32 protein-coding genes (2 of these 32 cut by a window edge) are annotated in these 57671 nt (G+C 57.9%); 13 read left to right on the top strand and 19 right to left on the bottom strand.

All coding sequences use genetic code 11. The annotated features are described in order from the left end of the window. From ABU178_RS13080 to ABU178_RS13090, 3 genes are all read left to right on the top strand, one after another. On the top strand, window positions 1-320 hold the final stretch of the coding sequence (locus ABU178_RS13080) for an FdhF/YdeP family oxidoreductase (RefSeq protein ID WP_397215469.1). 2005 nt of this gene lie to the left of the window's left edge; 320 of the gene's 2325 nt are visible here — the last part of the coding sequence; its start codon lies beyond the left edge, outside the window; the stop codon is at window positions 318-320. Between the two features lie 372 nt (window positions 321-692). Continuing rightward, window positions 693-896, top strand: coding sequence for a hypothetical protein (locus ABU178_RS13085; protein ID WP_397215470.1), 204 nt, complete (start codon window positions 693-695; stop codon window positions 894-896). 86 nt (window positions 897-982) lie between these two features. Beyond that, window positions 983-1732 (top strand): 4'-phosphopantetheinyl transferase, encoded by a 750-nt coding sequence (locus ABU178_RS13090; protein WP_397215472.1) that lies wholly within the window; start codon window positions 983-985, stop codon window positions 1730-1732. A 128-nt stretch (window positions 1733-1860) separates the two neighbouring features. Here ABU178_RS13090 and ABU178_RS13095 read toward each other — a convergent pair whose 3' ends face one another. The 3 genes from ABU178_RS13095 to apbE form a co-directional block, all read right to left on the bottom strand. Beyond that, window positions 1861-3513: a multidrug ABC transporter permease/ATP-binding protein gene (locus tag ABU178_RS13095; RefSeq protein ID WP_397215474.1), complete on the bottom strand. Its 1653-nt coding sequence runs from the start codon at window positions 3511-3513 to the stop codon at window positions 1861-1863. A 95-nt stretch (window positions 3514-3608) separates the two neighbouring features. Continuing rightward, on the bottom strand, window positions 3609-4250 hold the full coding sequence (alkB, locus tag ABU178_RS13100) for a DNA oxidative demethylase AlkB (protein WP_397215476.1): 642 nt from the start codon (window positions 4248-4250) through the stop codon (window positions 3609-3611). 14 nt (window positions 4251-4264) lie between these two features. Then, window positions 4265-5278 (bottom strand): FAD:protein FMN transferase ApbE, encoded by a 1014-nt coding sequence (gene apbE / locus ABU178_RS13105; RefSeq protein WP_397215478.1) that lies wholly within the window; start codon window positions 5276-5278, stop codon window positions 4265-4267. Window positions 5279-5498: 220 nt separating this feature from the next. Here apbE and ABU178_RS13110 point away from each other — a divergent pair, with 220 nt between their 5' ends. Beyond that, complete coding sequence (locus ABU178_RS13110) at window positions 5499-5648, top strand: hypothetical protein (protein WP_397215480.1); 150 nt, start codon at window positions 5499-5501, stop codon at window positions 5646-5648. An 85-nt stretch (window positions 5649-5733) separates the two neighbouring features. Here ABU178_RS13110 and ompC read toward each other — a convergent pair whose 3' ends face one another. The 6 genes from ompC to ABU178_RS13140 all read right to left on the bottom strand — a co-directional run bounded on the left by ompC (window position 5734) and on the right by ABU178_RS13140 (window position 30131). Then, window positions 5734-6846: a porin OmpC gene (gene ompC / locus ABU178_RS13115; RefSeq protein WP_397215482.1), complete on the bottom strand. Its 1113-nt coding sequence runs from the start codon at window positions 6844-6846 to the stop codon at window positions 5734-5736. 596 nt (window positions 6847-7442) lie between these two features. Next, the gene (locus tag ABU178_RS13120; protein ID WP_397215484.1) at window positions 7443-8612 is read right to left on the bottom strand and encodes an HlyD family efflux transporter periplasmic adaptor subunit; all 1170 of its coding nucleotides are present in this window, start codon (window positions 8610-8612) and stop codon (window positions 7443-7445) included. Next, complete coding sequence (locus ABU178_RS13125; RefSeq protein ID WP_397215486.1) at window positions 8609-10750, bottom strand: type I secretion system permease/ATPase; 2142 nt, start codon at window positions 10748-10750, stop codon at window positions 8609-8611. The genes ABU178_RS13120 and ABU178_RS13125 overlap by 4 nt, the downstream gene beginning before the upstream one ends. 29 nt (window positions 10751-10779) lie before the next feature. Beyond that, window positions 10780-12135 carry a TolC family outer membrane protein gene (locus ABU178_RS13130; protein WP_397215488.1) on the bottom strand — a complete coding sequence of 452 codons (1356 nt, stop codon included), beginning with the start codon at window positions 12133-12135 and terminating at the stop codon, window positions 10780-10782. Between the two features lie 309 nt (window positions 12136-12444). Continuing rightward, window positions 12445-14481 (bottom strand): Ig-like domain-containing protein, encoded by a 2037-nt coding sequence (locus ABU178_RS13135; RefSeq protein ID WP_397215490.1) that lies wholly within the window; start codon window positions 14479-14481, stop codon window positions 12445-12447. Between the two features lie 425 nt (window positions 14482-14906). Beyond that, entirely contained in the window at window positions 14907-30131 is a 15225-nt protein-coding gene (locus ABU178_RS13140; protein WP_397215492.1) for an Ig-like domain-containing protein, read from the bottom strand. A 740-nt stretch (window positions 30132-30871) separates the two neighbouring features. Here ABU178_RS13140 and ABU178_RS13145 point away from each other — a divergent pair. From ABU178_RS13145 to rcsB, 3 genes are read left to right on the top strand one after another with little or no spacing between them, the layout of a single operon-like run. After that, on the top strand, window positions 30872-32026 hold the full coding sequence (locus tag ABU178_RS13145) for an MFS transporter (RefSeq protein ID WP_397215494.1): 1155 nt from the start codon (window positions 30872-30874) through the stop codon (window positions 32024-32026). 22 nt (window positions 32027-32048) lie between these two features. Further along, entirely contained in the window at window positions 32049-34700 is a 2652-nt protein-coding gene (rcsD, locus tag ABU178_RS13150; RefSeq protein WP_397215804.1) for a phosphotransferase RcsD, read from the top strand. Between the two features lies 1 nt (window position 34701). Further along, window positions 34702-35355: a response regulator transcription factor RcsB gene (rcsB, locus tag ABU178_RS13155; RefSeq protein WP_397215496.1), complete on the top strand. Its 654-nt coding sequence runs from the start codon at window positions 34702-34704 to the stop codon at window positions 35353-35355. A 54-nt stretch (window positions 35356-35409) separates the two neighbouring features. On the opposite strand, the gene rcsC is transcribed toward rcsB, so the two are convergent. Together rcsC and gyrA are read right to left on the bottom strand one after the other, a co-directional pair. Next, window positions 35410-38259: a two-component system sensor histidine kinase RcsC gene (rcsC, locus tag ABU178_RS13160; RefSeq protein WP_397215498.1), complete on the bottom strand. Its 2850-nt coding sequence runs from the start codon at window positions 38257-38259 to the stop codon at window positions 35410-35412. 201 nt (window positions 38260-38460) lie between these two features. After that, on the bottom strand, window positions 38461-41100 hold the full coding sequence (gene gyrA / locus ABU178_RS13165; RefSeq protein WP_397215500.1) for a DNA topoisomerase (ATP-hydrolyzing) subunit A: 2640 nt from the start codon (window positions 41098-41100) through the stop codon (window positions 38461-38463). A 166-nt stretch (window positions 41101-41266) separates the two neighbouring features. On the opposite strand from gyrA, the gene ubiG reads away from it, so the two are divergent. The 5 genes from ubiG (at window position 41267) to yfaE (ending at window position 46284) form a co-directional block, all read left to right on the top strand. Further along, a complete protein-coding gene (ubiG, locus tag ABU178_RS13170; RefSeq protein WP_397215502.1) occupies window positions 41267-41995 on the top strand; it encodes a bifunctional 2-polyprenyl-6-hydroxyphenol methylase/3-demethylubiquinol 3-O-methyltransferase UbiG in 729 nt (242 codons plus the stop codon). Window positions 41996-42101: 106 nt separating this feature from the next. Then, window positions 42102-42290 (top strand): hypothetical protein, encoded by a 189-nt coding sequence (locus ABU178_RS13175; protein WP_397215504.1) that lies wholly within the window; start codon window positions 42102-42104, stop codon window positions 42288-42290. A 224-nt stretch (window positions 42291-42514) separates the two neighbouring features. Continuing rightward, the gene (nrdA, locus tag ABU178_RS13180; protein WP_397215506.1) at window positions 42515-44800 is read left to right on the top strand and encodes a class 1a ribonucleoside-diphosphate reductase subunit alpha; all 2286 of its coding nucleotides are present in this window, start codon (window positions 42515-42517) and stop codon (window positions 44798-44800) included. A 90-nt stretch (window positions 44801-44890) separates the two neighbouring features. Next, window positions 44891-46021, top strand: a complete 1131-nt coding sequence (nrdB, locus tag ABU178_RS13185) for a class Ia ribonucleoside-diphosphate reductase subunit beta (RefSeq protein ID WP_397215508.1) — start codon at window positions 44891-44893, stop codon at window positions 46019-46021. 2 nt (window positions 46022-46023) lie between these two features. Next, window positions 46024-46284: a class I ribonucleotide reductase maintenance protein YfaE gene (gene yfaE, locus ABU178_RS13190; RefSeq protein ID WP_397215510.1), complete on the top strand. Its 261-nt coding sequence runs from the start codon at window positions 46024-46026 to the stop codon at window positions 46282-46284. 502 nt (window positions 46285-46786) lie between these two features. Here yfaE and ABU178_RS13195 read toward each other — a convergent pair. Together ABU178_RS13195 and elaB are read right to left on the bottom strand one after the other, a co-directional pair. Further along, window positions 46787-47983 carry a nicotinamide mononucleotide deamidase-related protein YfaY gene (locus ABU178_RS13195; RefSeq protein ID WP_397215512.1) on the bottom strand — a complete coding sequence of 399 codons (1197 nt, stop codon included), beginning with the start codon at window positions 47981-47983 and terminating at the stop codon, window positions 46787-46789. Window positions 47984-48122: 139 nt separating this feature from the next. Beyond that, a complete protein-coding gene (gene elaB, locus ABU178_RS13200) occupies window positions 48123-48434 on the bottom strand; it encodes a stress response protein ElaB (protein ID WP_397215514.1) in 312 nt (103 codons plus the stop codon). 376 nt (window positions 48435-48810) lie between these two features. Between elaB and ABU178_RS13205 the strand changes: the two genes are divergently transcribed. Continuing rightward, window positions 48811-50469 carry a glucan biosynthesis protein D gene (locus ABU178_RS13205; protein ID WP_397215515.1) on the top strand — a complete coding sequence of 553 codons (1659 nt, stop codon included), beginning with the start codon at window positions 48811-48813 and terminating at the stop codon, window positions 50467-50469. A 49-nt stretch (window positions 50470-50518) separates the two neighbouring features. On the opposite strand, the gene ABU178_RS13210 is transcribed toward ABU178_RS13205, so the two are convergent. The 6 genes from ABU178_RS13210 to nuoL form a co-directional block, all read right to left on the bottom strand. Further along, on the bottom strand, window positions 50519-51640 hold the full coding sequence (locus tag ABU178_RS13210; protein WP_397215517.1) for an MFS transporter: 1122 nt from the start codon (window positions 51638-51640) through the stop codon (window positions 50519-50521). Further along, the gene (locus ABU178_RS13215) at window positions 51637-52995 is read right to left on the bottom strand and encodes an HdeD family acid-resistance protein (RefSeq protein ID WP_397215519.1); all 1359 of its coding nucleotides are present in this window, start codon (window positions 52993-52995) and stop codon (window positions 51637-51639) included. Before ABU178_RS13215 ends, ABU178_RS13210 begins: the two co-directional genes overlap by 4 nt. Before the next feature lie 128 nt (window positions 52996-53123). After that, the gene (locus tag ABU178_RS13220) at window positions 53124-53594 is read right to left on the bottom strand and encodes a GNAT family N-acetyltransferase (protein ID WP_397215521.1); all 471 of its coding nucleotides are present in this window, start codon (window positions 53592-53594) and stop codon (window positions 53124-53126) included. 133 nt (window positions 53595-53727) lie between these two features. Beyond that, window positions 53728-55185, bottom strand: coding sequence for an NADH-quinone oxidoreductase subunit NuoN (gene nuoN / locus ABU178_RS13225; protein ID WP_397215523.1), 1458 nt, complete (start codon window positions 55183-55185; stop codon window positions 53728-53730). A 6-nt stretch (window positions 55186-55191) separates the two neighbouring features. After that, on the bottom strand, window positions 55192-56712 hold the full coding sequence (nuoM, locus tag ABU178_RS13230) for an NADH-quinone oxidoreductase subunit M (protein WP_397215525.1): 1521 nt from the start codon (window positions 56710-56712) through the stop codon (window positions 55192-55194). A gap of 208 nt (window positions 56713-56920) precedes the next feature. Further along, window positions 56921-57671, bottom strand: partial view of an NADH-quinone oxidoreductase subunit L gene (nuoL, locus tag ABU178_RS13235; protein ID WP_397215527.1) — the 3' end only. Its footprint extends 1085 nt past the window's final position; the window shows 751 of its 1836 coding nt (coding positions 1086-1836); its start codon lies off the right edge, out of view — the gene reads right to left on this strand; its stop codon occupies window positions 56921-56923.

The following is a 57671-nucleotide window of genomic DNA, read 5'->3' on the forward strand; positions in this document are numbered from 1 at the left end:
ATCGCGGCGTGACCGGACGGCGCGATGTGCTGTTTATCAATGCTGATGAGGCGGAGAAGCGTCAGCTGCGCTCAGGCGATAAGGTCAACATGGTTGCGCTTGATCCCCAAGGGCAGGCCACTTCGCGCCGGTTAGATAATCTCACTTTGGTGATTTATGACATGGCACCGGGATCGGTCGCCGCCTACTATCCGGAAGCCAATGTGATGGTGCCGCTTGACAGTCATGACACGCAAAGCGGGATCCCTGCTTATAAAAGCATTCCTATTTTGCTTGAGCCTTGCGAAATGCCGGTTGAAACCTCAGGCGCGCTGCGCTAATGACAACCACTGGCCGCAAAATCAGCAGCATGGTCTATACTTTTTACTGTTAACGGGCAACAAGAGGAGACATCAGTGTATCAAGTGGAAAAAGACGATCCGAATGAAGCACCGGAATCAGGCGATAAAAAGCCTGGACCAGACAAGAAATAGTGAAAAAAGAGAGGTCGCTACGGCGACCTTTCTGTTACCTGTATACCGCCTCCGACATCACTCTGATAATATTTGCTATAACAACAGCTTACTTTGTGCAGCCACAGCGACTTTCCATCACACTTTTTGCATCGCAACGCTAACCTTCATTAAACTGCAACAAATTTGTCACAGAATTAACTTAATCTGATGCTTCCCGTTTCATGATGGAAAACCTTTATGGTTACCAAAGCGAAAAATCTGAAGGATGCCGAGGATCTGCTTCATTCAGGTATCAGCAAAGTTGAACTGGCCTACAACATCGGCAGCGATGATTTCTTTCATCTCGCCACGCACTGGTGCGATCGCGGTGCAAAAATCAGCAAGGGCCACCGGCACTTTATTGTGTCGCAAAAAGGCTTTGCGATTCCGCCTAACGACTGAGCGATTGGGCAGGGATAGCCCACTAAACTTGCCCTTGCGCATGCCGACTGGTTAAATGCTTTTTTCCCCTGACCAAAGCCGTGCATGTGTTTGAATTTGATTCCGTTCCCACTCCAGCCACAGACGGGTTTATCACCGCTCTGGAAATGGGCGTCAGCGACCCGCTGATTGGCTGCTGTCGTTTCGATCTTCGACGTTTTGATGATGCGCTCAGCGAAACGCTGGCGCTGCCCTTTCCTGCGCGCCTGGGCCAGGCGGTGAAGAAGCGTCGCGCTGAGTATCTCGCCAGTCGGCTTCTTGCCCGTGAGGTGATGCAGCGTCTCGGCCATCATCAGTTTATTCTCAACAACGCTCCGGATCGTTCCCCTTGCTGGCCTGACGGCATCGCCGCCTCGCTTTCCCACAGCGACGGCATTGCGGTGCTGGCGGCAACGCCGCAGCCGCTCTGCCTCGGTATTGATGTCGAGCGGATCATGAAGGCGGAAACCGCAGGGGAGACGGCAGATATTTTAATGACGCGTGCTGAAAAGCAGCGTCTGCTGGCGCTGCCGCTCTGCTTTGCCGACGCCGCCACCCTGCTCTTTTCGCTCAAAGAGAGTCTTTATAAAGCGCTCTGGCCGGTGCTGCACCAGCCAATGGATTTTCAGCAGGCGGCGCTGGTTGAGGTGGATCTTCTCAGCCAGCGGGCGTGGCTATCCTTAACGCATCGCTTCAGCGACGCGTTTCCCGTGGGAACGCTGCTGGAGGCCCGCTTTCACTACAAGCAGGATCAGGTGCTGACGCTGGTCACTCATCAAGTTAACGGCAATAAAAAACCGGCTCAAAAAGTAACCTGAGCCGGTAATAACACAAGACGAAAGAATCATTCCAGGGAGGCAGAAACTGCGTTTCTGCCGTGACTAAAGGTAGCGCGTCCGCCGAAACCTGACCAATAACGCTTTTCGCTAAGCTTTGCCAACTGGCGTCAATAAGCGCTTTCGGTACGTTTGACCGCGTCCAGCGTCGCCATTTCGCGTTCGGTGCCGGTCAGCTCGCTGAGCTGTCCGTCGCGCATCTCCAGCAGCCGATCAGCATGGATAAAGTAGTGATCGTCATGGCTGATGGCGAACACGGTTTTACCCGTTTCCTGCAGCCAGGGCAGGATTTCGCGATAAAACACGCGGCGGAAATGGGGATCCTGATCGGCAGCCCACTCATCCAGCAGCAGGATGTCGCGCTCTTCCGCCGCCGCCAGCAGCAGCGCCAGGCGCTTGCTCTGCCCTTTCGACAATTGCAGATTGAGCACGCGATTCCCTTCCAGCTTCAGCTTATCCTGCATTTTCAGCCGATCCAGCCACTGCTGAACCAGCGCAGGGTTAGCGGGCTGGCCTTGACGCCCGATCAGACGATCGAACAGGTGCACGTCGGTGAACACGGCGGAGAAATGTTTGCGGTAAGCATCGAGATGCTGCCAGTCGAGCGGTTCGCCATCGAGCAGCAGCGTGCCGGACTGCGGCTGGTAAAGACCGGTCAGCAGCATCGCCAGCGTCGACTTCCCGCTGCCGTTGCCGCCAATCAGGAACACCAGTTCGCCCCGGCGCAGCGTAAGGTTGATCGGTCCCACGGTAAAGCCGTGCTCGCCATAATGAAACGTGACATCGCGCAGCTCCAGGGTTTGCCAGGGCTTCACCGGCGGCAGCGAGCTGAACTCTGGCTGGTATTCCGCCAGATGAAAAGCGTTCAGCTTGCGAAAGGCGACCTGCGCGCTCAGCAGAGTGGGCAGCGCGCCGACCGCCGCCAGCAGCGGCGTACGCAGAAACAGCAGCGTCAGGGAGTAAGTGGCCGCCACGGCGGTATTGGCCCAGCCGAGGTTATTAGCCATAAAAAACACCATGCCGATCGCCCCGAGCATCATGATATTGGACCAGTTCACCGCGCTCAGGTGAAAGGTATCGGCGCGCACGATGTGATGACGATAGCTGCTGGCATCTTCCTGATAAACGGTGTCGTAAATCAGCTGGGCGCGCTCACGATTGAGCTGCAGCTCTTTGCGCCCTTCGATAATTGTCTGGTAATCGCGATAAAGGTTATCTTCCACTTCGCGCAGTTTCGCCATGTGCTGATAAACACGCGACACCAGCAGCCAGCCGCCGATCAGCGTCACTGCGATCCAGAGCGCGGTGATCAGCAGCATTTTCGGCGACAGCCAGGCGAGATAAGCGGCCGAGCCGAGGGTGATAATAATCCCCTGGATCAGTTCCGGCAGACGCACAAAGGCGATGGTAATGGCGCGAATGTCGCTGGTGAGTCCGGCCAACAGCTGAGCGCTGCCAACCTGCTCAATGCGCTCGATATGGGTATCCATGATGCGCTTGATAAACTCACCGCGCAGCCGCCAGACAAAATGATGACCCAGCAGCGTCAGCGCCAGCTGCGAACCCAGCGTCACCGCCATCAGCAAAAACAGCTGCAGCAAAAATTCCGGCAGCACGGCGAATGAAGTATTCACCGCAACGATCAGTTCACGGTTGATGAAGGCAATGATGCCAATGCCCAGCGCCGCGCTGAGCAGCGTTAAAAAAATTACGCTAAGAAACGGCCAGCGGTACTGGCGGAAAACAACGTTAAGCAACGTCATGGAAAATTCCGGGTGTTAACAAAACAGCCTGCAGTTTAATGCGATACGTAATGATAGCAATAATAATTCTCATATTGCTGGCGATAGCCAGCCGCTTAAAAGGCGCGGCGAAAGGTCAAATTATAACGATAAGCGCCGACCAGCGGATGTACTCCCGCCTTCAGCGGCAGAATGCCATGATAGCGCAGACGCGACGGGCCGCCCCACACCACGATATCCCCATGTTCCAGCAGTATGCGCTGCGTCGCGTCGCCGCGCTCAAAGCCGCCAAACTGGAATACCGCCGGTAAGCCGAGCGACACCGAGACAATGGGCTGACGTAGATCCTTCTCATCTTTGTCCTGATGCAGCGACAGTTTGGCGCCCGGCTCGTAACGGTTAATCAAACAGGCGTCCGGGTTGAACTGCGTGAATCCCGCTTCCCGCGCCGCCTCCAGCGCCAGCTGGCGAAAAACAGTCGGCATTGCGGGCCATTTGTGGCCGCTACTCTCATCCTCTTCGCTGTAGCGATAGCCGCGCGCATTGCTCGACCAGCCAAAATCGCCGCAGTTGGTCATCGCCACCGACATGCGATGGCCGCCCGGCGTAATGCGGTGGTAAAAAGGATTCTGCGCGGCCACAGCCAAAATTTCGGTAAGCAGCGCCGCGCCCTGCTCACGTGCGCGGCGGCGCAAAATCACCGCCCCTTCCGCCAGCGGCTCCTGCCAGGGCGCTTCATCGTTGAACAGATCGAGCATTCTCTCTCCTCCGCTTATTCTTTAATCAGAAAGGCGGCAAACTGCGGCGACATCCAGCTGACAAACTCATCGCCCTGTTTGCTGACCAGATAGACCGCCAGCTTCTCTTTCAAGGCCAGCGCTCTGGCTTTTTCCGTGCCCAACACCATCAGGCCCGTATCCCAGCCGTCCGCCTCCAGCGCCGTGGTGGCGATCACCGTCGCCGATACCAGTTTGTGCGCAATCGGCCGCCCGCTGACCGGATCGATAACGTGGGAAATCCGTTTGCCGTCCAGTTCATAATAGTTGCGGTAGCTGCCGGAGGTGCTGATTCCGTGCCCCTGTAGATCGACCCGCGCCTGCACGGCGTTTTCACGATCGGTCGGCTTCTGGATCGCCACGCGCCACGGCTGGTTCTCCCCATTGTGTCCGCGACTCAGCACCGCGCCGCCCACCGAAACCAGATAGTTATTGATCCCCTCCTGCTCCATCAGACGCGCCAGATGATCGGTGGCGTAGCCTTCGCCCATCGTCGAGAGATCGACATAGAGCCCCGGCAGATCCTTTTGCAGCCACTGGCCGTCAACGCCCTGGATCACGCGCAGATGCTGCAACCCGGTTTGCGCTTTGGCGGCGGCAATTTGCGCTGCATCCGGCGTATGGGCTGGCGGCTTCGCCGGGCCGAATCCCCACAGGTTTACCAGCGGCCCAACGGTAATATCCATTGCGCCTGCGGTTTTCTCGCCTATACGCAGGGATTCAGTGACGATGTCGGCCATATCGGCGCTGATCGGCTGCGGTGCCGTGCCCTGATAGCGATTAAAACGCGACAGCACCGAGTCCGGTTTCCAGGTGGAAAGCGTCTTGTCATCATTGTCGAGCTGCTGCTGAATACGCTGCTGAAGCTGGCTTTTGCGACTGCTGTCGACGTTTGCCAGGCTGACGCGCCAGACAGTGCCCATGGTTTTTCCTTCCAGCACCAGCGCTGATGCGGGCGGTTTGTCGCAGCCGCCAAGCGTCGCCACCACCGCCAGAACGGCAAACCTCATCCACTTTACACCCATCTTTTTCCTCATCGATCGCTAGTCTGTTGCCGGGCGTAAGCCGGGTAACGCCTCATTATTCGGTGCACCAAAAGCGTTCAGCTGCACCAGGCTGAGGCGAGCGCAGTGTAGCAAACTCAGCGGAAAATCCGTGGCTGTCAGAGCGATCGGGATGGCATGAATTCTGCACAATTGAGGTGTGGTTTAAATTTTAATGAGGTGTGAAATGGAAAAGTCAAAATCGCAACTGTCGCGTTGGCAGCACTGGCTAAGCTTTTCTGCCTTTACGTTGGCTGGCGTGGCGATGGAAGGTAGCGTGCCGCCGAAAACCGGTAATTCGCTTCCCAAAGCGAAAAAATGGCGATCGCAAAAGTAGCCGTACAGCCAGGCTGGCGGCTAACGCCACAAACGGCGGCGTTAATAAAAACGGGAGCGTAGCCGACGGCCACGCTCCCCTGCACTCAGAACTGGTAAACCAGGCCCAGCGCCACTACGTCGTCGGTGTTGATGCCAGCCGCGTCGGTGAACTCGTTGTCATCCAGCATGTTGATCTGGTAGTCAACATAGGTGGACATGTTTTTGTTGAAGTAGTAGGTCGCGCCTACATCAACATATTTTTTCAGATTCTGTTTGCCATAATTCTGAACATCGGTCGCACGCGAGGTCACGAATGCCAAAGACGGACGCAGGCCGAAGTCAAACTGATATTGAGCGACCAGTTCCCAGTTATCCGATTTGTCAGCGTAGCCATAGGCGGCTGAGCTGCTGGAACCAAAACGGTTGGCGTTGTAGCCACGGCTGTACATCGCCGCCAGATAGATGTTGTTAGCATCATATTTCAGAGCGCCTGTGTAGACTGCCGCTTTATCGCCACGGCCCAGAATGCCGGGCGCATCGCCGTTCTGATCGTTGGTACGATCGGACTGGAACATCGCCGCGCCTACGCTTACGCCTGAATCGTTGATATCATAAGTAGTGCTCAGACCCCAGCCGTCGCCATTCTGACCCAGTACGTCGCGGCCATTAGGTGACTCTTCGCTATTGCCGTTTTTGCCCTGATACTGCACGGCGAAATCCCAACCGTCCACCAGGCCAAAGAAGCCGGTGTTACGGTAGGTCGCCAGGCCGTTAGCGCGCTGGAACATGAAGTTATCCGCACCGTAGGTATCGCCGCCGAACTCCGGCAATACGTCAGTCCAGGCGCCAACGTCATAGGCCACGCCGTAGTTACGTCCGTAATCGAAGGAGCTGCCGTCGCTGAGCTTGATACCGGCGAAGCCCACACGGGTAAAGCTGTTAGCCGTGCCTTCTGACTCTGCGTTGTTCAGCGCAGCCTGATACTCCCACTGGCCATAGCCGGTGAGTTGATCGGTAACCTGAGTTTCACCTTTGAAGCCGAAGCGAACATAAGACTGATCGCCATCAGCACCATCATTATCGGAAAAATAGTGCAGAGCATCTACTTTGCCGTAGAGATCTAATTTGTTGCCGTCTTTATTATAGATTTCGGCTGCGCTTGCGGAGCCTGCGACGAGCAATGCAGGTACAACCAGGGAGAGAACGCGAAGTTTCATTTTATTACCCTCTGTTATGTGCCTTATATTTGCCACTGCGTGCTGAATAGTTAAGATTCAGCCGGCACCTCATTGTTAATTTAAGAAAGGCAATAAGCTATCACGAATATGCTACGAAATTTCCAAAAGTGTTTCATTGCATTAAAAACTTATTTCTAAATGTAAAAAAGGCAGAACTTTCAGACAGCACATATAGCCAAAAAATATCGCACACATTGTTAAAGCGAAACGGCTTGATGAAATATCAAGGACTTACATTAGGAGGATTGTGAGCACTGAATGATAAAACTTATCAGCCATCAGAGAATACAATAGATCCCGCTATCATCATTTATTTCATTATTACCTTCATTCACCCCGAATGAGTTGTTTACCCTTATTCCTGCCGGACATGATTGTCCGGCTTTTTTTTATTCTCGTTCCGCTTATTTCCTGTCAGCTTGCGTAAGCTTAGTACTAATCTGAAAAATAAGTCCGTTAAGCGAAGCGCATTATTTGTTAATTTACGCACGCTTTGTTTAATAATTCGCAGATTGATTACTGACTTAATTTCTGCCGGTAACGAAGTGAGTTTCTTTTAATCATGGTCTTATATATTATCTTTCCCGCATCGCTTCTTTCACTTTATTTAGCGGCTTGAGTAAGTAATCCATCACCGATTTCTGACCCGTTTTAATCTCCACATTCGCCACCATGCCGGGAACAATCGGGAATTTACGACCTGCGCGGTTGGTCAGCTCCGCTTTTTGCGTGCGCACCCAGACGCGGTAGTAGAACTGGTCACGCTTCACCTCATCCTGAATGGTGTCCGGCGACACGGTTTCCACCTCACCGGCCAGATCGCCATAGATAGAAGAGTCGTAGGCGGTCACCTTCACCACCGCCGGTAAGCCGGGACGGATGTAGGCGATATCGCGCGGGTTGATGCGCGTTTCGATTAGCAGCTGATCTTCCAGCGGCACGATCTCCATCAGCTTGCCGCCCGGCTCCAGCACGCCGCCCACGGTGGTGACCTGAATATCCTTCACGATGCCGCGCACCGGCGAATAGAGAGTGGCGCGCGTCAGCTGATCCTCTTTGCCCGCCAGCACCTGCAGCTGCGCATCAAGATCCGCGTTGTTTTTCACCTGCTCTTCATGGGCACGCACCAGATAGTCGTTACGCGCCTCGTCAATCTTGCCGCGCAGATCGCTGACCTGGCGACGCAGACGGATCACTTCCACCTGCCCTGCCGCGCCTTTGGCGACCAGCGGTTCGGTCATGCGCAGCTCATCCTGTACCAGCCGCAGCGACTGCTGCAGATTGCTGATGGTTTCGGTAAGGTTGCGACGACGTGACTGATAAAGCTGGGTTTCACGTGTAACCAGCTCCGGCTCCTTCAGCGTTTCCTCGCTGAATTTCAGCGGCTCGCCTGAAAGCTCGGCATGCAGACGCTCCGCCGAGGCGCGCAGCGTACGGGTCTTTGCCAGCGCCTCGCCAAAGGTTGACTGAAAGCGCGTGGGGTCGAGCTTCGCCAGCACCTGCGATTTCTCAACGATATCGCCCTCATGCACGTTCAGCTGCTCCACAATGCCGCCATCCAGGCTGTCGATCACCTGAGCGCGGCTGGAAGGCGTCACCTTTCCGGTGCCGACCGTGACTTCATCAAGAATGGCGAAATGCGCCCAGACCAGAAACAGCAGCAGCGCCGCGCTGCAGATCCAGATAATCGCCGACGTGCGCCGCTCGTGGCGTGCAAGATCTTTATCGATCATGACCAGGCTCATGCGACATCTCCTTGTTTTGGCGTAGTGACGGTAGCGCGACGCAGGATTTCATCGCGCGAGCCGTCGGCAACGATGCGTCCGTTATCCATTACCAGGATACGGTCCACCATTTTTAACAATGCCGGGCGATGCGTGACCAGCACCAGCGTACGGCCGCTCATCCACCCCTGCATCTGGCGGATGACGTGCTCTTCCAGCTGTTCATCCATCGCGGCGGTGGGTTCATCCAGCAACACCACCTGCGGCTGACGCAGGATCAGGCGGCTGAGCATCACCATCTGGCGCTGGCCGCCTGACAAACCGCGTCCGCCCTCGTTGATGATGCGATCGAGACTGGCAGCGTCCTGTTGTACCAGCGACAGCGCGCCGCTGATGCGCAGCGCCTGCAGCATCTCCTGCTCGCTGGCGTGCGGATTGCCCAGCATCAGGTTTTGCCGCAGGGTGCCGAAGAAAAGGCGCGAATCGTGAGAAAGCCAGCCGAGCTGACGACGTAAATCCACCGGATCGATGCGGCTGATATCCACCCCATCCACAATCACTTTGCCCTGCGTCGCCAGCGCCTGCCCGGCAAGAATTTTCAGCAGCGTCGATTTCCCCGCCCCCACCTTGCCCAGAATCGCCACCCGCTCGCCCGGCTTGATCTGGAGCTGCTGTACGTTAAGCACGTTTTTTTCGTTTTCTTCGTCATAGGTGTAGTGAACGTTGCGCAAATCATAGTGGCCGGTCAGCGTGGGACAGTGGGCGAGCGTGGCGGCATCGGGCTGATCGAGCGGCTTTTTCAACAGCTCGTCCAGCCCTTTCATCGCGCTTTTGGCGTGCTGCCAGCGGGAAAACACCATGGTGAGCTGCATCAGCGGCGCAATGGTGCGCGACGAGAGCAGGCTGCTCGCCACCAGCGTACCTGTGGTGATCTGACTGTCGAGCACCAGATAGACGCCGAATACCAGCATACCGGCGTAGGTGAGCTGCTGAACCGTAGAGGCCCAGCCGGTGAGACGCGCGCCCCACAGCCGCTGCTGATTGCTGATGGCGGCGCTTACCTCATGGGTCTGCTCCCATTGACGCTGGAAATAGGGTTCCGCCTGCAATGCCTTGATGTCCTCAATGCCTTCAATGGTTTCCACCAGCACCGCATTGCGCAATGCCCCTTCGCGCAGCCCCTCTTTCGCCAGCCGCGCCATCGGGATCTGCACCAGCAGGCCGGGGATAACGATCAGTGGGATCGCCAACAGCGGGATCAATACCAGCCAGCCGCCGATAAAGGCCATAATAAACAGAAACAGAATAACGAAAGGCATATCCGCCGCCGCGCCCACGGTGGTGGAGGTGAGCAGCTCGCGCACCTGGTCGATTTCACGCAGTTGCGAAATAAAGGAACCGGTGGATTTGGGTCGCGCTTCGTTACGGATATTCATCGCGCGGGCAAACAGCATTGAGGAGACTTTAAGATCGATACGTTTTCCCATCAGGTCAGAAACCTGAGTACGCATCAGGCGGATCAAATATTCAATGGCCGCCGCCAGCAGCACGCCGGCAAACAGCACCCAGAGCGTGGGTTGCGACTGCGCCGGGATCACCCGATCGTAAACCTGCATCGAGAACAGAATCCCCGCCAGCGCCAGCACGTTGCCAACCACCGACGCCATAGAGATTTCCGCGATGCGTCGCCCCATACCGCGAAAGTTTTTCCAGAACCAGTGCTCTTCGTAAGGCTGAACAAACTCATCAATGCGCGCATCGCGTCCGCGCGCCGCGACGCCAATCACGCCGACGTCGGGTTGGCTGCGCGCCAGCAGCGGCGCCAGCTCGCTTTCGCGCACCACATCGCCTCCCTCGCTCAGCCAGTAGTGCACATTGTTGTCGCCGTCGATGGCTTCCACCACCGCCACGCTACCGTTTTCCAGCACCAGCACCACCGGCGTGATTTCCTGACGCCAGCGCAGTTTATTTTGCGGCGTCATGGTGAGATGCAGGCCGAGCAGACCCGCCAGGCGCTCCAGTTGTTGTCCCGCTGGCAGATGCTCAAACCAGCGCATCTGCTGACGCAGGGTTTTGCCGTCGGCGGGCTTACCGAAACGGGCGGCCACGCGCAGCATGGCGGCGATCCAGTTGTCGGTATTAAGCGTTTGTGAACTCATAATCGGAACCTTGTCGTGCTTGCGCCACGCTATTGCAGGGAAGGAAGAAGATCGCCGCTGCTCTTTTCGCGGTCGATGCCCATGATATCGAGCAGGTTATCGACGGCGGCGGCATAGCGCACCGTGGCGTCCCAGCCGTCATAAAGCGCCGTCAGACGCATGCTGTCAGCCTGAAACACATCCTGTTCCACGCTAAGCAGATCGTTCAGGCTGCGTTTGCTTAAACGATATTCGTCGGCATAAACGTCGCGGGTGTGGTCGGCGCTGGCGAGCTGCGCTTCACCGGCCAGCTGGCGCTGCTGCGCGCCAATCATGTCTGCATAGGCGGTGGAGGCATTCTGATTGATATCGAGCTTCGCCTGCTGGACCGCCGCCTGCGCCGCTTCCCGCTCCCCTTCCGCCGAGCGGGTGCGGGCGCTGACCAGGCCGCCCTGGTAGAGCGGCGCTTCCACCTGCAGCTGCAGCTCATCATCCCAGTAAGAACGACTGTCGTTCTGGTAGCGCGTGCGCCCCGCCTCGACTTTGATGGTGGGCCAGTGGTTGGCCTGCGCCTGTCGCACCCGCTCGCGCGCCGCTTCCTGCTTCGCCTGCGCGCTGCGCACTGCCGCGCTGCGTTGGTAGGCGATTTTATCGAGGGTAACCTGCTGGCTGAGCAGCGACTGCGGCAGTTCCGGCAGATTATTCGCCACCACCCCGGTGAGCACCGTGAGCTGCGCTCTGGCGGAGCGCTGCTGGGCAAGATACTGCTCAAGGGTGGCGCGCATCCCGGCAATGCGGGTTTCTGCCTGTAAAACGTCTGACTGGGAGTTAAGCCCGGCATCGGCACGCATTTTGGCGATTTCGCGCACATGCTGTAACGAAGCGATATTGGTGCGTGCCGCATCGGCCAGCGCCTGATAGCGCTTGACCTGCAGATAGGCCTGCAGCGTATCCTGGGCGACGGTGGTCATGGTGTCGAAAAGGCTGAAGCGATAAGCGTCCGAAAGGGCATGTTGCTCGTCGATAGCGCCGCCGGTACGACCAAAGTCATACAGCAGCTGGCTCAGGGTAATGCCGCCCGACCCGGCATTATCCAGGCTGCCGGCGGAGTCGGTCTGGTGCGAACGTCCGCCGGAGGCTTGCAGGGAGATTTGCGGATACCATGCGCTTTTCGCCGCATCCAGATCCCCCTGCCCGACATGGATTTGTGCAGCGGCTTCGGAAATTTTAGGGTTACGGGCGAAAGCACGCAGGATAGCATCGCGCAACGTCAGAGTGGCTATTTGCTCTTCGGACGGCGCTGCCTGCCAGTTAAATTCAGCTTTAGGCTCTGCGGCAGCCAGCGACAGGGGGAGAGAAGCTCCCCAACAACCCAATACACACAGGGAAAACAATAATTTGTTCATTATTAACACCAACAAGAGTTCTTTTTGTCATTGTGTTTTCCCGGTGAATACAGCGTAAGCGCGCCAGTAGCGCGGCCTGAAACAGAACATCATTTTTTATTAGTTAAGGTGTCAAAAGCGAAGCGCGGCTTAATGACCCTTAACATTATTAGATCATTTCCCCGGCTTCGTCCTGCAAAAAGCTTATGAATATTTTATTATTTTTCTGGTTGAGCAAAATAGCAGCAGCGGTCGGAAGCGTATAAACAGAGCAGGCGGCCTGAACTGAGCCGCCTGCTGTTTGGTTATATAAACTAATCAAACATTTATTCAGGCGATCGCCTGTAACCCATGCTGATCGTGCAGCAGGTCCGCCAGCGTCGTGGTCACTTCTGCCGCCGCGTTGCTCTCCAGGGCCTGTGAAGTGATCGGCTGCCAGTTTTCGGCGTCGCCCTTTAATTGGGCCAGCAGGCTTTCAGAAACCGGCTCGCTGACCGGGCTGGCGGTGGTGATTTCACCGCTGCCGGTGAGGCTGGTCAGCCAGCTGTTGAGATCGTCATCGTTCGCCGTTGCCAGCAGCGTTGAGATCTGCCGATCGTCACTTTCTGTCGCTGCGGCAAGGGTGGTTGCGCTCTGCACGTCATGCCAGGCCACGGTAACGCTCTGTGTAGCGCTGGCAATGTTGCCGTTGCTGTCCTGCGCCGTGACGGTCATGGTGTAGTCGCCATCATCCAGCGGCGCCAGCTGCCCGGCCAGGATAGTCAGCGCCCAGCCGCCGTCCGCTTTTACCGTGCTGCTGTAGCTCTGATCGCCCAGCGTCAGGGTCACCAGCGCGCCCTGTTCCAGATGCGTGGAGCTGCCTTCAATCAGATGCCAGTTATTCACATCTGCGCTGTCGATAATGCTGTCGTCAAAAGGCGTATTGAGCGTTAAGGTGGGCAGATCGTGGGTTGCGACGGTGAAGAAGTTCTCAAGGGTGTCGCTGGCGCTGTTGCCGTACTGATCCTCCTGCCACACCACTGCGTCAACCGGGCCGTCTGGCAGCGCCAGCAGATCCTCGCTGCTCAGCGTCACCATGCCTGCGACAGGCTCATAGGTTTTGTCGTTGATGGTCAGGCTTTGTACCCCTTCGATATAGAAGCTGAGGTCGCTGTGCGCTTCCTGATAGTTGAGCACCATATCGCCGCCAATATCCAATTCGTAATAGACCGGCGGCAAGGTGGTGATGATATTGAATTCAAACTCTCCATCGATGTAGTTGCCCGCGCCATCGACGCCCCAGGCGTGCAGCTCGCCGCGGTGGATAAAATCCACGACTTCAGCCGCCGGAATGGTCAGACTCCAGCTGCCGTCAGCCAGAATGGTCGCCTGATAATCTTTACCGCCGCCGTCGTTAATCCACAGCGTCTGGCCGGGCGGTACGTTGCTCAGGCTACCGGTCAGGGTCAGCGCCTGCTGCATTTCCAGCGCGTTAACCACGTTATCGCTGGTGACCTTGTCAAAATGCAGTTCCGGAATGCTGTCCCAGTGGGTAATAAGCGTGACGTCGGCACTGGTGGTGCCGACCTTGCCGTTGGGATCGGTTGCGCTCACCTGAACGCTGTAGATCCCGTCCGGGATGGTGCTTAGCTCGGTGTCGCTCAGCGATACCGACCAGTGGCCGTCGCTATCCACAACGCCCTGATAGCTGACGCCGTTAATGATTGCCGTCACCTTTGCGCCCACGGGAAGATGGGTTGAGCTGCCGGTGATCTGCATACCGTACATGCCTTCATTATAACCCACCGCATTATCGTCCATGATGGGATCGAGCGTCAGCGTCGGCGAAATCGTTTTATCAACGTAAAGGCCGAAGTTAACCGTGGTATCGGTGCTGTTGCCCGCCTTATCGGTGATGGTGAGCGTCATGCTGTAGTTACCATCCGGCAAGCCCTGTAGCGTTTCCGGCGGCATTGAGGCGTTCCAGTAGCCCCACTGGTTTACCGTGCTTTGCCAGCTCTGATCGCCAAAGGTGAGCGTGACGGTCGCCCCCGGCTCATCTTCCGCCCGACCGCGCACATGCACCCGGTTATTCGCTTCCCAGGCGGCAATCACGCCATCGCCAGCCACCGGCTCATAAATACGTAGCGCGGCGGGCGGCGTGACATCTGCCGCAACGGTGGTGAGCGCAGTGGTTTGCACGGCTTCGCTGACGCTGCTGCTGGTCGGGATTGACGTAGTTTCGCTCTGCGTCGCCATAACGGGTTCCGCCGCCAGCAGGGCCGCGCTTAACGTTGTGGAGTTGAGAGCTGAGTCGGTGGAGAAAGAGCCCAGTGCGCTTTCTGCCCGCGCCAGACGGGTATTACGTAATTGATCGCTGTTGGCCATTGTTAACCTCGTATCAGGAAAGCGGTTTCATACCGCCTGCATTCAGAAAATCTGAACTGTTCAGGCAGCACGCTGTTTTTACGGGATGCAAAAGCACGCCCGTTTCACCTGGTTTTTACGGGTTACCGGTAAGGCAACAAGGATGCAAAGTCACGCAAAAGGTTGGTCAGAAAACGCTGACCAATAGTGTCACTCTAAGAAATAGGTTTTGATCTGCTGCGCTGCAGGGCAGTGATGGTCGTGCAGCGCAGCTCATACCCTAATGCTCTCCCTGTAACTTTACTACCAGGGAAAATCTGGAAAGCGCGTGCCGTATAACTGCGCAGGATGACGCAAAAAAGAAAAATCAGCAGAGGCGCGCGCCTCTGCTGATTTCATCAGGTTACCTTAAGCTTTACGGGGCGACGAGCGCCCCACCACATTACTTAAACCACATGCACCTGCAGATTATGTTGCACCAGCACATCGCCCAGCGTGTTGTCACTGGTCAGCGCCGAGTTGTGATAGACATCGAAGGTTTGTCCATCCAGCGCACGCTGCCCGGTGTTTTCCCACACGCCGCCGTTGGCGTTCGCCAGCATGACCTGGCTGCCGTCGGCCCCTTTGATGACTAAATCCTCATTCTGCGTATCGGTAATATTAAGCGCCTCATTGAGGTCGAGCTTCACGGCGTTAGTGCCCGATTTACCCAAATCAACAATCTCAATATGTTCGACTTTCAGTCCGAGCGCGGTGAGATCCAGCGTCATGTTTTCACCGTTCAGCACCAGCGTATCGGTACCGGCCCCGCCGTCGATGTGCGAAAAGTGCAGATCGCTGACCGTAACGGTATCGGCCCCGGCGCTGCCGGTTACTGACGCTCCCTCAGCAGTGGTGCCGTCCGCCAGGGCTATCACTACGCCGCCGATGGTGTAGCTCTGATCATCGGCGACAGCGGCGGTAGCCGTAGCGCTGGTCGTATCATCGCTGGTGCTGGCGGTGGTCGCCGTGCTGCTGGCAGTGGTATCGTCCGCATCGGTGGTCAGCGTTGAATCCGGCGTGGCGACCGTCGCAACGGTTGCCATTTTGGCAAACGTTTCTTCGCCGGTGCCTGTGCTGGTGGTCGCGCTGTTGTCTTCTGTTGACGCGACGGCCGCAGAAGTGTCATCAACGGAGAATGTCGCTACTGATGCGGTTGCCGCCGTGGTAACCGGCAGCAGGCTGCCAAGCAGCAGCGTATTGGTCACGGTGCTGCTGTTGCCCGCCACATCGGTGACCGTTACTCGCGCCAACGTACTCAGCGACAGTCCCAGACCTGACACTGAAAGCAGCGACGGCGCAAAAACAGCGCCGAAACGACCAAGCGCATCGGTCGTCGTGTTAACGCTCGGGCCAGGGTTACCGTTCGCCAGCAACAGCGTTACCGTCACGTTTGAACCCGGCGCGGCATTAGACGTGCCGCCGGTAACGCTCAGCCCTACCAACAATGACGTCACAACGCTCAGTACCGGATCGACGCCTACCTGCGGCGTGTTATGTGACAGCGCCGTAAAGGTGCTGTTGGTGATCGCCGTATTGCCGCCCGCATCGGTTACCGTCACGCTCAGGCTTTGGCTGCCGTCAGGAATGGTCACCAGCGTCGAAGTCGGTACGCTGATGCTCCAGGTGCCGCTGCTGGTAACCGTGGTGGTAAAGACATGGCCCGCCAGATTGACGCTTACCGTGCTGCCGACCGCATGGGTGGTCGTGCCGCTGATCGTCTCTGCCGTATTGGCTTCAGCGATGTTGAGATAACCATCGCCGCCAAAGTAGGTGTTGAGCGCTACCGTCGGCGAAGTATGGCTGATGACTGTCAACGCGGACGAGCCGCTGCCGCTGACGCCTGCGCCGTTAGTGACGCTGGCGGTTACGGTATAGCTGCCGTCAGCAATCGCCGCCAGGGTGGCCGCCGGTATGGAGAGGCTCCATGCGCCGCTGCTGTTTACCGTGGCGGTAAAGGTTTGGCTGCCCACCTGGACGCTTACCGTCGAGCCTTCCGCGTTGGTCGCGGTGCCGCTGATGGTCTGTGCGGTTTTCACGTCCGCCACGCTCAGCGCGTTATCGCCAAACAGCGAAGAGATGGTGACTGTCGGCGGCGTATGGCTGATGACGCTCAGGTTGCCGCTGGTAGAAGCCGGGTTGCCGTAAGCATCGCTGGCGCTCACCGTGACCTGCACCGTGCCGTCGGCGATAGTCGCCAGATCGGCACGCGGCACGCTAATGCTCCAGCTGCCGCCGCTGGTCACTTTCGTGGTGTAGGTTACGCCGTTCAGCGTGGTGCTGACCGTGGTGCCCGTCGCCAGATTCGTACTGGTGCCGCTGATAGTCTGGTTGGTAGTGAGATCGCCAGCGCTCAGAATGCCGTCGCCAAATACGGTATTGAGCGTCAGAGTCGGCTGCGTCAGACCAAGCTGCACGCCAGCGCTGACGCTGCTGACGTTGCCGACAGCATCAGTCACCGCGACGCCGACAGTGAGATTGCCGGTCAGCAGCGTACCCAGCAGATCTGGCGAAACCTGGGCGCTAAAGGCACCGTTAGCGCCAACGGTAGCGTTCAGGGTGGTAGTGCCGATATTAATGCGCACCGCCGTTCCCTGAGCTACGTTGGAGATGGTGCCGCTGATGGTCTGCGTCACCAGAGATTCCGCCAGGTTAAGCACGCCGTCGCCGAACAGTGGGTTCAGGGTAATTTGCGGCAGGTTGTGAATACCGACCAGCGCCCCAGCGGTGCTGCTTGCGGTATTCCCTGCGCTGTCCGTCACGCTGACATTAACTGTCAGATTGCCGTCGGCGATGCCCTGCAAAATAGCGGGCGTCAGGGTCACGCTGAAGTTGCCGTTGGCATCGGTGGTGGTCGCCAGCTGCTGGCCCGCCACAGAGACCGTGACACGGGAACCTGCTTCTGCACCGCCGATCACGCCGCTAACGGTTTGATTAAGCAGCGCATCCGCTACGTTCAGCAAACCATCGCCAAACAACGGATTAATCGTCACCGTTGGCAGCAGGGTATCAACCCGTACCGTAGCCGTTGTGCTGACGGTATTGCCTGCCAGTCCCTGCACGTTCACGCCCAGGGAGAGATTGCCCTGCGCCAGCGCGCCCAGAATGTCAGGCGTGACGGTGGCGGAGAAGGCGCCGTCCTGTCCTACCGTGGCGGTGCCGATAGCGGTGCCGCCGAGCGTCAGGTTGACGGTGCTGCCCGCCGCAACGTTATTGACCACGCCGCTGATAGTCTGACTGGTGAGAATATCGGCTGCGTTCAGAATGCCGTCGCCAAACAGCGATGTCAGGCTGATGGTCGGCTGCGCGGTGAAGATACCGATGGTCGCGGAGTTGGTTGCCACGTTACCGGCGGCGTCCGTGACGCTAACGCCCAGCGTCAGGTTGCCGTTCAGCAGCGAAGAGAGATCCGCCGTCGGCAGCGTTACGCTCCAGTTGCCTCCCGCCTGCACGGTGGTGGTGTAGGTATGGCTGCCCAGGGCGACCGTAACCTGCGAGCCCGCCGCCGCATTGCTGACGGTGCCGCTCACCGTCTGATCCACCAGCGATTCCGCGATGTTCAGCAAATTATCGCCGCCAAATAGCCCCGTCAGGGTGTTCACGACCGGCAGGTTATCGACAATGGCGGTCAGCAGGCCCGTTGTGCTGTCAGTGTTACCATTGGCGTCGGTGACGGTCACGTTAGCCGTGAGGTTGCCGTCCGTCAGGGTTTGCAGCAGCTCGGGCTGCACGGTAATCGACCAGCGGCCATCCTGCGCCACGGTGGTGCTGAGCGTAAGATCGCCCAGCGCCACGCTGACCACCGAACCGGCACCGGCCGATGCAACCGTACCGGTAATGGTCTGCGCCACCGCGGTATCCGCCGCGTTCAGGAAACCATCGCCAAAGATCGAGTCAACCACCACATTGAGCGCGCTGTTCACCACCTTGTTAATGGTGACGGTGGCATCAGTCTGGTTGCCCGCCGGATCGCTGACGCGCACGCCGAACAGCAGAGTGCCATCGGTCACATCGCCGAGTACCCCCGGCGTCAGGTTGAAGCTGAAGGTGCCGTCGGCTGCCACCGTCGCCGTGGCGATCGGGTTCGCATCGCCTGCGTAAAGCCCCACCGTTTCGCCGCCCTGGGCGTTGGTAACCCGACCATTCAGCACTGTTCCCGCCGCAATTTCGGTGGCATTGAGGATATTATCCCCGAGAATGGCGTCAACCTGAATCAGCGGCGTGGCGGTATCAACGGTGATGGTCTGGCTTGCCGTACCGGTGTTGCCGGCAGCATCGCTGAGCTGAGCGCTAATCTGCTGCGCGCCTTCCGGCAGCGCCTGCATGGCGGCAGCGGGTACCGCCGCTGACCAGCTACCGTCTGCTTGCACAACGGCGCTGTAAGTGGTGCCGTTGAGCGTGACCAGCACAAAACGTCCCGCATCAGCCTGGCTGGCAGTACCGGTAATCACCTGATTGGTATCGCTTTCCGCCGCGTTGACGTAGCCGTCGCCGGTAAAGGCATTGATAGTCAGCGTCGGTATAGTGCGATCCACTACCACGCTGTTGCTGGTGGTAAAGGTCTCGGTACCGTTCGTCGCCGTTACTGTCACCGGCACGGTGGCATCGTCGCCGAACGTGGCGGTATCTACCGTCAGGCTCCAGGTGCCGTCAGAATTTACCGTGGCGGCAGAGGTCACGCCATTGAGGGTAACAGTAACCGCTGCCGTCGCATCGGATACCGTACCGTTCAGGGTGGTTGTCGCGCCGTCGGCAGCGTTGATGACGTTATCGCCGCTAATCGGATCCAGCACAGCCGACAGGCCTGCTGGCGGCGTGAGGTCAACCGTCACGTTCACCGGCAGCACAACCGGGTTGCCTGCCAGGTCGGTCAGGGTAACCTGAATCGTGCTGTCAGCGGTAAAGCTGGCAACCTGATCCGCAGAGAGCAAAATGCTCCAGCTACCGTCGCCGTTCACCGTGGTGGAGGCGGTCTGTCCGTTAAAGCTTACGCTGACCAGCGAACCCGGCTCGGCGCCGGTCGAAGTGCCGCTCAGCAGCTGAGGCGACTGCGACTCGGCATAGTCGAGAACGTTGTCGCCAGCAAACGTCACGTTAGCCAGCGCTGGCGGAGCAGTATCCACCGTCAGCGTATTGCTGATGGTGGCCGAGTTGCCATTCGCATCCGTTGCGGTCACTGAAACCGGATAGGTTCCGTCATTAAACGCCAACAGCTGCGCGTTCGACAGCGGCAGAGACCAGACGCCGTTGGCATCAACGGTTAAGCCATCACCGGCATCGTAACGTTGATCGCCCATGGTCACGACCACGGATTGCCCCGCGCCGGTTACGCCGGTGGTACCGGTCAGGGTAAAGCCGCTCGCTACCGCCTGTGCATTGAGATAGCCGGTATTATAGGCCGCATCGACCGCCGGAGTCGGCGCGGTCAGCGCTGCGTTAAAGTCGAACGGCGTCGTGGTGGTGTTGCCCGCCGCATCGGTAATCGTGACGTTAAAGGCATGTGCTCCGGTGCCGAGCGTGCTCAGCGTGCCCGCCGGGATAGCAACGCTCCAGAGGCCATTGGCATCCACCGTACCGAGATAGCGCGCGCCGTTGGCATCCACCGTCACGCTGACGGCCTGATTGGCCCCGCTGGAGCCGGTGTTGCCCGTCAGGGTAATACCGGCAGCCGCTTCGGCAATATTGAGCGTCAAGTCGGTGCCGAGCGATGCGGTATCATCAAAGGTTGGCGTAACCGTCTGAACGCCGGTCGTTACCGTCTGGGTGACGGTATCGCTGTTCTGGGCAAAATCGGTGGCGGTCACGCTGATGGTATGAGCGCCGTTAGCCAGAGCCTGCATCTGCTCCGGCGTCAGGGCATAGCTCCAGTTGCCGGTGCTGGTATCCACGGTGGCAAGCAAAGGCTGGTCGCCTGGGCCGTCGTTCAGCCCGCTGATGATCAGGCTGACGGTTTGCCCCGTGCTGGTGATGCCGGTATTGCCGCTCAGCGTCTGAGCTGTTGCCGCCTCAGCCGCACTCAGCGCCCCGTCGCCGAACGGCAGCGTAAAGGTGGCATCCGGTACAGTGTTAATGGCAACCTGCAGAGCGGAACTGAAGCTGTTGCTGTTGCCCACGTCGTCAGTTACGGTGACGGTCACCGGCCAGGTGCCGTCTGGCAATCCGCGCAGCGTGGCGGTTGGAATCGCCAGCGACCAGGTGCCCGCCGCCGTATCCACAGCGGCATCGTAAAGCGTACCGTTAATATTGACCGTGACGGATTCCGCGTTGGCGGCGCCAAGCTGTCCGGTCAGCGTGCCGTCGCTCTGCGCTTCAGTAAAGTTAAGAATGTTATCGCCAAACGCCGTATCCAGCGTCGGTGCCACGATGGGGGCGGTAGCAAGGGTAAAGTCTTGCGTCGCGTCGCTGCTATTGCCGGCGAGATCGGTGGTGGTAACCGTCAGGGTGTGGGTGCCGTCCTGCAACACACCAAGCTGTGCAGGCGTCAGGACGGCGGTCCAGTTGCCGTTTTCATCTATCGTGACCGGCACCGGGGCGCCGTCTACCGTCACCGTCAATGTCTGGACGTCTGTCAGCGTTGCAGTACCGCTCACCTGCTGGGCTGTTACCGCCTCGCTGGCATTCACCGTATTGTCGCCGAACAACGGCAGAGTAATCACCGGATCGGCCGGTGGCGTAAAGATGACTTCCAGTCCGCTGCTTATCTGCGCCGGGTTACCCACTACATCGCTGGCGCTGACGGTAATCTGCGTGACGCCTTCATCCAGCGTGACCAGATCGCCAGCCGGAATAGCGAGACTCCAGGCATTATTGGTCACCGTGGCGGTATAGGTGAGATTGCCAATCACAACGGTGACCGGCGTGCCATCTGCCAGGTTGGCGGCAGTGCCATTCAGCGTAGTCGCCCCGGTTGACTCGGTTTGGCTCAGGAAGCCGTCGGCGAACGGCGTATTGGCTGTATCCAGCGTCAGGGTCGGCAGGTTATTTACAATAACGTTCAGCGGCGCGCTGCCGTTGGTAACGTTGCCGTCGGCGTCAGTAACCTGTACCGCTACCGTCTGCGCGCCATCAGGCAGCTGCTGCAAATCTGCTGGCGGAATGGTCAGACTCCAGCTGCCGTCAGTGCCTACCGTGGTGGTGTAACTGTTGCCATTCAGCGAGACCGTTACCGTGGTGGGAGCATCGCCCGCCGCCACCGGATCGCTGCCGCCGCTGACGACCAGCCCCGCCAGCGCTTCCGCCAGGCTGAGATCGGCGCCTGCATCCAGCGTCAGACCCGTCAACGCAGGCGCATCGCTGTTAACGGTAAAGTCATCGGCGACAAGCACCGGGTTGCCCGCCAGATCGGTAGCGCTGGCGCTGATGTCGACGCTGCCCTGCGGCAAATTGCCCAGATCGGCGACCGGCACGCTAATGTTCCAGTTGCCGTTGGCGTCGGCCGTCGCGCTGTACTCAACTTCATTCAGCACCACGGTAATCACTCTTCCCTCCAGGAAAGTGCTGGCGCCGCTGATGGTTAAAGGCTGTCCCGCTTCCTGCGCATTCAGCACGTCGTTGCCGGCGATGGCGTCAAAGGTGATGGTCGGCTGCACGGCGGCGCTGGCCACGACGGTAAAGCCACCGCTGACGCTGGCCGGATTGCCTGTTACGTCAGTCGCAATCACGGTGAGGCTTTGCGCGCCGTCCGCCAGCGCGCCAACCACCTCCGCCGGAACAGAAACGCTCCAGCTACCGTCCGGACCCACCGTGCCGCTGTAGTTCTGATCGTTCAGCGTGACGGTCACAACCTGTCCGGCTTCCAGATTGGTGCTGGTGCCGCTGATAGCCAGCGCTGCGCCTGCCTCTTGCGCATTCACATAGCCGTCGGTGCTGATAGCGTTAAGCGTGAGGGTGGGCAGATCGGCGGTATCCGCATCGCGCGACAGGGTTTCCGTCAGCGTCGTGCTGTTGCCTGCCGCGTCGGTGAGTGTGACGCTGATGTCATAGTCGCCATCCGGCAGCCCCTGCATCACGCTGGCGGGCAGAATCACGCTCCAGGTACCGTCGCTCAACACCTGGGTCTGGTAATTTTGGCCGTTAAACGCCAGGGTGACGTTAACCGGCTGACCGGCATCCTGCAGCGACGCGGTGCCACTGATGGTGACATCTTGCGCCACCTCCAGTGAGTTGATGACGTTGTCGCCAGAGATGGCGTTCAACGTCAGTTCTGGATCGGTAAAGTCGACAACAACGCTGCTCTCGATGCTGCCGCTATTGCCTGCCGTATCGGTCGCCGTCACCGTAATGGTTGCCGTGCCTTCCGGCAGGGCTTGCAAAATGGTGTTATCCAGCGACAGCGACCAGTTGCCTTGCGCATCCACGTCGGCGTCGTAGCGGGTGCCGTTAAGGGTGACCACCACGCTTTGTCCCGCTTCAGCAATACCGGTGGAGCCACTGAGCGTCTGGCCCGCTGCGGCTTCGTCGCTGCCCAGATAGCCGTCGGTGAAGGGCGTATCAAGCAGCACGCCGGGCGTGGCCGTCGCCACCGTAATATCACGGATTTCCGTCACGGCGTTGCCTGCCGCGTCGCTGACCGTCGCGGTCAGCGGATAACTGCCGGGAGCGATGCCCGCCAGCGCGCCCGCGGGCAGATCGAATGTCCAGCTTCCATCCGCGCCTGAGGTGGTGGTCCAGACCTGGCCGTTCAGGGTAATGGTCACCCGCTGACCTTCACCGGCATCGGTGTCGCCGCTCAGGGTGATCACCGCGCCGCTTTCCAGCGCATTGACCACGTCGTCGCCCGTGACCGCATCGATCGTCAGCGTCGGCGCCGTCACGTCTATCGCCACGCTGGCGTCAGTGGTGTTGCTGTTGCCTGCTGCGTCGGTCGCGGTAACGGTGTAGGTCAGCGCGCCGTCGCTCAGACCGGTCAGCGCGCCTGTCGGCAGCGTCAGGCTCCAGTTGCCGTTAGCCTCCACGGTTGCCGGGTAGTTCGCGCCGTTGAAAGCCACGGTAACCGTCTGGCCGTCGCCGCTGACGCCGGTGGTGCCGCTAAGCGTCTGGAGTTGATTCAAATCGCTGGCGTTCAGCGTGCCGTCGCCAAAGGCGGAGGTAACGACGGGATCGGGAAGCGTGTTTATCAGCACATTTAATGTACTGTTGCTGCTAAGGGTTGCGCCTGTGCTATCCGTCGTGGTGACGGTCAGCGTATTCGCGCCGTCCGGCAACGCCTCCAGCGCCTCCGCAGGCACGATGATGCTCCAGCGTCCGCCAGCTGTAACCTGCGCGCTGTAGGTCTGATTATTCAACAGCAGCGTAACGGTGCTGCCCAGGGGTACGTTTGCCGAGCTGCCGGTCACAATCAACGGCAGATCCGCCTCCTGTGCATTCAGGTAGTTATCGTTGCTGACGGCATCCAGCGAAAGGCCCGAAGCGGTGCTGTTAAAGGTCAGCGGCACATCCTGGCTGGCAGGGTTGCCTGCCGCGTCGGTCACCGCCACGCTCAGGGTGGTAGTACCATCAGCGATTTGCTGCAACACGCCAGCGCTGACCGTCAGGCTCCAGCTGCCGCTCGCCTGCACCTGGGCGGTATAAACCTGAGTACCCAGCGTCACGGTGACAATTTGCCCCGGCTCGACGTTAGTGGTTGTGCCGCTCAGCAGCTGATCGGTCTGACGCTCCGCGCCATCGATAACGTTGTCGCCAGCAAAGGCGTTCACCGTCAGCACAGGCAGGCTGCCCGCTCCGGCTTTTACCGCCAGCGTCGTGTCGCTGCTGGCGACGTTGCCCGCCGCATCGGTAGCCGTGATGGAAAGCGGCCAGGCGGTATCGGCAAGACCGCTGAAGGCGGTCGCGGGCAGCGTTAACGTCCAGTTGCCATTGACGTCAGCGGTCGTGCTGTAGGTGGCGCCGTTAAAGCTGGCGACAATCTGCGCGTTTGGATCGCTGCTGCCGGTCAGGTCGAGCGGCTGCGTCACTTCAGCGGCGTTAAGCACGCCATCGCCCGCCGGGGTATTGACACTCAGCGTCGGCGCAACGGTATCCACCAGCACGCTGCCGTCAACGGTCGCGCTGTTGCCTGCGATATCCGTCAGCGTCACGCTGTAAGCATTGCTGCCCTGCGGCAGCGCGGCCAGGGTTTCAGCGGGCAGACTGACGCTCCAGTTGCCCGCGTTGTCTACCGTACCGCTGTAGCTGACGCCGTTGATCAGCACGCTCACGCTCTGGCCGTCGCCGGTAAGACCAGTGCTGCCGGTCAGGGTACCTGCGGCGGTCACATCTTGCGCGTTCAGCGAGCCGTCGCCAAAAGCAGGATCAAGCACGGGCTGCGGCTGGCTGGCCGCCAGCAGATTTACCGTGCTGCTGCTGGTAACGGTATTGCCCGCCGCATCGACCACACTGGTAGTGAGCGTCAGAGCGCCGTCAGGCACGCCGCTCAGCGCGCCGGCGGGCACGGTGGCGCTCCAGCTGCCGTCGGCGTTAACCGTGGCGCTCCAGGCCACGCCGTTCAGCGTGACCGTTACCAGGCTGCCTGTCGCAACGTTGCTGGTACTGCCGCTAACGGCGAAATCCGCCGCCGCTTCCGTCGCGTTCAGATAGTTATCGCCACTTACCGGCGCCACGGCAATGCTGCTGGCGCTGGTATTGATTTGATAAGCAACGTCAGCGCTGGCGCTGTTTCCGGCGGCGTCAGCAACGCTGACGCTCAGCGTCTGGCTGCCGTCGCTCAGACCGGCAAACGCTCCGGCTGGCAACGTGACGCTCCAGTCGCCACTGGCGGCCACCACGCCGCTGTAGTTCACGCCGTTCAGCGTCACGATCACCACCTGTCCCTGTTCGACGTTGGTGGTGCTGCCGGTCAGAGTTTGTGGCTGCTGTAGCTCAGCGGCATCCACAATGCCGTTGCCAGCAAAGGTATCGCTATCCACGCTCAGCGTCGGCTGCGTGGCCGGATCCGCATCCACGAATAGCGTGGAAGTTTGTACGGTCTGATTGCCCTGCGCGTCGGTAATGGTAACGGTCAGGGGATTGTCGCCATTCGGTAACGTCGCCAGATCGGTTTGCGGGATTTGCAGCGTCCAGCGTCCATTGACGGAAACCAGTGTCCGATAGAATTTGCCGTTCAGCTCCGCCTGAACGCTATCGCCGTACTGTCCGCTGCCGCTCAGAACCAGCGGTTGCGTCAGCTCGCTGCTGTTCAGCGTACCGTCTCCGCCGACCGGATCGACGCTAAGCGGCGGCAGCGCGGTGTCGACCGTCAGGGGAATTTGCTGCACGTTGCTGTTGCCCGCCGTATCGCTGACGGTAACGCTGATGGGGTTACTGCCGCTATTCAGAGCGGAAAGATCGCTAACGGGCACTTCCAGCGACCAGTTTCCATCGCTGCCGATGGTGGTGCTGTAGCTGACGCCGTTCAACTCAACGTTGACGCTGTCCCCGGCGCTGCCGCTGCCGCTCAGCACCAGCGGCGCCTCTTGCTCGCTGGCGTTCAGCGTGCCGTCGCCGGCTGGTGTATTCACGCTGAAGTCAGGTGCCGTGGTATCAACCGTCACCGGGTAAGCGGTAGTCGCTTCATTACCGCCCGGCGACGTCACGGTCACAGTCAGATCGTAGCGACCGTCGTTCAGCGCCTGCAAATCCGCAGCCGGAACGGTGGCGCTCCAGCTGCCGTCCGCCGCGACGGCGGCGGAATAGCTATTGCCGCCCAGCTCAAGCGCTAGCGTACTGCCGGGCGCGACGTTGCCGGACAGCGTCAGATCAACCTGCGTTTCATCCGCATTAATAATATTATCGCCAGCAACCGGATCGACCACGAGGGTTGGCGCGACGGTATCGACCAGCACGGTAGCCGTGGCGCTGTTGCTGTTGCCCGCCGCATCGCTGCTGGTTACCGTCAGAACGTTATTGCCCTGGCCGAGCGCCTGCAGCGCGCTGGGGGGAAGATCGACGCTCCAGTTGCCCTGAGCGTCAACGGTCGCCTGATAGCTGGCGTTGCCAATAATGACCTGCACGCCCTGACCTGCCCCCGCGACGCCGGTGCTGCCGCTTAGCGTCTGAACGCTGTCCGCTTCCTCGCTGTTCAGCACCCCGTCGGCGAACGGCGTATTGATAGTAGGAACCGGCAGCGGCGTGGTGGCCACATTCAATGTTTGCGTGATTTCAACGCCCGACGCGGTGATGGTTACTGTCTGATCGCCCTGGGCAAGCGCGCTGAGATCCGCTGTCGGCACGGTAACCATCCAGTTACCGCTCTGATCCGTTACGCCAGAGTAAGTCACGCCGTTGAGCGCAACGGTGACTTCCGTCCCGGTCGGCAGGTTCACGGAGCTGCCGCTAATCGTCAGATCCACCGCCGCCTCTGCGGCATTCAGCGCATTATCGTTGGCGACAGGTGAAACGGCCAGCAGCGGATCGGTGGTTTCCAGCACGGTATAAGTGCCCGTCACCGGTGTCACGCTATTGCCTGCCACGTCGGTAACGGTCGCGGTAAAGGTTTGCGTGCCGGTCAAGCCAGAAAGCGCGCCCGCAGGCAGCGTGACGCTCCAGCCGCCGCCAGGCTGTACCACACCGTCGTAGCTGGAACCGTTAATGGTAACGGTAACCGTCTGGCCGGGCGTGACGTTGGTGGTGGTGCCGGTTATTTGCAGGTCGCTGAGCTGTTCCGCACGATCCAATACGTCGTCGCCGGCGAAGGGATCCAGGGTCAGGGTGGGCAGCGCGTTCGCGACTACCGTTACGTCGGAGACACTGGTGCTGGCATTACCGGCGCTGTCGGTTACGGTTGCGGTGACCGGATAAATGCCATCATCCAGACCCTCTACAGTGACGGCGGGAACGGTAACGCTCCAGTTGCCGTTTTCATCGACGGTAGCGGGATAAGTGGTGCCAGCGAAATCCACCGAGACGCTATCACCCTGCGTGCCGCCGCTGCCGCTCAGCACCAGATCCTGGCCGCTTTCGTTACTGTTGATATAGCCGTCGCTGGCGGGTTGCGTAATAGCGACTGTCGGCGGCGTGGTACTGAACGTCAGGCTTTCGTCGCTGCTGCTGCTGTTGCCCAGCGGATCGGTTGCGCTAATCACCACGGGTTGCGTACCGTTCGGTACCTGAGTCAGATCGGCGGAAGGAATGGTGACGCTCCATGTGCCGTTTTCGTTAACCGTGGCGGTATAAGTCTGGCCGTTCAGGCTGACGCTGATGGTATCGCCAGCGGTGCCGTTACCGGTGATCGCCAGCGGCTGCCCCGCGTCAGTGGCGTTGATGACGCCATCGCCACCCAGCGGATCGACGTCCAGCGTCGGCGTTGCCGCCGCCATGTTAATCGTGTTCTGCTGGCTGTTGCTGTTGCCAACGGCGTCGGTGACCGTCACGGTAATGGCATTGTCGCCAGCGGGCAGCGCCGCCAGCGCATCAGCGGGAACAGAAATCGTCCATTGCCCGTTTTCGCCGATAACGGTGTTGTATGGCGTGCCGTTCAGGGTCGCGACGACGGTATCGCCAGGCGCGCCGCTGCCGCTCAGGATCAGCGGCTGGTTGAGATCGGTGTTGGTCAGCACGCCGTCGCCGCCAGGGGTATTTACCACCAGCGACGGTAATTGTGTATCAATAGCGAGCGTCTGCGAGCGGGTGGCGACATTACCTGCGGCATCGCTGGTCGTCACCTGCACGGCATAGGCGCTGCCGTCCGCCAGTTCAGCCAGCGCAGCGGCAGGCACGGTGACGCTCCAGCTGCCGTTATTGTCCACCGTGGCGCTGTAGTTCTGATTGTTCAGGGTAACGGTAATCAGATCGCCGGGGTCGCCTGTACCGCTGATGGGCAGATCGTTGACCGCTTCCGTGCTGTTCAGCATGTTATCGGTAGCTACCGGGTCAAGCGTTAACGTTGGCGGCAAGGTATCCACGGTAAAGTCTTGCGTCAGGGTCTCGCTGTTACCTGCCGCATCCGTAACCGTGACCGTCAGGCGGCCCGCCCCCTGCGACAGCAGCTGAAGCGCGCTGGCGGGCAGGTTGAGGTTCCAGCTGCCGTCCTGACCGACGACGGCGCTGTAAATCTGGCCGTTAAGCGTTACCTGTACCTGCTGACCCTCGCCCACTACCCCGGTATTGCCGCTCAGGGTCTGATCGCGGGTAACCTCCTCGCCGTTCAGTATGCCGTCCGTAAAGGGCGTATCGATGGCTGCGGAGAGCTGCGTATTCACCGCCACAGTCAGGGACGCGCTGTCGGCCAGCACAGTGCCGCTGCTGTCGATCACGCTGGCGGTCAACGTCTGAGTACCATTGCCGATGCCGGTGAATGCGCTGGATGGAATGGTGATATTCCAGCTGCCGTCGCTATTTACCGTGCCGCTGTAGGAGGTGCCATTGAAATTAAGGCTGACAATCGCCCCTTCCGCCACGCCAAAGGTGCGTCCGCTGACAGAAAGATCGGCAGTCGCTTCCTGCGCATTCAGATAGCCGTCGCCGCTCAGCGGTTCGACGATCGCAATCAGACCGGGTTCGCCGGCGGCAGGCTCCACAATAACACTATGGCTGGCGCTGGCGCTCAGGCCTGCCGCATTGCTGACGCTGACGTTAAAGGTGGCGGTGCCCGCCGCCAGCGAGGCCAGCGCGCTGGCAGGTACGTTGACGCTCCAGCTGCCGTCCGCGCCGACGGCAGCGTTATAGGTCTGGCCGTTCAGGTTAACGGTAACAACCTGACCCGCTTCGACGTTAGTGGTGGTGCCGGAGAGCGTCTGCGCGCTGCCTTTCTCGTTGTTGTCGAGCACATCGTCGCCAGCAAAGGCCGCGACGGCGATGGTTGGCGTGGCTGGCTCGCTGGCAGTGGGCTGGACAGTGAAATCATGGCTGGCGCTGGCGCTCAGACCCGCCGCATTATTGACACTGACGTTAAAGGTGGCGGTGCCCGCCGCCAGTGCGGCCAGTGCGCTGGCAGGCACGCTGACGCTCCAGCTGCCGTCCGCGCCGACGGTGGCGTTATAGGCCTGGCCGTTCAGGGTAACGGTGACAATCTGACCCGCTTCGACGTTAGTGGTGGTGCCGGAGAGCGTCTGTGCGCTGCCTTTCTCGCCGTTGTCGAGGATATCGTCGCTGGCGAAGGCATTAACGGTAATCACAGGCGTTGCGGCTTCAGGCGGAGTTGGCGTGACGCCGCTGCCGTTATTGTCATTGCCGCCTCCACCTCCACCGCCCGCCCCAAGGGCGATGCCGCCCAAGCCCAGAATGCCCAGACCGCTGGCCGCGATCACGCCGGTAGAGACATTGTCGGTTTCAGCCAGCAGCAAAGGCTCTACGCTGCCCAAGGATTCATAGCTGGGCGTCATCGCCACAGCGGCGGTGTCGGTCACGCCAGCTGTGGTGGGGAAAAGCGCGTGCTCGGCGGGATTTATACCGTCGTCAAAAACCAGTTCGCTGTGTTCGCCGTTAAGATCGTCGAAAAAGAATTTCTGATAACGCACCGTGCTGCCGTCGCGCATGTGCAAAACAAGATCGTTACCCTGGCGCTCATACTGAGCCACCATCTCGCGCGTGCCGTTGATGCGCACCACACTGGGTTGATTGAGGATGACAGTATGAGAAGAACCGCTATTAGTCTGGGAGATGAGCGTGCCGTCTTCACGGGAGATGATGTCGACTCGACCTTGAGTGAGCTGTGCCATGTTATAAACCTCTACTACACCAGTTTTGGTAATGTTCTGAATTCAAAAACATAAATTATTTTTATATTTTCGAAAACAACATGTTATGTCACCTTGTTAAAGAAAAAGGTGTTTTTACCTGGTGTTTAACAGAAGCCTGATTCACAGCTTATTTTCACCACAGCGACCTGGACCTGGTCCGATGCGGCTTTTTTATAATGTTACTCAACAAAGGTTATAATTTTTTATCCCTTTATGGTTGATTAATATTTATCGTAACGAAAAGAAAAATCAATTTTAACATTAAAAAATTATTATGATTTTATAAGGTTAACATTAACCAAACTTGTTAAAGCGCAGCCGAATAATTTGTTTTTATTGAATTTTATCTGTCGGGATATTTCTGGAAATTGCCTGAAAACGCGGAATAAAACGGGTTAAATAACACACAAAATAACCCTGTGGCGGGCGGATTTTTCTTACGCAGCGTGACGCAACCCACAGGCGTCAGGAAAGCGCGCACAGAAAAGTGATTTTTAACCATTGAGAACTGAAAAGAAAATTTGAGTTAAGTGCGTTAAATATTCCGTTCTCGCCAGGAAAGTTCTGGAAAAGAAAATCCTTCGCTGAAAAAGCGGTAGAATCGCCGTTTTACTCGCTAAAGTTAGCGTCTGAAATTATTTCAATCGCAACTTGCATAAAATTTCGCCACCCGACCTTTGATGCTAAACTTGGCTTCTTCTTAATTTGTGAATTTCATTATGACTGCACTGGACGCCGCTCAGCAGAATAAAGATGCCCGATCCTTACAATGGGCTACCCGCATGGTTTTTCTCATTAACGGCCTCGGTATGTCTGCCTGGGCGCCGCTGGTGCCTTTCGTGCGCGATCGTCTCAGCCTGAACGGTGGCGTGCTCGGCGCGCTGCTGCTCTGCTTAGGCATTGGCTCTCTGGTGGCGATGCCGCTCACCGGCTCGCTGGTGGCACGCCTTGGCTGTCGCCGCGTGATGCTCGGCTCCACAATCCTGATTCTGCTTATGCTGCCGCTGCTGGCGACGCTCAGCTGGACGCCGGGCATGGCCCTCGCGCTGATGCTGTTTGGCGCAGGGCTGGGCACGCTGGATGTGGCAATGAATTATCAGGCGGTCGAAGTGGAAAAAGCCGCGGGTCGGCCAATGATGTCGGGCTTTCATGCCTTTTTTAGCCTGGGCGGCATTCTCGGCGCCGGTACGGTCAGTCTGCTGATCGGCGTCAGCCTGACGCCGCTGCTGGCAACCGCCGCGGTGATGGCGGTGATGATTGTTCTGCTGCTCTGTAGCTTGCCGGCGACATTAAATGAACGTCTGCATCAGCCCGATCAGCCCTGGCTGGTGCGTCCACGCGGTTGGGTCGCTTTTCTCGGCCTGCTCTGCTTTATTCTTTTTCTCGCCGAAGGCGCGGTGCTGGACTGGGGCGCGCTGCTGCTGTTGCAAAACAAGCTGGTGTCCACTGCCCATGCCGGCCTTGGCTATGCCGTGTTCTCCATTGCCATGACGCTGGGGCGCTTTAGCGGCGATAAGGTGATTCTGCGCTTTGGACGCTACCCGGTGATGCTTACAGGGGCGCTGGCCGCAGCTGTCGGCGTCGCACTGCTGGTTCTGGCTCCCTGGCCCGCGCTGGCGCTGCTCGCTTTCCTGCTGTTAGGTTTCGGCCTCGCCAATACGGTGCCGATGCTGTTCAATGCCGCCGGGAATCAACAGGATATGCCTGCCAATCTCGCCATTTCTGCCATGACAACGTTGGGATATGCGGGTATTCTTTCAGGCCCGGCCTTAATTGGATTCCTTTCCCAGTCGATCGGCCTGAACAGCACATTTTTGCTGATCGCTCTGCTGCTGCTGGCGGTCGCGGCCAGTGCCCGACGGGTTGCGCGATAATTTCAGGTGCCTGATAGCTATGTTGCCCTATAAGTTTCCCCTGACGTCCAGCAACGTCACCCGCTTCTTTATTGTTTTCAACCTGGTGCTGCTACTGGCGCTGGGCTTTATGGTGCATAACGCGGTCAACGCCTGGCTCACCGAAAAACGCTACGCGATGATCGATCTTTCCCATGCGGTTCAGAAACGCATCGACGCCTATCGCTTCGCCACCTGGCAGATTTATGAAAATCTGGCCACCAGCGCCGCCGGTACGCCGCCAGCCAGCACCTTGCAGGAAACGCGTCTGCGTCCTGACGTCTACTATCTGGAAAAGACGCGGAGGAAAACTGAAGCGCTGGTTTTTGGCTCCCACGACAGCAGCACCCTCGATATGACGATGCGCATGTCGAACTATCTCGATACGCTGTGGGGAGCGGAAAATCCTACCTGGTCGATGTATTTTCTCAATGGTCAGGACAACAGCCTGATCATGATCTCCACCCTGCCGCTGAAAGATATGGCGACCCGCTATAAAGAGAGCGCCATCAACTCGCTGGTCGATGCGCGCCGGGCGGAGATGCTACAGCAGGCGAACGCCCTGGACGAGCGTGAGAGCTTTTCGCCGCTGCGTCACTTCGCCTGGCAAAACGATCACTATTTTACCCTGCGCACCACCTTTAATCAGCCGGGCCATCTTGCCACCGTGGTAGCATTCGATCTGCCGGTTAACGACTTGATCCCGCGCAGTATGCCGCTGGAAAACTTCCAGCTGCGCCAGGACAGCACGCTGACCACCAGCAGCGACGAAGAGGAGGCGGAAAATACCCAGGTTTCGCTGGTTAATCCCAATCTGGAAATCGCCGCCTCGCTGCCCAGCACGCCGCTCCAGCTGGTCTATCGCGTGTCGATCGGCAGCCTGGTGATGGATACGTTGCATAATCTGCTTTGGCCGCTGTTGATTAACCTGCTGCTGTTTCTGCTCTCTATCGGCGGTATGCTGCTGCTGCGCCAGCAGTCGCTGCGTCCCAATGAGAACCAGAGCGCCGAGCTGGATTCTCTGCGCGTCCTGAACGAAGAGATTGTCGCCAGCCTGCCGGTGGGCCTGCTGGTGTATGACTTCGCCAGCAACCGCACCATTCTCAGCAATAAAATCGCCGAGCATCTGCTGCCGCACCTTAACCTGCAGAAAATTATCAATATGTCCGATCAGCATCAGGGCGTGTTGCAGGCCACGATTAACAATGAAGTGTATGAAATTCGCCATGCGCGCAGCGTGCTGTCGCCGCATACGCAACTGTTTATGATGCGCGATCAGGATCGCGAACTGCTGGTGAATAAGAAGCTGCAAAAAGCGCAGCAGGTACTGGATCGCAATCATCAGATGCGTCAGCAGCTGCTGCACAATCTCGGCCATGCGCTGAACCGTCCGCTGGAGCAGATCGTAACGCAGCTGGTGCAGCTCAGCCAGCGCGCCGACGAGGAAGCCGTGCTTGACCTGTTGGAAGAGAGTCAGGAACTCTCAAGGCTGGTGGACGATATCGTGCTGTTGAACCGCCTGGAGGCGCACGACTGGTCGCCGGACGCCGCCGTGTTTAATCTGCAGGAGATGCTGGACGAGATCGCGCTGGAGATTTTGCCGCTGATGCGCCGTAAAGGCTTGTCGCTGGTGATCAACAACCATCAGCCCAACGACGAGCTGCGCTTTGGCGATCGTCGCGCTGTACGCAAGGTGCTCGCCACGCTGATGTACTATGCGCTGACCACCACCAGCTGGGGCAAAATTACCCTTGACGTGAAAGCCGCCGAGGCCCATCCCGAACGTTTGACCTTTCAGTTAGTCGATACCGGCGCCGGGCTGAATATCGATGAGCTGGCGAACGTTGACTTCCCCTTCCTCGGCGATACCGCCCATGACCGCTACGGTCAGGCCTCCGGCATGGCCTTCTTTCTCTGCAAGCAGCTTTGCAAGCAGATGGGCGGCGCGCTGGATATCGTCGCGAAGCCCGATATCGGTACGCGCTACACCATCCAGCTGCCGATGGCGCAGGAACAGCAGACACAGCAGGAGGAGCGGCTGCTGGAAGGCGTTACCGTGCTGGTGGAAATCGCCATGGAGGACGTGCATAAGATTGTCTGCCGCCATCTGGAGAACTGGGGGGCGAAATGTCTTACTCCCGATGAACGAATCTCCGGTCAGGATCACGATCTGCTTGTTACCGACGATCCTTCCAGGCTGAGCGACTGGTCGCTTCTGCTGGCCGACGATGAGCCGGGCTATCATGCTCTGAACGACCAGCAGTATCGGGTCAATTTCAATCTCAGTAATGCGCTACTTGATGCATTGCTGGCCCTGATTGAGAAGCAGTTGTCCCATGATGTGATGGAGGATGATGCGGATCAAGAAGCCCCGTCACCGCTGCTGAGCGGTGGCTACTTTCAGCTGTTTGTAGAGACAGTACCGGATGATGTAAAGAGACTGTATACTGAGTCGGCGGAAAAGGATTACGCCTCGCTTGCTCAGACAGCGCATCGCCTGAAAGGTGTGTTTGCTATGTTAAATTTGCTTCCGGGCAAACAGCTTTGTGAAGAGTTAGAACAGCACATTAAAGCCTGTGACGATTCAAACATTAAAAATACCACCAGTGAAATTGACCTTTACGTCAACGAACTGCTGCAGCAAGGTAACCAATAAGATGAATAACCTGAATGTAATTATCGCCGATGACCATCCAATTGTTCTGTTTGGTATTCGTAAGTCTCTGGAACAGATTGAATGGGTTAACGTTGTAGGTGAGTTCGAAGACTCGACAGCACTGATTAACAGCCTTTCCAAACTGGACGCCAACGTCCTGATCACCGATTTGTCGATGCCAGGTGAGAAGTATGGCGACGGCATTACGCTGATCAAATATATCAAACGTCACTATCCTGATCTGTCGATTATTGTTCTGACCATGAACAATAACCCGGCGATCCTGAGTGCCGTGCTCGACCTGGATATTGAAGGGATTGTGCTGAAGCAGGGTGCGCCAACCGACCTGCCGAAAGCGCTGGCCGCCTTGCAAAAAGGGAAGAAATATACGCCGGAAAGCGTGGCGAAACTGCTGGAGAGAATCAGCGCAGGCGGTTACGGCGACAAGCGTCTTTCTCCGAAAGAAAGCGAAGTGCTGCGCCTGTTTGCCGAAGGTTTCCTGGTAACGGAAATTGCCAAAAAGCTTAACCGCAGTATCAAGACCATCAGTAGCCAGAAAAAATCGGCAATGATGAAGCTGGGCGTGGATAACGATATCGCCCTGCTGAACTACCTCTCATCGGTCAGCGCAACCACGCAAGCCGACAAAGAGTAACGTCCTTCAGCGCAAAGCGGCGCGCTTTTGCCGCTTTGCGTTGTTTCTCCTCTGCTACCCTTCCCGGCTTTTGCGTACCCGTTCAGCATAGAGCGCCAGCGTGGTTTTCAGCACGTCCAGCGTAACCGGTTTCGACAGACAGTTATCCATCCCCGCTTCCATGCAGCGTTGTTTCTCTTCCGCCAGCGCATTTGCCGTCACCCCGACCACCGGAAACGCATGACCCAGCTGACGCAGCCGTTGCGTTAAGCGGTAGCCATCCATGTTCGGCATGTTGACGTCGCTCAACACAATATCAATCTCGCTGCGGCTGACCACATTCAGCGCGTCGACGCCATCCTGCGCGGTTTTGACCTGATAGCCCAGGGTGCCGAGCTGCTCGGACAGCAGCATGCGGTTAATCGGATGATCGTCAACGATCAGCACCATGATGTCATCGTTGTTGGCGCTGTCGTCAACCGCGACCGCCTGCGACAGCAGCGTCTGTTCCGTGTCGATGCTGATGCGATAGATACGGCCCAGCAGCGCCGCCAGCTCATGCGGCGTTGCGGTGCTGTGGAGCCAGCGACCTGGCCGCTGCTCCTGCGCCATATCATTATGTTCGCCGCTGAATTCAATGACCGCGCGCAGCGGTATGGTCGGCTCGAAATCGTAATCAGTGAGCACCACGTCGTCACCGCCCGCCTCGCCGCGGAAACGCGCCGCCTGAATTCCCTGCTGCTGCAACAGGCGCAGCAGGAAGCTGGCGAGATAGTCGTTGCGCATCTCAACCCAGATCTGCTTTTCCTTCAGCCCGTCCAGCGCAGGCGGCGAAGGCGGCTGCCCCTGATAAACAGGAATGCGCACGATAAACTGGCTGCCCATGCCGGGTTCCGAATCGACCTCGATGTCGCCGTCCATCATATTGATCAGCTTTTCACAGATGGCGAGGCCGAGGCCGGTTCCCTGGAAGTTGCGCTGAACCCCGTTGCCGACCTGAAAGAAAGGATCGAACAGGCGCGTGAGATCTTTTGCCGGGATCCCCACGCCAGTGTCGCGTACGCGGAATGCGAGGTAGCCCTCTTTCACATAGGCGTGCAGGATGATGCAGCCGGTATGGGTAAATTTGATGGCGTTGTTCAGCAGGTTGGAAATCACCTGCTGCAAACGCAGCGGATCGCCGTCCAGCGACAGCGGCACGTCATATTCGATAAAACAGTAGAGCGTCAGGCGCTTTTTTACCACCAGCGACAGATAATTGGAGGCGATATGGGTGATCACCTCGCGCGGCGCAAAGGGACGCGGTTCAATCTTCAACTGCTCAGACTCGATTTTCGAGAAGTCGAGAATATCGCTGATGATTTTCAACAGCAGGCTGGAGGAGTTGTTCATCGCCGTGACCAGCGACTCGACCCCTTTGGGCAACTGTTTGGTCTGCAACAGATCCAGGTTACCGATAATGCCATACAGCGGGGTGCGCAGCTCATGGCTGACGGTGGCAAGAAACATCGATTTCGACTGGCTCGCCTGCTCTGCCGCCTGCGCCATCTCCTGCAGCGATTGCTCCATGCGCACGCGGGATGAGACATCCACCAGCACGCAGATCGCCACGTTTTCATTGCGGTAGCGCGAATGTACAAAGCTGATTTGCAGGTTAGTGTTGCTGCCGGTAAGCATGTCCACAAAGTTGACCTGCTGGGCGCCGATAATTTCATTCAACCGCTGGCGATCTTCCTGGGTCAGCAGCGTCAGGTAGTTGTGCGCCAGTTCGTTGCTGAGAATATTGGTGCCGTCCCTGGTACGCAGGATGCAGATGCCCACCGGCGCGGAGGCGACGATCTTGCGGTTAAACTGCTCATGCTCTTCAAGGCGATGGGCATTCTCCTCCGCCGGCAGAAACATCCGGCGCTCGAACAGCCAGGCGAGGGTAAACAGAATCACCGCGCTGAGGATATTCAGCAGCAGCGCGTTGATAATCATTAGCCTGAGCTGATCTACCAGCACGTCGGTGGAGACCGACCAGACCACGCTGAGGCTGGAAGGCGGTAACGGCTTTTTCAATACCAGCTGACGGTAGCCGTCCAGATAACCGAACCAGCTTTTATCGTCGGGCAGATCGTCCAGCGAGTAGCCGGTGCCGCCACGCCGCGAGGTCAGCAGCGGGCGGGAATCTTCATTGATAATGGTCGCCACGATCGGCAGGCTGCCGGGCTGAATAAACTCATCCAGCCGGATATTCTGCTCTACGCCCAGCAGCGCCTGCAGTTTATTCGCCACGTAGACCGGCATCATCATATAGAAACTGCCGATGCCAGGCTGCGCGCTGGCGCTGATCCAGTAAAGCGGATTGCGGCGCTCCTCTTCATTGCTGTTACGGTAGCGCAGCACGCGCTCACGCAGCGACTTCAGGCTGCGCTCGCGATCCACATTGCTGCTGCCGATGCTGAAGTCCGCCAGGCATTGGCTTTCGCCGCCGATAAACAGCACGCGGTTCAGGTCGTAGGCGGAAGCAAAATTGCTTTTCCAGTAGTTAATGAAATAGCTCAGCGATTCCAGTGAGTTGCGCCAGGTATTGCTCATGGAAGAGCAATCAGCGTCTGAAAACAGCGGCGTATATTGCGGCAGCGTGACTTTACCTGGCATGATGCCGTTGAGCACGTCCAGGCCGCTGGCGGAGTTGGTCAGGCGGTTTTCGGTGATATATTTCAGCTCACGCATCATGTCCGCAGAGTGGCGGATAAACCATTCGGCCTGACCGTAGTTACTGTCAAACTCCTGACGCACCTGCGTCTCTTTTTCATGCAGAACGCTGATGATGTAGAAAGCGGTGAGTACGGCTCCCAACGTCCAGAGCAGCAGCGCCAGCGCCCGAAACAGATAGCGCGAGATTCGAAGCGTGGTTCGAAAGGAGACAAGATATTTCAAGGCAAACTCACTACGGCAAGGATGACAGTGTGATGGTCGGGAATGCGCATACACTAGCTTTATCAGGCAAAAAAAGCCAGCGGGGGCAGGCGGTCAGCCCGACTCAGACAAAAAAACGGCAGGTCGGGTTGCCCCTTCCTGCCGCAGAGAAAGCACGGGCGGCGACGTTATCGGTGACAACGCGCGCCGCCGCAGGGTTACTTACTCGTCATCTGCCTCTGGCGCGTCGTCATCTTCGGTTTCCACTTCCGGGGCGATATCCTCCTCCCCTTCCGCGACGCTGCCGTCGATGGCGTCCAGCTCCTCTTCGGCAACCGGTTCCGCTACGCGCTGCAGACCCACCACGTTCTCATCTTCCGCGGTACGGATCAGAATCACGCCCTGGGTGTTACGACCCACAATGCTGACTTCCGACACGCGCGTACGAACCAGCGTACCCGCATCGGTGATCATCATAATCTGATCGCCATCCACCACCTGAACGGCGCCGATAACCGGTCCGTTGCGATCGGTAACCTTGATGGAGATAACCCCCTGAGTCGCACGCGATTTGGTCGGATATTCGCTGTTCGCGGTACGCTTACCGTAACCGTTCTGCGTCACAGTGAGAATCGCGCCCTCTTCACGCGGCACAATCAACGACACTACGCGATCGCCCTCCGCCAGCCTGATGCCGCGTACCCCGGAAGCGGTACGGCCCATGGCGCGGACAGCGGTCTCGGAGAAGCGTACCACTTTACCGGCTTTGGAGAAGAGCATCGCTTCGTTGCTGCCGTTGGTCAGCGCCACGCCGATCAGCTCGTCATCTTCACGCAGGTTGACGGCGATGATGCCGGCGCTGCGCGGACGGCTGAACTCGGAGAGCGCGGTTTTCTTCACAGTACCGCTGGCGGTAGCCATAAAGATGTTCAGTCCCTCTTCGTACTCGCGTACCGGCAGAATGGCGGTGATACGCTCATTCGCCTCCAGCGGCAGCAGGTTGACGATAGGACGTCCGCGCGCGCCACGGCTCGCTTCCGGCAGCTGGTAGACCTTCATCCAGTAGAGACGGCCACGGCTGGAGAAGCAGAGGATGGTGTCGTGGGTGTTCGCCACCAGCAGACGATCAATAAAGTCCTCTTCCTTGATGCGCGCGGCTGATTTCCCTTTGCCGCCGCGACGTTGCGCTTCATAGTCGGTCAGCGGCTGATATTTGACGTAGCCCTGATGCGACAGGGTGACGACCACATCTTCCTGATTAATCAGGTCTTCAATGTTGATGTCAGCGGTGTTGGCGGTGATTTCAGTACGGCGCGCATCGCCAAACTGCTCGCGCATCGCTTCCAGCTCTTCGCGGATCACTTCCATCAGGCGCTCGGCGCTTTCCAGAATGTGCAGCAGCTCGGCAATCTGATCCAGCAGCGTTTTGTATTCGTCGAGCAGTTTTTCATGCTCAAGGCCGGTCAGCTTCTGCAAGCGCAGATCGAGGATCGCCTGCGCCTGCTGTTCGGTCAGGTAGTACTGACCTTCACGAATGCCGAACTCCGGCTCCAGCCACTCCGGACGCGCCGCGTCATCACCAGCACGCTCCAGCATGGCGGAGACGTTGCCCAGATCCCACGCCTGAGCGATCAGGCCGCTTTTCGCTTCCGCCGGGTTCGGCGCGCGGCGAATCAGTTCGATAATGGGATCGATGTTAGCCAGCGCAATCGCCAGACCTTCCAAAATATGGGCGCGATCGCGCGCTTTGCGCAGTTCGAAAATAGTACGACGCGTGACCACTTCACGGCGATGACGCACAAAGGCTTCCAGAATATCCTTGAGCGGCATAATTTTCGGCTGGCCCTGATGCAGCGCCACCATGTTGATGCCGAAGGAGACCTGCAGCTGCGTCAGCGAGTAGAGGTTGTTGAGCACCACTTCGCCCACCGCGTCGCGCTTCACTTCAATCACGATGCGCATGCCGTCTTTGTCAGACTCGTCACGCAGCGCGCTGATGCCTTCGACGCGTTTGTCCTTCACCAGCTCCGCGATTTTCTCGATCAGGCGTGCTTTGTTCACCTGATAGGGAATTTCGTGAATGATGATGGTTTCACGGCCGGTTTTGGCGTCGGTTTCTACTTCGCCACGGGCGCGAATATAGATTTTGCCGCGACCGGTGCGGTAGGCTTCCTCGATGCCGCGACGGCCATTGATGATGGCAGCGGTCGGGAAATCGGGGCCGGGAATGTGCTCCATCAGTGCTTCGATGCTGATGTTTTCATCGTCAATATAGGCCAGGCAGCCGTTAATCACTTCCGTCAGGTTATGAGGCGGAATATTGGTCGCCATGCCCACCGCGATACCGGATGCACCGTTTACCAGCAGGTTAGGAATTTTGGTCGGCAGAACTTCAGGAATCTGCTCGGTTCCGTCGTAGTTCGGTACGAAATCGACGGTCTCTTTTTCCAGGTCAGCCAGCAGTTCGTGAGCGATTTTTGCCATACGCACTTCGGTATAACGCATCGCCGCGGCGGAGTCGCCGTCGATGGAACCGAAGTTGCCCTGACCGTCCACCAGCATGTAGCGCAGGGAGAAAGGCTGAGCCATACGGACGATGGTGTCATACACAGCGGAATCACCATGCGGGTGATATTTACCGATGACGTCACCGACCACACGGGCAGATTTTTTGTAAGGTTTGTTCCAGTCATTGCCGAGTTCGCTCATGGCGAAAAGCACGCGACGGTGTACAGGCTTCAGGCCATCGCGAACATCGGGTAAGGCTCGGCCAACAATGACCGACATGGCATAATCGAGATAAGAGTTCTTTAACTCTTCTTCGATATTAACCGGTGTAATTTCTCTTGCAAGGTCGCTCATGGAGCCGCTATCCCTCTACATAATCCCGGATTTTAAAGGTGCGAAAGTATATCACATTGCATCCATACGGTGAACGCTAACCGCTGTTTTACTTTGGTCTTGCGCGTGCCTATTCCGGCGTTAAGCGTTTATACTCAGGAGAAATTTTGTCAGGAGTACTATTTCAATGAATGCACAACAGCAGGATAGCCATCAGAACGTCGACAGCGCGGAAATTGCCAAGTTTGAGGCCGTTGCGTCACGCTGGTGGGATCTGGAAGGTGAATTCAAACCTTTGCATCGCATCAACCCCCTGCGCCTCGGCTATATTGCGCAGCACAGCAACGGGCTGTTTGGCAAAAAGGTGCTGGACGTGGGCTGCGGCGGCGGCATTCTGGCGGAGAGCATGGCGCGGGAAGGCGCGGAGGTGACCGGCCTCGATATGGGGGCGGAGCCGCTGGAGGTGGCGCGTCTGCATGCGCAGGAGAGCGGTGTGACGCTGAACTATATCCAGCAGACGGTGGAAGAACATGCCGATGAGAATCCGGGCGCCTATGATGTGGTGACCTGCATGGAGATGCTGGAGCATGTGCCCGATCCCCGCTCGGTGGTGCATGCCTGCGCCCGTCTGGTAAAGCCGGGCGGCGACGTATTTTTCTCCACGCTGAACCGTAATCCAAAAGCCTGGCTGCTGGCGGTGTTTGGCGCGGAATATGTGCTGCGCATGGTGCCGCGCGGCACGCATGACGTGAAAAAGTTTATCCGTCCGGCAGAGCTGCTCGGCTGGGTCGATGAAACGCCGCTGCGCGAACAGCATATGATCGGTTTGCATTACAATCCGCTGACCAATAAGTTCCGTTTAGCCCCGGGTGTGGATGTGAACTATATGGTGTATACCCGTTCTGTGAAGGGGTAAACCCGATTATCAGGGGAAGCGCCCGTTTCCCCTGCCTTCCCGCTGGCGTCATGCGCCTGTCATCATTTTTACTTAGCGTACTGCTCCGCTTCATCACGTTTTCCTGTTGGACGCCGATCGAAATCCAGGCCAGACTCAGCTGAGTCAGGACAATATTTCATCAACTGCGCAGCCACTTAGCGCGGTCGGCCTCTTGCTGCCGCGAAAAGAAGCGGCGCTGAATGAAAAAGCGGCGGTTGATCAAAAAACAGAATTTTTTCCTGGTCCGGTTGACAATCCACAGCGCCTTGCCTGATGCGGGGTTAGGAAATATCGCAGAAAATACAACCCCTGCCGACATGAATTTTTACTCTTGTTAACCGCCGTAATCCCACTAGAATACTCACCATGTAGTTATCGATTTGACCTCAAACCCCTATATGTAGTGTTTATCCACAATTTTATTCACACTGGATATGTTGTGTATAAACCGGGTTTTCTTTTAATTTACGGATACTCACGCACAGGTAAAAACGCGACATGAACCAGAGTCTGCTCGTTACTAAACGCGATGGCCGCCAGGAGCGCATTAATCTCGACAAAATTCACCGGGTGCTGGACTGGGCAGCAGAAGGGCTGAATAACGTCTCGGTTTCTCAGGTGGAGCTGCGCTCGCACATTCAGTTTTATGATGGTATCAAAACTTCCGATATTCATGAGACCATCATCAAGGCCGCAGCAGACCTTATCTCCCGCGACGCCCCGGACTATCAATATCTGGCCGCTCGCCTGGCGATTTTCCACCTGCGTAAAAAAGCCTACGGCCAGTTTGAGCCGCCGAAGCTTTACGATCAGGTGGTGCGCATGGTTGAGATGGGGAAATACGATCGCCATCTGCTGGAAGACTACACGCAGGCAGAGTTCGAGCAGATGGACAGCTTCCTCGACCACTGGCGCGACATGAATTTTTCCTACGCGGCGGTGAAACAGCTCGAAGGAAAATATCTGGTACAGAACCGCGTGACCGGCGATATCTATGAGAGCGCGCAGTTCCTCTATATTCTGGTCGCCGCTTGCCTGTTCTCCGGCTATCCGCGCGATACGCGTATGGATTACATCAAGCGTTTTTATGATGCGATCTCTACCTTTAAAATTTCACTGCCGACGCCGATTATGTCCGGCGTGCGCACCCCGACGCGTCAGTTCAGCTCCTGCGTGCTGATCGAGTGCGGCGACAGCCTGGACTCCATCAACGCCACGTCCAGCGCGATCGTGAAGTATGTTTCTCAGCGCGCCGGTATCGGCATTAACGCTGGCCGCATTCGCGCGCTGGGCAGCCCGATTCGTGGCGGCGAAGCCTTCCACACCGGCTGTATCCCGTTTTACAAACATTTCCAGACCGCGGTGAAATCGTGCTCGCAGGGCGGCGTACGCGGCGGCGCGGCTACTCTGTTCTACCCGATGTGGCATCTGGAAGTGGAAAGCCTGCTGGTGCTGAAAAATAACCGTGGCGTGGAGGGCAACCGTGTCCGCCATATGGACTACGGCGTGCAGATCAACAAGCTGATGTATCAGCGCCTGCTGAAAGGGGAAGATATTACTCTGTTCAGCCCGTCGGACGTGCCTGGCCTGTATGATGCCTTTTTCGCCGATCAGGATGAGTTTGAGCGTCTTTATACCAAATATGAGAAAGACGACAGCATTCGCAAGCAGCGCGTGAAAGCGGTGGATCTCTTCTCGTTGATGATGCAGGAACGCGCCTCAACCGGCCGTATCTACATTCAGAACGTCGACCACTGCAATACCCACAGCCCGTTTGACGCCAGCATTGCGCCGGTTCGTCAGTCGAATCTCTGCCTGGAGATCGCGCTGCCGACCAAGCCGCTGGAGGACGTGAACGACGAGAACGGCGAGATCGCCCTTTGCACTCTTTCCGCCTTTAACCTGGGCGCGATTGAGAGCCTCGACGATTTGGAAGAGCTGGCGACGCTGGCGGTACGTGCACTGGATGCGCTGCTTGATTATCAGGACTACCCGATTCCGGCGGCGCAGCGCGGCGCGATGGGTCGTCGTACCTTGGGTATCGGCGTGATCAACTTCGCCTACTATCTGGCGAAAAACGGCGTGCGCTACTCCGATGGCAGCGCCAACAGCCTGACGCACAAAACTTTCGAAGCGATTCAATATTATCTGCTGAAGGCGTCGAACGAGCTGGCGAAAGAGCAAGGCGCCTGCCCGTGGTTTAACGAAACCACTTATTCGCAGGGCATTCTGCCGATCGATACTTATAAAAAGGATCTCGACAGCATCTGCAACGAGCCGCTGCATCTGGACTGGGAAACCCTGCGCGAGCAGATTAAAACCCACGGTCTGCGTAACTCCACGCTTTCCGCCCTGATGCCATCTGAGACATCTTCGCAGATCTCTAACGCCACCAACGGCATTGAGCCGCCGCGCGGCCACATCAGCATTAAAGCCTCGAAAGATGGCATTCTGCGTCAGGTGGTGCCGGAGTATGAGCGTCTGAAAGATCAGTACGAACTGCTGTGGGAAATGCCGTCAAACGATGGTTATCTTCAGCTGGTCGGCGTGATGCAGAAGTTTATCGATCAGGCGATTTCATCGAACACCAACTACGATCCGTCGCGCTTCGCGAACGGCAAGGTACCGATGAAGCAGCTACTGAAAGATCTGCTGACCGCCTATAAGTTTGGCGTGAAAACCCTGTACTACCAGAACACCCGTGACGGTGCGGAAGATGCGCAGGACGATCTGGCACCTTCGATTCAGGATGACGGCTGCGAAAGCGGCGCCTGCAAGATTTAATTATGCATAACGGCGGGGCGAGCGGTTTCGCCCTGGTGTTGAAACGCAGGGCCGAATTTATTCGGCCCGTTCACTTTTGGACTGTTTTTTATGGCTTACACTACTTTTTCGCAAAACAAAAACGATCAGCTGAAAGAGCCGATGTTCTTTGGCCAGTCCGTCAACGTGGCGCGCTTTGACCAGCAGAAATATGACATCTTTGAAAAGCTGATTGAGAAGCAACTCTCCTTTTTCTGGCGTCCGGAAGAGGTGGACGTTTCCCGCGACCGCATCGACTATCAGGCGCTGCCGGATCATGAAAAACACATTTTCATCAGCAACCTGAAGTATCAGACGCTGCTGGATTCCATTCAGGGCCGCAGCCCGAACGTCGCGCTGCTGCCGCTGATTTCAATTCCGGAGCTGGAAACCTGGATTGAAACCTGGGCCTTCTCAGAGACCATCCATTCGCGCTCCTATACCCATATCATTCGTAACATCGTTAACGATCCGTCGCTGGTGTTTGACGATATCGTGACTAACGAGCAGATCCTTGCGCGCGCGCAGGATATCTCAAAGTACTACGACGATCTGATCGAGATGACCAACTACTGGCATCTGCTGGGTGAAGGCACCCATCAGGTCAACGGCAAAAGCGTGACCGTCAACCTGCGCGCGCTGAAAAAGCAGCTTTATATCTGTCTGATGAGCGTTAACGCGCTGGAGGCGATCCGCTTTTACGTCAGCTTCGCCTGCTCTTTTGCCTTCGCCGAGCGCGAGCTGATGGAAGGCAACGCCAAGATTATCCGCCTGATCGCACGCGACGAAGCGCTGCACCTGACCGGCACCCAGCATATGCTGAACCTGATGCGTACCGGCGAAGACGATCCGGAGATGAAAGAGATCGCCGCCGAGTGCCGCCAGGAGTGTTTCGATCTGTTCAAGAAAGCGGCCGAGCAGGAGAAAGAGTGGGCGGAATATCTGTTTAGCGGCGGTTCGATGATCGGCCTGAACAAGGACATTCTCTGCCAGTATATTGAGTACATTACCAATATCCGTATGCAGGGCGTGGGGCTGGATTTGCCGTTCCAGACGCGTTCGAACCCGATTCCGTGGATCAACGCCTGGCTGGTGTCGGACAACGTGCAGGTTGCGCCGCAGGAAGTGGAAGTCAGCTCTTATCTGGTCGGTCAGATCGACTCTGAAGTGGGCGAAGACGATTTCAACGATTTTCAGCTCTGACCATGACTCGCCCGTTCGTTACCCTCAGCGCCTGCGGCACCCGGCTGGAGTGGGCTGAGGATCACCCTAATCTGCTGACGGTGCTGGAAGCGCATAATCTTTGCGTGGAGTTTCAGTGTCGCGAAGGCTACTGCGGCTCTTGTCGCATGCGTCTGGTGAAAGGGGAAGTGAGCTACGCCGAAACGCCTCTCGCCTTTGTCCAGCAGGGGGAGATTCTGGCCTGCTGCTGTACCGCGCAGAGCGATATTGAGATTGAGCTGTAGATTTGGTTGAGTGCCGTCGCGGTGGATTAGGTGCAGGAAGGTTCGGTTGGTTGTCGTCGCGGTTGATCAGGTGCAGGGACCGGGAAGGCTCGCCCGATCGCAAAGACGGCGTGAACACGTCCGTGTGGCCTCAGCCTCGCCATCCCTGGCTCGGATGCTTTGCTCTTCGGGCGAGCCTTCCCTGCCCCGGAACAACATCATTGCTGCAAGATATGGCTCGTGCAGTCTGATATTAAGGTGACAATTTCAGGCTGTGGAATAAAGCATCAAGCCGCACTATTGCCGCGCACAGCCCGCACGGTCTGTCATTAAGGAGGCGATGTCGGGCAGTGGAGTAAAGCATCCGCCGCATGGATGCGGCGGCTGAGGCTACAGGGATGTATTCACGCCGTCTTTACGTAACTGCCCGACATTGCCGACTGATCGGCACCTACACATTTGCGTAACTGCCCGGCATTGCCGACTGATCTGCACCAGCGCACCGAACATCTGCACACTGCCGTCAACTTTTCACTGTCTCCACCACGTCAATCCAGCCGTGTCCGGTGCTCACTTCGCTGCCGTGCAGCCAGCGGCGCAGCATATTCATCGCCATCATCGCCACCACATCCTGACGGGTTTTCAGGTTATGACGCGCATTGTTGAATTTTACCCGCTGCGCCCAGGTGGCCTCCGGCGTATGTAGCGCAAGCGCAATCTCCATCTCATCCAGTGAACCCACGCTGATCGCCAGCGTAGCCCCCTGCTCCCCGGCGAACGCCTGGGTGCGGCTGGCCTGCGCTTCCAGATCTTCCTGCATCGTCGGCAGCACCTCTCCACGACTTAACGGAACCCCTGCCGACGCGAGCTGCCACTGTAACAGCCCGGCAGTAAACTGCTCGCTCACCGCCAGCTGTAAATCGCGTGATGTCATCTCGCGCGCCAGTAGCGCAGGCAACCCTTCAGTGCCTTCGAAAATAGTGCATTCCGCCAGCTGTAATCGCACCTGCTGCCACACCTGCTCCATTGCTACGCGCTGGCTGGCGGGACCGGTGAGCTTGATTTCAATAATCGGCATCGAGGAGCGATAGCCCATCACGGCCCCTTCCGGCAGCGCCAGCGGCTCCAGCTCGGCAGCCAGATCGCTCTCGCCACGGCCAAAAGTGGTAAGACGCAGACAGAGCGGCGCCTCCGGCACGGAGAAACGGGCCTTAAGACGCGGCAGGATCTGCTGCTCCACCATCACCTTGAATTCCGAGGGCACACCCGGCGTAAAGAAAATCCAACAGCGGTTGAGCTCCAGCGCGAACCCGCAGGCGGTGCCGACCGGATTGTCGATCAGCTCTGCGCCGTCAGGAATCTCCGCCTGCTTACGGTTGCTGGCGGCCATGACGCGTCCGCGTCCGGCAAACCAGGCTTCCATTTTGGCGAGCCACTCTTCATGCAGCACCACCTCCACCCCGCACGCTTTCGCCGCCGCCTGCGCGCTGAGATCGTCACTGGTAGGCCCAAGTCCTCCGTTAACGATCAGCACATCGGCAGCTTCACTGCGCGTTTGCAGGGCTTCAACTAACGATTCCATCTTATCCCCGACCGTGAAACGGCTGGTCATCGGCAGTCCTTGCTGGAACAGCAGATCGGCCAGCCAGGCCGCGTTGGTATCAACAATCTGTCCGTGCAACACCTCATCGCCCGTTGAGAGCATTTCGACTCTTATCATTTTTTTCTCCTTATGCCAGTCGCTTTACTGTAAGAAGCGCGGGCGGGAAACACAATGAACAAAACAATGAGGCGGGCTATCAATAAAAACGGCGAGGTTTCCCCCGCCGTTTTTATGCGTCAATGTGCTGTATCAGCGATTAACGGCGAGCCAGCAGCAGACCGATAACCAGACCGGCGGTTGCGCCGATACCGATACCCTGCCACGGTTTTTCATGCACGTAATCATCCGCACGGTAGACCGCATTTTTTGCGCGATAGTAATAGCTGTCTGAGGCCTGACTTACACGCGCCTTCACGTCGTGCAGCGCCTGTTCCGCTTTGGTTTTCAGTTCGATGTATTTCTGATCGGCGGGATCGCCTGAGGATTTCAGCACTTCTTCCAGCGTTTCGGTCAGCAGCGCGAGATCATCATCCAGACGTGCTTCCTGGGGTTCATTCGGTGTCACCATTTTTCTTCCTCCGTGTGCATAAACAAGCGTGTCCATTAACTATAGTCAGTTATCTGGCTTCTGCGCCCTGCGCTCTCCAGGAATTCCCTGATTTTCAGGAGAGTAGCGCGGCTGGCCTGACTTCACCTCAAGAAAGAAAGCGCTAAACCCTAAAATGGCCGCGTTTACAGATCATTAAACAAACAAGCGTAAGTGGCGTGTAAAAACGTGAATTTCACTTCGCTTATTTGATTATTCTGATAAATTTCCTCAGGAGTGAATCTTTCCCCGGCACGACTGTCGTATCCCCCTGCAACCTGCGTTTACAGGCAATGCAAAGAGTGCAAAAGCACGACAGTCACTACAAACTCGAACAGCTAAGGAAAAAGTTTCTGGCATGAATCGAAGAATGTTTATGAAAGCGTCAATGGCTTTTTCCGCCGTCAGCGGGATGGCCGGCTTATCCTCACTGTTTGCGCAATCTGCCTGGGCAGAAGATGGCATCGCCGACGGTACCGCAGTGCGTTTCGATTTCGACGTTCTGAAAAAGAAAGCCGCCGCGCTGGCCAAACAGCCCTGGAGCGGCGCGCCTGGCCCCCTGCCCGCCACCCTGGCCAACATGACGCCGCAGGCGTATAACGCCATCCAGTACGATGCCAATCACTCGCTTTGGAACAACATTCCCGATCGTGAACTGGACGTGCAGTTCTTTCATGTGGGGATGGGCTTCAAACGCCGCATTCGTATGTTTTCGGTGGATGCTGACAGCCGTGAGGCGCGCGAAATTCATTTCCGCCCCGAGCTGTTTAACTACAAAGATACCGACGTCGATACCAAACAGCTGGAAGGGAAAACCGACCTCGGCTTCGCCGGTTTTCGCGCCTTTAAAAAACCGGAACTGGCGCGCCGTGACATCGTCTCTTTCCTTGGCGCCAGCTACTTCCGCGCCGTGGACGATACTTATCAGTACGGCCTCTCGGCGCGCGGCGTGGCGGTCAACACCTTCAGCAACGGACACGAAGAGTTTCCGGATTTCACCGCCTTCTGGTTCGAAACGCCAAAAGCGGAGGAGACCACCTTTACCGCCTATGCCCTGCTGGATGGCCCAAGCCTGACCGGCGCCTACAAATTCACTATTCACTGTGAGCCGAAACGCGTGGTAATGGAGGTTGAGAATCACCTCTGCGCGCGCCAGGAAATCCGCCAGCTCGGCATTGCGCCGATGACCAGCATGTTCAGCTGCGGCACCAATGAGCGCCGCATGTGCAATACCTATCATCCGCAGATTCACGACAGCGATCGTCTGGCGATGTGGACCGGTAACGGCGAGTGGATCGCCCGCCCGCTGAACAATCCGCAGCGCCTGCAGTTCAACGCTTACCAGGACGAAAACCCGCGCGGCTTCGGCCTGTTGCAGCTCAATCACGACTTTGAAGATTATCAGGATGTGATCGGCTGGTACGACAAACGCCCCAGCCTGTGGGTGGAGCCGGTCGGCAAATGGGGCAAAGGCGCCATCAATCTAATGGAGATCCCTACCACTGGCGAAACTCTGGATAACGTGGTCTGCTTCTGGCAGCCAGCGGAGCCGATCAAAGCAGGCAGCGAGCTGGGCTTCCAGTACAAACTTTACTGGAGCGGATTGCCGCCGGTACGCAGCGGTCTGGCGCGCGTCGATGCCACGCGCACCGGCAACGGCGGCTTCCCAGAAGGCTGGGCGCCGGGCGAGCACTTCCCGGAAGTCTGGTGCCGTCGCTTCGCTGTGGATTTCATCGGCGGCGATTTGCAGGCCGCTGCGCCGAAAGGCATCGAACCGGTCATTACCGTCTCTTCCGGTACTATCAAGCAGGTCGAGATCCTCTATGTGGAACCGCTAAAAGGCTACCGCATCCTTTTCGACTGGTACCCGAACAGCGACGCCACTACCCCGGTAGATATGCGCCTGTTCCTGCGTACCAAAGAGGAGACGCTGAGCGAAACCTGGCTTTATCAATACTTCCCGCCCGCGCCGGACCAGCGTAAATACGTTGATGACCGGCAGATGACACCGGGCTAAGTGAAACGGGCGAAGCCGACTGGACTTCGCCCGTTCTGTTTCAGCGTGTTTAAATACTGTCAGGCTTACGGCGCAGCGCGGCAAACAGGGTAAAAGCCGCGCAGAGCAGCGCCGCCAGCCAGGGCAGCCCCTGTGGCGTCAACGACATCGCGATGCCGCCCAGCATCGGCCCTGCCAGCGCGCCGAGGCCCCAGGCAACCGACAGCGCTGCATAAGCGCCTGCCAGCGCCGTACCCTGAAAACACTGACCGATCAGCGTCAGAATGACGGTATAGATGCCGACAAAGGCCCCGCCCCAGCAGAACAGCAACGCGCGCGCCAGCCAGGGATGTTGCAATGCCAGCGGCCAGGCCAGCGCACCCAGCGTGGAGAGCGCCGCCAGCACCACCACCAGCCGACGTCGTTCGATGCGATCCGCCAGCCAGCCCACCGGCAACTGCAAAACAATAGCGCCAAACAGCAGAATCGCGATCAGCGAGGTCGCCTCAGCCTCAGGCCAGCCGAGATTCATAGCGTAAACCGCCAGCAGATTCATCCCCGCCGTTTCCAGTGCGGCATTCAACAGGGTGGCCGCCAGCGCCAGCGGCATGATGCCCAACCAGCCGGTGAATGAACGCTGTGTATCTGTGTGACGTTGTAGCCCGGACAGCGGTGTACGCGTCAGGCTCAACGCCGCTAACAGCGCCAGCGCGGCAGCGGTAACAAAGGCGCCGCTCCCCGTTCCCTGCACACTGAGAACAACCGGCCCCAGAGCAAAGCCCAGCGAAAGCACGGCGGTATAGGTCGCCAGCGTTTTCGCCCGCTGCCGATCCGGACTTTGCTGATTCAGCCAGGTTTCCGTCACGACCAGGATTAATTCGGTCGCCATCCCCAGCAGCAGGCGCAGCAAAAAGCTGCACCAGACCGGCAGCAGCGGAAAAAACGTCAGGAGAGATGCAGCCGCTACCAGCGCGCCCATCAGCAGGCCGCGCGGGGAAAAATAGCGGTAAAACCAGGGCAAAAAGGGAGCGATCAGCAATACGCCCAGGGCGTGCATAGCGGCGTTAATGCCGATAAGGGCTTCGCTGTATCCCTGAGCTGCCAGCCGCAGGGCGATAAGCGGCGCGCTGAGCCCGTAGGTGAGACCAAAAATCGTCACGGCCAGTAATACCGCGGCGGTTGCCCGATTCATTCCACCTGCCCGCGGGCAGTGCCTTTCCCTGCCGCACTATCCTGACGCCACAGCCGCCGCCGCAAACGCAGCGCATCCTGTATGCGGCGATACCCGCTCCCGCTGTGCTGCGGCTCAATCACCCGCTTCAGCAGACGCACGTAATCCAGCACCAGACCCGGCGTCCAGGTCATCTCTTCGGCGCGCCCGCGTACCAGCCCCAACAGCCAGAAATTCGGATCCGCCAGCAGGCGCAGCCCGGCGAAAGCGCGCTGCGCAAGGATACCCTCAACGGCCACGTCCACCGCCTGAATCACGGTAGAAGAGCAGTTGCGCGAGGTCAGGTTATAGGTGCTGTCGGCCGAGTAGCTTTGCCAGAAATGGTGCAGCGCCCGCGAGTTATAACGGGCAAACGGCACCTGTTGATCCGGCTGACACCAGTCAGCCACTTCCTCCTGTAATGAAGGCAGAAATCGTCCGGCGACATCGTTATCTTCACCGGCGCGCAGGATGGCGCGAAAGCGGCTGGCATCCCGGGGGATCTCTTTTAAGGGGTAGTGACTGATATAGCAGCCCGGCGGCATCGCCAGCGCAGCGTGGCCGGTAGAAACCACCCCGCGATGATCCACGGCGGCAATGTAGCGATCGATCAGCGGATAGCGATTGCGCACCACTGCCGAGCCGACCGGCGTCCAGACATAGACCGTCAGCGGTAGATCAGGCGGTTGAGCGGGAAATGGCGGATGGTGGTAGTGACTACCGTGCCATTTGCGCAGGCCCGACGCGTGATAGAGCTTCAGCGAGGTGACCGAGCACTCTTCGCTGAGTTGCCATATCTGACGCGCCATCAATAACAGGGTGATGCCGCTGCTCAGCAGCATCAGCGCAAAGCAGAGCGGCACGCCGATATGGTGGTGAAACGGCCAGTCGCTGAGGATCACCAGGCTGAGGATCAGTTCGGCAATCCCTGTCAGGCATCGCTTGTGCCAGCGTAAGCCGCGCAGCACCAGCGATGAGACAATCCGCAGCAGACCATCGGTGAAAAAAGCGATACCGAACAGGATGGCGGAAACGTCATTGTTATCGGACGGGACATTAAAGATCAGAAAAGCGATAAACAGAAAGCTAAGCCCTTTCAGCAGGGTTTCTTTCGCAATACGCAAGCCGCCGATAAGCGCCACGGCAATCTGTACTAATCCCTCAACGATCAGCAAAATCGCCAGGGTATCCAGCGGTACTGAGAGCAGGCCATCGTCAGCGATATCCTTGAAAATCAGCAGTCCGAGGATCATCAGCAGCAAACCGCCCACGGCCAGCCAGTACCATCGTGCTTTTAACACCTGCGCGCCGGTTAACAGAAAAATCAGCTTTATCACGCGTCCTCACCCTTCAGGCGAAAGGAACATAGATAAAAACTAGCAATTCTGCGGGTTGTTACCAGAACCACTCGGGAAAAAGCTGCGCTCTGCGCGGATTAATTTTCAGGCTGTGACGGGAGTGACGCTTACAACCAGGCCGTTTCGGCGCTACGCACCATGGCGATATGCGGAATATCATCTTCCAGGTAGATATCGCCCTGCGCCCGGAAGCCCAGCTTTTGATAGAAAGATTGCAGATGCGCCTGTGCTGAAATGTAAACATCATGCTGCGGCCAGTGCTGCGCGCAGCTCATCAGCGCCTGCTCCATCAGCCGGTAACCGAGATTCAGACCGCGCGCATCCGGCGAAACCACTACGCGGCCGATAGCAACCGGCTCATCCGCACTGGCTGGCGTCAGGATACGCGCGCAGGCAATCAGCGCGCCCTGCTTCCAGCCGAGAATATGACGGTTTTCGCCCTGTAAATCGCGTCCATCAAGATCCTGATAGGGGCAGTTTTGCTCGACGATAAACACCGCATTCCGCAGCGCCAGCAGGTTATAAAGCGTCTGCATATCCAGTTCAGGGTGAGACAAGTCTTGCCAGCTGATTTCCATGTTTTCCTCCTGTGATACCTCTGTGCGCACAATCCTAAACAGGTTCTCTGTGGTTTGACAATCAGCGTTTTGTTTCAAGCAAAGGTAAAAAAAATCAGGCCCGTGGGCCTGATTCGTTTTATCGATACGCTGATTACATCAGCGGCTGTGCCATCTGCACCAGGTGGATAAGCGGTTGCGGATAGATACCCAGCACCAGCACCAGAATAGCGGAGATCAGCACCACCACGCCGCCTGCCGTAAAGGCCCAGTTAGCGGGCGTATCACGGGTATAGCGCTCTGGCGGGCTGAGGTAGAGGCTGACGGTAACACGCAGATAGTAGTAAAGACCGATGGCGCTGCCCACCACCACGGCGGCGGTCAGCCACCAGAGATCGGCATTCACACCAGAGGCGATAACGTAGAACTTACCGATAAAGCCCAGCGTCATCGGAATACCTGCCAGCGAAAGCATCATGATGGTCATCGCCGCCGAGAAAATCGGACGGTGCCAGAACAGGCCGCGATAAGAGTAGAGCGAATCGGCATCGGGACCACGGTACGGGCTGGACATCAGGCTGACCACGCCGAAGGCGCCCAGGCTGCTGAACAGATAACCGGCCAGATAGACGCCTGCGGTCTCCAGCGACAGCTGATGGGTTTTCACCGCAATCAGCGCCACCATCAGATAACCGAGATGGGCGATAGAGGAGTAACCCAGCAGACGCTTGATGTTGCTCTGAGAAATCGCCATCAGGTTGCCGAACAAAATGGAGACGAAGGCGATCAGGCCCAGCACAGTGCGTACCGCTTCGCTGTCGGTCACCGGCGCGTACATAAACAGACGCATCACCACGGCAAAGATAGCGATCTTGCTGGCGGTTGCCAGGAAGGTCGAAACCGGCGCGGGCGCGCCCTGATACACGTCCGGCGTCCAGAGGTGGAACGGCACCAGCGACAGTTTAAAGCCCAGGCCGATAATCAGCATGCCCAGCCCGACCAGCAGCAGCGGCTGCTGAATCACATTGTCGTTGAGACTCTGACCCAGCTGGACAAAGCTCAGGTTGCCGGAATCCGCATAGATCAGCGCGATACCAAACAGCAGGAACGATGAGGCCGCCGCTGACAGAATGGTATATTTAAGCGCTGCCTCCAGCGAACGTTTCTGGCGAAAGGCGTAGCCGATCATCCCGAACAGCGGCAGCGACAGCAGCTCGATACCGATAAACAGCGAGGCGAGATGGTTTGCGCAGGCCAACACTACGCCGCCCATTGCGGCAATCAGCACCAGCAGGTAGAACTCATCGGTGTTGTCCGGGAAGTCCGTGAGCCACGGATAGGCAAAGGTACAGGTTGCCAGGCTCGCCAGCATTACCAGCCCGATGTAAAACATCGAGTAGCCATCAACGCGCAGCAGCGGCGTCACGTCCATCGGGTCAACCTGACCCACAAAGTAAAGCGACAGCAGCGCCAGGTTCAGACCAATTACCGTCAGCGTGGCGTTAACGAAGTGGTTGCGTCGCCACGCAATGGACAGCATCACAACCACCACCGTCAATCCGACGATCAACAGTGGCAGCAACGCGATCAATTGTTGAGGAGTTATTGTCATGGCGAATTACGGCCTTGTAGTTGAAATTGAAGCGGTAAACCACTGCTGAATATTACTCATTGCAGCATGTGAGGTATCCAGAATCGGCTGCGGGTAGATGCCCAACAGCACCAGCAGAACCACCAGCACCATGATAATCATGAACTCACGCGCCGACATACCCGGCAGCGGATCCTGTGATTTAGGCGTTCCGTAGTAGGCACGCTGCATCATAATCAGCGAGTAAACCGAGGCGAAAACCAGACCGAAGGTGCCCACCACAATAATCACCGGCACCACCTGGAAGCTGCCGGTCAGGATCATAAACTCACCGGCAAAGTTACCGGTGCCCGGCATCCCCAGGTTTGCCACCGCAAAGAACAGCGACAGGCCCGGAATCCATTTGATGCGTGACCAGAGGCCGCCCATCTGACGCATGTCGCGCGTATGCAGTCGCTCATAGAGCTGACCGCACAGGATAAACAGTGCGGCGGCCGAGAGACCGTGCGCGATCATCTGCACCACCGCGCCCTGGAACGCCAGCTGGCTGCCGGTATAAATGGCGATCAGCACAAAGCCCATATGGGAGACAGAGGTGTAGGCGATAAGGCGTTTGATATCGGTCTGCGCAAAGGCCATCCACGCGCCGTAGAAAATCCCGAGCACGCCGAGCCACATGGCCACAGGAGCGAACTCTGCGGAGGCGTTAGGGAACAGCGGCAGGCTGAAGCGCAGCAGACCATAAGCGGCGGTTTTCAACAAAATCCCGGCGAGGTCAACGGAACCCGCCGTCGGCGCCTGGCTGTGCGCATCCGGCAGCCAGCCGTGCAGCGGCACCACCGGCATTTTCACCGCAAACGCCACGAAGAAGCCGAGCATCAGCAGAAACTCAACGGTACGCGACATCGGCGTTTTCAACAGTTCTTCATAGTTGAAGGTCCAGACGCCGGTGGCATTGTAATGGACAAACACCAGCCCGAGAATGGCGATCAACATGACCAGGCCTGAGGACTGGGTATAGATAAAAAACTTGGTAGCGGCAGTGATACGCGTTTTACCGTCAGAAGCTTTGTGACCCCAGAGCGCGATGAGGAAGTACATCGGCACCAGCATCATTTCCCAGAAGAAGAAGAACAGGAACATGTCGATGGCAAGAAACACGCCGATCACGCCGCCGAGGATCCACATCAGGTTGAGGTGGAAAAAGCCCTGATATTTTTCAATCTCGTTCCAGGAACAGAGCACCGCCATCAGGCCGAGCAGACCGGTCAGCACCACCATCAGCAGCGACAAACCATCCAGCGCCAGATGGAAATGGATGCCGAAACGCGGGATCCATGGCACCGAGAAGGTCGATTGCCACTGCGGCACGCCCGCCGCCTGCGTCAAGGTATAGCCTCCCTGCAACCAGAGCTGCAGTGAAAGCGCCAGGGTTAACCCCATAGTGATCAGCGCGATCCAGCGCGGCGTTTTAACGCCAAAACGCTCAACCAGCCAGCAGAGCAGGCCACCGACAAAGGGGATTATGATTAGCCACGGTAATAGCACTGAGGTATTTCCCTTATGTGTCCCTTTTATGAGCTATCTTACTTGCCAGTTTCGTTGCCAGCAGTGCTCGCAATCCTCACGTACTTCAGTACGCTCCGGTTGCTGCGCGCTGGCGGCAACGAAACTGGCTGCGCCGATGACGCTCATTACTCAGGCAATTTTTACTTGTCCGATGGGATGAAAGAAACTCTCACCCCGCTCATCAACCTTAAACCACCAGCATCAGCGCCAGCACCACCACAGCGCCCACGCTCATCGACGCCACATACCAGCGCAGATAGCCGTTTTCACTTACCACCAGACCTTTGTTGGCGACACGTGAAATCAGCGCCGGCAGGTTCAGCAGCGAATTGAGCGGATCGCGATGTAACAACCAGGCGATACCGAGGTAAGGTTTAACGAAGACTTTGTCGTAGAGCCAGTCAAAGCCCCAGGCGGCAAACCACCAGGTGCCGAAGAAACGGCCCGGCGCGCTGTTCGCCACGCTGCTCACCAGCTGGCGTTTGCCCAGCCAGAGTGCCGCTGCAATCAGAATGCCGGCCAGCGCCACCACGCCTGAAGCGATCTCCAGCCCCACCTTGCCCGCTTCGCCCGGCTCGCTTTGCGGCAGTACGCCAGCGAGCGGCGGCGTAATCAGCGCGCCGATAAAGGTCGACAGCACCAGCAGCACAATCAGCGGCAGATGATGAGTAATGCCTTTACCCGCATGAGCATGAATCTGCTCTTTGCCGTGGAACACGATAAAGATCATGCGGAAGGTATAAATAGAGGTCAGGAACGCCCCCACCAGACCGGCCACCATCAGATTGATGTGTCCGTTAGCCAATGCGCCGAACAGAATTTCATCTTTACTGTAGAACCCGGCGGTCACCAGCGGCAGCGCGGCCAGCGCGGCGCCGCCCACCAGGAAGCAGGCATAGACCAGCGGAATGCTTTTACGCAGGCCGCCCATCTTGAAG

It is taken from the genome of Pantoea osteomyelitidis, from assembly GCF_044342975.1.
GTDB classification, from domain to species: domain Bacteria; phylum Pseudomonadota; class Gammaproteobacteria; order Enterobacterales; family Enterobacteriaceae; genus Pantoea; species Pantoea osteomyelitidis.

Excerpts from the sequence above, each read along its gene's own strand:
- ABU178_RS13085 (WP_397215470.1), top strand. The coding sequence starts at position 693 with ATGGTTACCAAAGCGAAAAATCTGAAGGATGCCGAGGATCTGCTTCAT.
- ABU178_RS13095 (WP_397215474.1), bottom strand. The coding sequence starts at position 3,513 with ATGACGTTGCTTAACGTTGTTTTCCGCCAGTACCGCTGGCCGTTTCTT.
- alkB (WP_397215476.1), bottom strand. The coding sequence starts at position 4,250 with ATGCTCGATCTGTTCAACGATGAAGCGCCCTGGCAGGAGCCGCTGGCG.
- apbE (WP_397215478.1), bottom strand. The coding sequence starts at position 5,278 with ATGAGGTTTGCCGTTCTGGCGGTGGTGGCGACGCTTGGCGGCTGCGAC.
- ABU178_RS13110 (WP_397215480.1), top strand. The coding sequence starts at position 5,499 with ATGGAAAAGTCAAAATCGCAACTGTCGCGTTGGCAGCACTGGCTAAGC.
- ompC (WP_397215482.1), bottom strand. The coding sequence starts at position 6,846 with ATGAAACTTCGCGTTCTCTCCCTGGTTGTACCTGCATTGCTCGTCGCA.
- ABU178_RS13120 (WP_397215484.1), bottom strand. The coding sequence starts at position 8,612 with ATGAGCCTGGTCATGATCGATAAAGATCTTGCACGCCACGAGCGGCGC.
- ABU178_RS13125 (WP_397215486.1), bottom strand. The coding sequence starts at position 10,750 with ATGAGTTCACAAACGCTTAATACCGACAACTGGATCGCCGCCATGCTG.
- ABU178_RS13130 (WP_397215488.1), bottom strand. The coding sequence starts at position 12,135 with ATGAACAAATTATTGTTTTCCCTGTGTGTATTGGGTTGTTGGGGAGCT.
- ABU178_RS13135 (WP_397215490.1), bottom strand. The coding sequence starts at position 14,481 with ATGGCCAACAGCGATCAATTACGTAATACCCGTCTGGCGCGGGCAGAA.
- ABU178_RS13140 (WP_397215492.1), bottom strand. The coding sequence starts at position 30,131 with ATGGCACAGCTCACTCAAGGTCGAGTCGACATCATCTCCCGTGAAGAC.
- ABU178_RS13145 (WP_397215494.1), top strand. The coding sequence starts at position 30,872 with ATGACTGCACTGGACGCCGCTCAGCAGAATAAAGATGCCCGATCCTTA.
- rcsB (WP_397215496.1), top strand. The coding sequence starts at position 34,702 with ATGAATAACCTGAATGTAATTATCGCCGATGACCATCCAATTGTTCTG.
- gyrA (WP_397215500.1), bottom strand. The coding sequence starts at position 41,100 with ATGAGCGACCTTGCAAGAGAAATTACACCGGTTAATATCGAAGAAGAG.
- ubiG (WP_397215502.1), top strand. The coding sequence starts at position 41,267 with ATGAATGCACAACAGCAGGATAGCCATCAGAACGTCGACAGCGCGGAA.
- nrdA (WP_397215506.1), top strand. The coding sequence starts at position 42,515 with ATGAACCAGAGTCTGCTCGTTACTAAACGCGATGGCCGCCAGGAGCGC.
- nrdB (WP_397215508.1), top strand. The coding sequence starts at position 44,891 with ATGGCTTACACTACTTTTTCGCAAAACAAAAACGATCAGCTGAAAGAG.
- yfaE (WP_397215510.1), top strand. The coding sequence starts at position 46,024 with ATGACTCGCCCGTTCGTTACCCTCAGCGCCTGCGGCACCCGGCTGGAG.
- ABU178_RS13195 (WP_397215512.1), bottom strand. The coding sequence starts at position 47,983 with ATGATAAGAGTCGAAATGCTCTCAACGGGCGATGAGGTGTTGCACGGA.
- elaB (WP_397215514.1), bottom strand. The coding sequence starts at position 48,434 with ATGGTGACACCGAATGAACCCCAGGAAGCACGTCTGGATGATGATCTC.
- ABU178_RS13205 (WP_397215515.1), top strand. The coding sequence starts at position 48,811 with ATGAATCGAAGAATGTTTATGAAAGCGTCAATGGCTTTTTCCGCCGTC.
- ABU178_RS13210 (WP_397215517.1), bottom strand. The coding sequence starts at position 51,640 with ATGAATCGGGCAACCGCCGCGGTATTACTGGCCGTGACGATTTTTGGT.
- ABU178_RS13220 (WP_397215521.1), bottom strand. The coding sequence starts at position 53,594 with ATGGAAATCAGCTGGCAAGACTTGTCTCACCCTGAACTGGATATGCAG.
- nuoN (WP_397215523.1), bottom strand. The coding sequence starts at position 55,185 with ATGACAATAACTCCTCAACAATTGATCGCGTTGCTGCCACTGTTGATC.